Raw genomic sequence first — 57531 nt, 5'->3', positions numbered from 1 at the left:
CTGGCACAAGCTGTCCTGGTTCGCCGAGTTCATCGGCTCGATCCCCAGCTACCAGCAGAACACCATCGAGACCGCACGCCTGGCCATTGCCGCGCGCGAGCACCTCTATGCGTGGGCCGAGGCCGAGGGGCTGGATTTCGACCTGAAGAAGGAAGGCATCCTGCACATCTACCGCGACAAGGCCGGCTTCGATCACGCTGGTAACGTGTCGCAGCTACTCGCCAAGGGCGGCCTGGAACGCCGCGCCGTGACTCCGGACGAGATGCGTGCCATCGAGCCGACCCTCGCCGGCAACTACTACGGTGGCTACTTCACCGAAAGCGATTCGACCGGCGACATCCACAAGTTCACCCATGGCCTGGCGCTTGCCGCCATTCGCCTGGGCGCCAAGTGCCTGTACGGTCAGGACGTGCGCGGCGTGACCACCGACGGTCGCCAGGTTCACGTGAGCCTTGGCCAAGGTGATGCGGTCCAGACGCAGACCTTCGACGGCGTGGTGATCTGCGCAGGCACCGCCAGCCGTGCTCTGGCCGCGCAGCTGGGCGACCGGGTGAACATCTATCCGGTCAAGGGCTACTCGATCACGGTCAACCTGCTCGACGAGCAGAGCCAGGCGTCGGCACCGGTGGTAAGCCTGCTGGACGACGAGACCAAGCTCGTCACCAGCCGCCTGGGCGACGACCGGCTGCGGGTCGCGGGGACCGCCGAATTCAACGGCTACAACCGCGACATTCGCGCCGACCGTATCCGCCCGCTGGTGGACTGGGTCAACGAATGCTTCCCAGGAGTCAGCACCCGCAGCGTGGTGCCCTGGGCCGGCCTGCGGCCAATGATGCCGAACATGATGCCCAAGGTCGGCCGCGGCAGCTCGCCGTGCGTGTTCTACAACACCGGCCATGGCCACCTGGGCTGGACTCTATCGGCGGTCACCGCAGATATGATCGGTGATGTGGTGCTCGAATCCATGGGCCGCCCCGCTCCGGTCGCTCAACCCATTCCGGCCTGACCTGCCCAGGACCGCCCCACCCCGCTGGGGCGGTCCTGGCCGCGATTGCCCCGGCCCTGGATCAACCGTTGCGGGATGCCTTCCACCCTTTGGAAAGCTCGCGGTCGAGACTAGGCGTCCCGACCGCTCCCACACAGGCGCGCTCACAGCTTCCAGCACCCGTGGGTGCGGTCTTGACCGCGAATGAACCTGCATCCCGGCCTCAGTGCAGCGACCGGGGCTGGCCGAGCCAGGTTAGAAACTCAGCCGCCGGCATTGGCCTGGCGATCAGATAGCCCTGCCCTTCGTTGCAACCCCATTGCCTCATCAGCGCCTGCACCTCGGCGCTTTCGATGCCTTCGGCAACCACGCAGTACCCCAGCTGCTTGGCCAGGCCGATCATCGTCCTGACCACCCGCTTGTCCCTGTCGGCGGACAACAGATTGCGCAGGAACGACTGGTCGAGCTTGACCGTATTAGCCGGCAGGTCGCGCACGTAGGCCCAGTTGCTGTAGCCGGCACCGAAGTCGTCCAGCGCCACCTCCACGCCCAGCGCGCGGATACGCTCGAGCTGCGCCCGCACCGCCTCAGGGTTCTGCATCAGTGCGCTCTCGGTGAACTCCAGTTCGAAGCCGCGCGGGTCTATGCTCAGCCGCTCGAGCGACGCCGCCAGCTCGTCGGTGAACAGGCTCTCGTCGAGGTCCGTGGCCGACACGTTGATGGCCAGCTTGAACATCAGCCCCTGCTGCTGCCAGGTCGCCAGTTGCTCCAGGGCATTGCGCAGTACCCACAGGCTGATCGGCCGTATCAGCGCGGTCTTTTCGGCCAGCGGGATGAATTCGGCCGGACCGATTTCGCCGAGCGCCGGGTGCCTCCAGCGGATGAAGGTTTCCACCGAGGTGCAGCGACCGCTGTGCAGGTCCACCCTCGGCTGGTAGACCAGCCTGAACTGGTCGCCCTTGCGCACCGCTTCGGCCAGCGCGCTGAGCAACTTGAACGCACGCTGCTGGGCAAAATCCTGCTGCGGTGAGTAATAGGACCAGGCCACGCCCCGCTCGCGGGCCTCGTCGGCGCAGCTGACCAGCAGGCGCAGCCAGTCCCCACGCGTTTCGTCAGCGGCGCTCAGGTGCAGGGCGCCAATGCCGAACTGGGTACGCACGGGGATCTCCCCGCAGACCACCGGTTCGTCGAACGCCCTGGCCAGGCGAGCGAACAGCGCCTCGGCCTGATCGAGCCGTGTCCGGTCGAGGATGAAGGCGAAGCGGGTCGGGCTGATCTTGTAGAGCTCGACGCCGGGTAACTCCTTCTGCAGGCGAGCTTTGATCGCCAGGACGAGCGACCTGGAAAAGGTGAAGCCCAGTGCCTTGACGATATCGTTGTAAAACAGCGGGGAAATCACATCGGCCGCCGCCAGCAGCAGGTCATGTCCTTCCTTGAGCAGATGGTCGACGTCTTCTTCCAGGCGGAACCGGTTGAACAGCCCGGTCGGCGTGTCCACGTAATTGGCGTCGTGCATGTGTTCGATGCGGCTCATCGCCAGCTTGCCGAGCCGCCGGAGCATGCCGGCCTCCTCCTCGCTCAGCGGTGGCCTGGGCTTGGTATCGATGATGCACAGGGCGCCGAGCCCGAGCGAATCGGCCGTGGTCAGCGGTACCGCTGCATAGAACCGCACGCCAGGCTCGCCCACCACATAGGGATTGTCCCGGAAGCGCTCGTCACGTGCCGCATCGCACACCAGGAACAGGTCCTTGCCGAGGATCGCATGGGCGCAGAGCGAATGTTCACGAGGCGTCTCCGCCACATCGATGCCGACCCTGGCGCGAAACCACTGGCGGTGTCGGCCAATGATCGAGACCAGGGCGATGGGCACGTCGAACAACTGCGTGGCCAGACCCACGATTTCGTCAAAAACCTCATCGGGCCTGCTTTCCAGCAGGCTGAGCTCCTGGATCCGGGCCAGACGCCTGGACTCGTTGGCGGGAAGCGCAGCGGACTTGGCCATTTAGAATCCCCTTTTGCACGCTCACTGGCTGCCTATCGCAACCGGATACCCAGGCCGACGAGGAAAACAGGCACGACCCATAGTTGGGACCACCAAACGAGCGCAACGGTTGCCTCGAATCGTTGCGAACGCGGCGTCGGACAGGATTCTTTGTGCGTCCCACAGGGAAAGCCTAGCCACACGACTACGGGGCCGCTCCCTCGGAGAAAGTCGGTCCATGCCGGTAAACGGGCTCGGCGGACTCTTACCCGCGCCGCGCCTGAGCCATGGCAAGCACGGGCGGTTGCGACAAGATGTTTCCAGCGGCACCTCGACGAGCGACGAGCCCCGTTGTTTTACCAGGCCTTGAGGTCAGACCGGGTTGAGCACCGCCCCGTCATCGAGGAAAGCCTGCAGATTGGCCAGCAACAGCTCCTCCATGGCCAGACGCGTCTCCTCGGTACCGCTACCGATGTGCGGCAGCAACACGACGTTGGGCATCTCGCACAGGGCGGCGGGCACCTTGGGCTCGCTGGCGAACACATCCAGCCCTGCGCCACCGAGCCGCCCTTCCTGCAGGGCCGCGACCATCGCCGGCTCGTCGACCACCGAGCCACGCGCGACGTTGATCAGGATGCCTTTGGAGCCCAGCGCATCGAGCACCGGACGGTCGATGAGGTTTTGCGTCTGCGGCCCGCCCGGACAGGTCAGCACGAGAAAATCGGCCCAGCGCGCGAGCGCGATCAGGTCCGCCTCATAGCCGTAGGGGCTACCTGCGACAGGCCGACGATTGTGATAGCGCACCGCCATGTCGAAACCCGACGAGCGCTTGGCGACCGCCTCGCCTATTCGACCCAGCCCGACGATACCCAGCCGCTTGCCGCTGACCCGGCGGCCAAGGGGAAAGCCGCTGGCGCCCCAGCGGCCTTCGCGCACATAACGATCGCCATGGGCGATCAGACGCGCGCTGTCGATGATCAGGCCGAAGGCGAGATCCGCCACGCAGTCGTTCAGTACATCCGGCGTATTACTCACCGGGATGCCGCGCGCCCTGGCGGCCTCGATGGCGATGGCGTCGTAACCGACGCCGAAACTGCAGATGGCCTTCAGATTGGGTAACCGCTCGATCACCGAAGCCGGGCAGCCGAAACGCGCCGAGGTAATCACGATCTCGATGCGCGCGCCGTGCTCGGCGAGCAGCGCTTCGGCATCGCCCTGCCAGTGCGGCAGAACCTCGTGTGCAGCGGCCAGGCCCTGATTGAAGCGTTCGGTCAAAGGTCCCATCTGGAGCATGCAGGTCATCGGTCATCCCCGGGTGATTGACTGGCGTAAGGCAGCTTCCTGTATAGCACGCCAGCTAGGGCCGGACACTAGAGCAGCCCCTGCAAGACGCCAAAGACCGCCAGCAGCGGCACGACCGGCAATACCCAGCGCGCGCGCCAGGCCAGCAGCAGAACCAGTAGCATGCCGGCGAGCATCACCAGGCACAGCCAGACGACCGTGCCGATCTCCCCTCCCTGGCTGTTGACACACAGCCACAGGGCGAAACCGAAACAGCCAGCCGCCAGCAGCCGTAAGACCGGAGTGCCTGGCAGACGGGTATCGGCATGCAGCAGCGCCCCACGATGGCGGCTCATGGTCAGGCACAGCAGCGTCATGGCCAGGTAAGCCACGGCGAAAGCCAGTAAAAGCATGCTCATGCCTCCTGCACCCGGTCGACCGGACCACGCGTCTCCGCTCGATCCGGTGCCGCGCTGAAACGCCAGGCGTAAAAAGCGCAGATCAGACCAGCCGCGATCAGGAACAGATCCACCGACGCCAATGCCCAGTCGGCCCGCGCCAGGCTGGCAGCCAGGTGTCCGTCCCCGGTCAGCCCATTGATCACGGGTAGCCCGAGCGCGAGCACCGCGCCGAGCACCAACTGGTCGCGCAGCAGCCGGCGGCTGTGCTGACGCCGCAGCACGGCCCAGAGGGCGACCAGCAGCCAGGCGCCGACGAACACCCAGCCTTCGGCAACGGCGCGTTCGGCAAGAGTCGACGGGATCAGGCGGTTGCCCCACAGCAACGCCAGGCTGGCCAACGGTAGACCGGCGAATACCGCGGCGTTGAGTGCGCGGACCCAGGCCAGGCTCGCATCGCCGCGCGCCTCGCGCTTGGCCAACCAGACCTGCAGGCCCCCGATCAGCATGGCGCAGCCGCACAGCCCCATCAGCAGATAAAGCAGGCGCACCAGGGTGCCGCCGAACTGGGCCATGTGCAGGCCGGCCAGCCAGACATAGGCGCGATAGCCCGTGGACGCGTCCTGGCGATTGAGCAGCTCGCCCGTGGCCGCGTCGTAGGTAAGCGTGTCCTGCGGCGAACCGATACGCGACTCATCGAGGCGACGAATATCCACCACCGCCGAGGCATCATCCGGATGATGCACGCTGACCCAGCCCACCGCGGCGCCCCCCCACTCCCGACGCGACTCGGCAATCAGCGTATCGAGCGACGCCGGCGACGCAGCCGGCTGATGCAGCTCATCCCGGTGATAGCTGCCCATCACCTCGCCGAAATACTGCATCACGTTGCCGGCGTAGCTCACTTGGGCCGCGGCCGGCATGTAGGAAGCGACGAAGATCGCCACGCCGGTATAGGCCAGCACCAGGTGAAACGGAAAACCCACCACGCCGAACAGGTTGTGGGCGTCGAGCCAGGCACGCTGCCCGTTGGCCTTGGGCCGCAGGGTGAAGAAGTCCTTGAAGATCCGCCGGTGGATGATCACGCCGGACACCAGCGCGACCAGCATGAACATGCCGGCCAGGCCGACGATGTACATACCGATGTTTCCGGCGTGCAGGTTGTAGTGCAGCTTGAAGAAGAAATCTCCTCCGACCGTCTCGGTCATGGGTTCGGGCTGCGTGCTGCGAGGATCGAAGGCGACGTTATGGAAGGTCTCGGTGCCGTCCACCTCCCAGCCGAGCCGCCAGTAGGGCTCACGCGCGGTCGGGCCGTGCATCCAGAACGCATGCAGTTCTTCGCTGACGTTGCGCTGCAGCCAGCCGCGCACGTCGTCGGCGCTCAGGGTCGATGCCGAGCCCTGATGCAGCGCTGGTCGCATCCAGCGGCTGAGCTCCTTGTCGAAGCAGGCGACGGTGCCGGCGAAGATGATCACGTAGAGCAACCAGCTCGGCAGGAGGCCGCCCCAGGTATGCAGGCCGGCCATGCTTTGGCGCAGTTTCATGGGCGGGTCCTCCAGTCTCCGGAAAAGAATGCGGCCAGGCACAACACCGTCGTCAGCCCCACCAGCAACAGCCACACCCGCGTGGTGCTGCGCGCGGCGAACACGTAGACGACCACGGCGGTCCAGACGGCGAAGCTGGCCAGGCTGGAAAACACCACCCGGTCCGGCCGCGCCAGCGGCAGGTAGACCGCCAGGAAAGCCGTAACGGCATAGGCCACGGCATAGCCGCCTACCAGCGCGGCGAGGATGCGCAATGCTAGGGCCCAGCGGGCCTTGGTGAGAATCATGTTCACGTGATGCTTCCTACGTTCGGGCCGCGCGGGCGGCTGCATGTCAACGGGAATCAAAAGCTATAGCTGGTCGTCGCACCACCGTGCGGCGATTGCCGATGAAGCAGTCGCCGCGTGACAGACAGGTGGTGAAGTAGGTTTCGTCTTCGAGGTTGGTGGCGTTGAGGGTGAACGACCAGTCGTCGTAGGCGTAACCGAGCATGGCGTCGAACAGCGTGGTCGACGACGTCTTCAGGCTGTCCGCACCGTCCCAGCTGGCGCCCACGCAACGCACCCCGGCACCGGCGCTGAAGCCCGGAATGCCTGCGATGCTGAAGCGGTGTTGCGACCACAGCGAGGCCATGTGCTCGGGCACGCTGGCGATGCACTTGCCTTGCTGGGCACCAGCATCGGCAGCCCCATCACCAGCGGGCGCAACAGAAACGCGGACGAAGCGGCGACAGCCACGGGCTCTCCCTTTCCCTGGTAATGTGAACGCACATGATATTGATAAATGTTTCTATTTAGAAGATAAACATTTCCTATCCGAACTCTTTTCGAGAGGAAGGAAAGCGCACTCGTATCCGGAGATGGGCAGCTTTGCTGCGAGCGGTCGACCGAGACCAGTGCCGCTAGAGTACCTTGCCCGGGTTCAACAGCCCGGCCGGGTCGAACGCCTGCTTGATCGAGCGCATCAAGGCCAGCTCCAGCGGGTCCTTGTAGCGCGCCGCGGCGTCGCGTTTGGCCTGGCCCAGGCCGTGTTCGGCGCTGATGCTGCCATTAAAACGGGCCGTCGCGTCGTAGATCACCTGCATGATTGCTTCGTGCTGCGCCTTGAAGGGCGCGTCCTCGCTGCCCACTGGCTTGCTGATGTTGTAGTGCAGGTTGCCATCGCCCACGTGGCCGTAACAGACGATGCGTACCCCGGGAAAGCGCTCGAGCAGTTGCCGGTCGGTCTCTTCGATGAACTGCGGGATGCCACTGACCGGGACGCTGATGTCATGCTTGAGGCTTGGTCCCTCGTGGTTCTGCGCTTCGGAGATGCCCTCGCGTATCGCCCACAACGCCTGGACCTGCGCCCCGCTGGAGGCGATCACCGCATCGAGCGCGACACCCCGTTCCAACGCCTCGCCCAGCCCCGTTTCCAGAAGCTCGTTGAGCGGCGCATCGGGTTGCGTGTCGCCGAGTTCGATCAGCACGTACCAGGGGTGTGGCTGACCGAATGGATCACTGCAACCCACGACATGCCTGAGCACGAACTCGACGCTTTGCCGGGACATCAGCTCGAAGCCGGTGAGCCGATCGCCACACAGCCCGCGCATGATCCCGATCAGCTCGATCGACGCTTCGCTACTGGGCAGTGCGACCCAGGCAGTGGTGGTGCTGCGCACCGCAGGGAACAGCTTGAGCACCGCCGCGGTGATGATCCCCAGGGTGCCTTCCGAGCCGATGAACAGCTGCTTGAGGTCGTAACCGGTGTTGTCCTTGCGCAGGCCGCGCAGGCCGTTCCAGACTTGTCCGTCGGGCAAGACGACCTCCAGCCCCAGGGTCAGCTCGCGCATGTTGCCGTAGCGCAACACCGCGGTACCGCCCGCGTTGGTCGCGAGATTCCCGCCCACCGTGCAGCTGCCCTCGGCGCCGAGCGACAGCGGGAACATACGTCCGGCTGCGACGGCGGCTTCCTGCAGCTGCTGCAGGATCACGCCTGCCTCGACGGTGATAGTGTCGTTCTGCGGATCGACCTGACGGATCCGTGTCATGCGGGTGAGCGACAGCACGATCTGCTCGCCCGAGGCATCCGGAATCGAGCCGCCACAGAGCCCGGTATTGCCGCCCTGGGGCACCAGCGCGACTCCAGCCTGATGACACAGACGAACCACCGCCGCGACCTCCTCGGTACTGGCCGGCCTTACCACCAGGGCCGCCCTGCCCCGGTAGGCGTTGCGCCAGTCGCTGAGGTAGCGGGCCATGTCCTGCGGGTCGCGCACGAGGCCAGCGGCGCCTACCACCTGTTCCAGACGATCGATCAATTCAGCGGTCAGTGCCGTCATCGGTGTTCTCCAGGCGGGCACCAGAGGCCGAACCCGGCTCTGGCGCTTAGGATGGACGATCCAGGAAGCCCGCCGTCGACGCGCAGCGGGCCGCCCGGTCAGGTGATCGGCGCGGGGTTGAACAGGACGATGTCGTTGTGCAGCTTGTGCTGCTCGGCCCAGGTCTGCTTGCGGCCGCTGGCGACGTCCAGGTAGTAGTGGAACAACTCCCAGCCGAGGTCCTCAATGCTGGCGCGGCCAGTGGCGATGCGGCCCGCGTCGATGTCGATCAGATCCGGCCAGCGCTCGGCCAGTTCGGTGCGGGTCGCCACCTTGACCACCGGTGCCATGGCCAGCCCATAGGGCGTACCGCGGCCGGTGGTGAACACGTGCAGGTTCATCCCGGCGGCCAGCTGCAGCGTGCCGCAGACGAAGTCGCTGGCCGGCGTCGCGCAGAAGATCAGCCCCCGGCTTTCCACCCGCTCGCCCGGCCCGACCACGCCGTTGATGGCGCTGCTGCCGGACTTGACGATCGAACCCAGCGACTTCTCGACGATGTTCGACAACCCACCCTTCTTGTTGCCCGGCGTGGTATTGGCGCTGCGGTCGGCGGCGCCGCGTTCCAGGTACTGGTCGTACCAGTCCATCTCGGCGATCAGCGCATCGGCCACCTCGGTGTTTTCGGCCCGCGCGGTGAGCATGTACACGGCGTCGCGCACCTCGGTGTTCTCCGAGAACATCACCGTCGCCCCGGCACGCACCAGCAGGTCGGAGGCGAAGCCCAGCGCCGGGTTGGCGGTGATTCCGGAAAAGGCGTCGCTGCCACCGCACTGCATGCCGAGGATCAGCTCGGAAGCCGGCACCGTCTCGCGGCGGCGTTGATCGAGCTTCTTCAGGCGGGTTTCGGCCAGCGCCATGATCTGCTCGATCATCTCGCCGAAACCGGTATTGGACTCTTGCAGGCGATACAGCCAGGGATCGCTTAGGTCCACCGAGGGGTCGCCCTCGTGCATCACCTGCTCGGCCTGCAGCTTCTCGCAACCGAGGCTGACGACCAACGCTTCGCCACCCAGGTTGGGGTTGCGCGCCAGGTTGCGCACGGTGCGGATCGGGATGTAGGCGTCGCGGGCGTTGATCGCCACGCCGCAGCCGTAGCTGTGGGTCAGCGCCACCACGTCGTCGACGTTCGGGTATTTAGGCAGCAGCTCCTTGCGAATGCGCGAAACCGCATGCTCGAGCACGCCGGTGACGCATTGCACGGTGGTGGTGATGCCCAGGATGTTGCGCGTGCCCACGGTGCCGTCGGCGTTGCGGTAGCCCTCGAAGGTGTATCCCTCCAGCGGCTCCAGCCTGTCCGGCACGGCGTTGGCACGTGGAAGGCTGTCGAGCGGCGGCGCGCTCGGCATGCGCAGCTGGGTTTCCTTGACCCAGCTGCCTCGGGGAATTGGGGCCAGGGCATAGCCGATGATCTGGCCGTAGCGGCGCACCGGCTCCCCTTCGGGGATATCGACGAGGGCGACCTTGTGGCTCTGCGGAACCATCTCGACGGTGACCAGGCCATCGTCGAACCGGGCACCGGTCGGCACTCCACCGTCGTTGACCACGACCGCGACGTTGTCGGCGGCATTGAGGCGGATGTAACGGGGCGAATCTTGGTGTTGGATCAGCTGCACAGTTTCGTTCATCTCGGTCTCCGGTTCGCCCGGTCTGTTGTTGTGTGGTGTCGCGCCCAGTTCGGCGATCTTTGCAACGGATATCGGTAGTGTCCCATTCGAGGTCAAGACCGCTCCCACGGGTCCGCGGCTTTTCGTGGGAGCGGTCAGGGACGCCTGGTCTTGACCGCGATATGCCGGGCTTAGCGCACCATGCACGGCTTCTTGTTGTTGAAGGTCCAGTTCGGCACCAGGTATTGCATGGCGATGGCATCGTCCCGCGCGCCCAGACCTTTTTCCTTGTACAGCGCATGGGCCTTTTCCAGCGCATCGAAGTCCAGCTCCACGCCCAGGCCCGGCTTCTTCGGCACGGCCACCTTGCCGCCGACGATCTGCAGCGGTTCGCGGGTCAGGTGCTGGCCGTCCTGCCAGATCCAGTGGGTGTCGATGGCGGTGATGCGGCCCGGCGCGGCGGCGGCGACGTGGGTGAACATGGCCAGCGACACATCGAAGTGGTTGTTCGAGTGCGAGCCCCAGGTCAGTCCCCAATCGTTGCACATCTGTGCGACGCGCACGGAGCCGGCCATCGTCCAGAAATGCGGATCGGCCAGCGGGATGTCCACCGATTGCAGCTGTACCGTATGCCCCATCTGTCGCCAGTCGGTGGCGATCATGTTGGTGGCAGTGGGCAGCCCGGTGCCGCGACGGAACTCGGCCATCACCTCGCGACCCGAATAGCCGTTTTCGGCGCCGCATGGGTCTTCCGCATACGCCAGCACGCCGTGCAGATCACGACACAGCCCGATGGCCTCGTTCAGCGACCAGGCGCCGTTCGGGTCCAAGGTGATGCGCGCATCGGGGAAGCGGGCGGCCAGGGCGCGAATCGCCTCGACTTCCTCTTCGCCGCGCAATACGCCGCCCTTGAGCTTGAAATCCTTGAAGCCGTAACGCGCATAGGCGGCTTCGGCCTGACGCACGACCGTCTCCGGCGTCAGCGCCTGCTCGTTGCGCACGCGGAACCACTCGTCGCTGCTGGAGGACTCGTCGCGGTAGCCCAGATCGGTCTTGTTGCGGTCGCCCACGTAGAACAGGTAACCGAGCATCTCGACTTCATCGCGCTGCTGCCCTTCGCCGAGCAACGCCGCGACCGGTACGCCCAAATGCTGGCCGAGCAGGTCGAGCAATGCCGATTCCAGCGCAGTAACGGCATGGATGGCGATCCGCAGGTCAAAAGTCTGCAGGCCGCGGCCGCCTGAGTCGCGGTCGGCGAACGCCTTGCGCACGCGATTGAGAATGCCGTTGAAGTTGCCGACCGACTCGCCAACCAGCAGCGAGCGTGCATCTTCGAGGGTCTGGCGGATGGCTTCGCCACCGGGGACCTCGCCGACACCGACGTGCCCGGCGTTGTCCTTGAGAATGAGGATGTTGCGGGTGAAATATGGGCCATGCGCACCGCTCAGGTTGAGCAGCATGCTGTCCTGGCCGGCGACCGGAATCACCTGCAGTTCGGTAATGCCCGGCGCGCCCGAAGCGTGGCCGGCAGTGGTCTGAGTGTTCATGTCCGTAGCCCCTCTTATTGTTGTGCGGGTCTGGTAACGCGGACAGCTGTACAGGTATTCGCCTCGCCCGGCTAGGCACTGGCGGCACCTCCCAAAAGGGCTGCGCCGCCGGACTCACCGCGCCAGGGCGGGCACGCCGGTTCAGCCGATGTAGGTGGTTTTCACCGTGGTGTAGAACTCCTGGGCGTAACGCCCTTGCTCGCGCGGGCCATAGGACGAGCCTTTACGGCCGCCGAACGGCACGTGGTAATCCACGCCTGCGGTCGGCAGGTTGACCATCACCATGCCGGCCTGCGCGTGACGCTTGAAGTGGTTGGCGTACTTGAGCGAGGTGGTGCAGATACCGGCCGACAGGCCGAATTCGGTGTCGTTGGCCATCGCCAGCGCCGCCTCGTAGTCCTTGACCTTCACCACGTTGGCCACCGGGCCGAAGATTTCCTCGCGGCTGATGCGCATGTCAGCGGTGCTGTCGACGAACAGGGTCGGCGCCAAGTAGTAGCCTTCGGTTTCGCATTTGACGCGCTCGCCGCCACAGGCCAGGCGCGCGCCTTCCTGCTTGCCGATCTCGATGTAGCGCAGGTCCTGCTCGAGCTGGGCTTCGGAGACAACCGGGCCGACATCGACGCCCTTCTCCAGCGCGGAGCCGACCTTGATCTTCTTGATGCGCTCGACCATCGCCTCGACGAAGCGGTCGTAGATGCCTTCGGTCACGATGATGCGGCTCGAAGCGGTGCAGCGCTGACCGGTGGAGTAGTAGGCGCTCTGGGTGCACAGCTCGACGGCAACGTTCAGGTCGGCATCGTCGAGCACGATCTGCGGGTTCTTGCCGCCCATCTCCAGCTGGACCTTGGCGCCGCGGGCGACGCAGGCCGCCGCGATGCCGCGACCAACGCCCACCGAACCGGTGAAGCTGATGGCGTCGACCCGTGCGTCATTGACCAGCACTTCGCCGACTTCACGGCCACGGCCCATCACCAGATTGAACACGCCAGCCGGGAAGCCGGCGCGGGAAATGATTTCGGCGATGGCCCAGGCGCAACCCGGAACCAGGTCCGCCGGCTTGATCACCACGCAGTTGCCGTAGGCCAACGCTGGCGCGATCTTCCAGGCCGGAATGGCGATCGGGAAGTTCCACGGCGTGATCAGGCCGACCACACCCAGCGGCTCGCGGGTCACTTCGACGCTCACGCCCGGGCGTACCGACTGCAGGGTCTCGCCGGCCTGGCGCAGGCACTCGCCCGCGAAGTACTTGAAGATGTTGCCGGCACGCGACACTTCGCCTATCGCCTCGGGCAGGGTCTTGCCCTCTTCCCTGGCTAGCAGCTCGCCGAGTTCTTCGCGGCGAGCGAGGATTTCCAGGCCGACCTTTTCCAGCGAATCGGCACGCGCCTGGATGCCGGACGTGGACCACGCTGGGAACGCGGCACGGGCAGCCTCGATGGCCGCGGACACTTGGGCGGCGTCAGCCTGGGCGTATTCACCGATCACATCGGAAAGGTCCGACGGGTTGACGTTGCGCGAGTAGTTGGCGCCCGCCACCCACTCGCCACCGATGTAATTGTCGTAACGCTTGTGCTCTGCCATGGATAGCTCCAGTCGATTGTTTTTGCAGCCGGCACCAGGGTGCGACTGCTTGCTTTACGGCGCTTTGGCCGACGGTCCGTGGACCCGCTGCCAATCACGCCGGACGTGGTCGTTGTGGCAATGGGCGAGTTACTGCGCGCCCTGCTTGGCCATCAGTGCGGCCAAGCGCTCGTACTCGTCGGGCTTGAGGTCGGTCAGCGGCGCGCGAACCGGGCCGGCGTCGTAGCCTGCGATCTTCGCACCCGCCTTGACGATGCTCACCGCATAGCCCTTGCACTGGTTGCGGATGTCCAGGTACGGCAGGAAGAAGTCGTCGATCAGCTTGCCCACCGTCTCGTGGTCGTCGCGGGCAATGGCGTGGTAGAAGTCCATCGCCGTCTTCGGGATGAAGTTGAACACCGCCGAGGAATACACCGGCACGCCCAGCGCCTTGTAGGCCGCAGCGTAGACTTCGGCAGTCGGCAGACCACCCAGGTAGCTGAAGCGATCGCCCAGACGACGGCGGATCGAGACCATCAGTTCGATGTCGCCCAGGCCGTCCTTGTAGCCGATCAGGTTCGGGCAGCGCTCGGCCAGTTGCTCGAGCAGCTCAGGCGTCAGCCGGCAGACGTTGCGGTTGTAGACCACCACGCCGATCTTCACCGCCTTGCACACCTGCTCCACATGGGCGGCCACGCCTTCCTGGCTCGCTTCGGTCAGGTAATGCGGCAGCAGCAGCAAGCCCTTGGCGCCTAGGCGCTCGGCTTCCTGGGCGTATTCGATCGCCAGGCGGGTCGGGCCACCGACGCCGGCGAGGATCGGTACCTGGCCGGCGCAGGTGTCCACCGCCGTCTTGATGATGTCCGGGTACTCGCTCGGGGCCAGCGAGAAGAACTCGCCCGTGCCGCCCGCCGCGAACAGCGCAGTCGCGCCATAGGGCGCCAGCCACTCGAGACGCTTGGCGTAGCTCGCGCGGTTGAAGTCGCCCTGGGCATCGAAATCGGTCACGGGAAACGACAGCAGCCCCGAGGAAAGAATGGCCTTCAGTTCTTGTGGATTCATTATGTGAAAACCTTGCGCAGCAGTTGTTATGAAACTCGACATGAGTAGAGATACGTTATCGTACGACAATTGACATTGCCAGCCCCCGTCGTTCGAACACGACCAACGTCGTACCCGTCAGGCTGCAAGCCTCGCCAGCTCTAGCTTGCCCTCTGAGCCATACCTGGCGCCAGCATCATGACACGCCCGTGAAGTTGCGAATCGACTCGGTGACGTTTGACAAGGGCCGTCAGAGATTGGTAATAATCTCGCCAAGTCATATGACAACCTATGACATCAATAACAACAACAGAAGAGCCAGGCCCATGCCCACGATCCGTGGTACAGCCACAAGCCCGCACCCCCGTCTTCTCGCCATGGTCCTGGACCATCGCCTGAGTGCCCTGACCCGCCTGGTCGGCCAGCATCTCCCCTCCTGCAGCGCCGCGCAGCATCCTCTATCGATCACCGATACCCACCGACGCTTCCGTGCCCCCACGGCAAATAGCGTGCGCTTCGTGACCGGGCCCGCTGCACAAGCACCTTCTTCCCTGACGGCGATCGGCGCCACACTTTCGAGGAGCGAAACGGAAAATGGTTGATCAAACGACGGCGACCCCGGTTGTGCAGGACATGCAGGTCATCCCGGTGGCCGGCTACGACAGCATGTTGCTCAACCTGTGCGGCGCACACGCGCCCTACTTCACCCGCAACCTGGTCCTGCTCAAGGACAGCGCCGGACGCACCGGCATTGGCGAAGTGCCGGGTGGCGAAGGGATCCGCCAGGCACTCGAACGCACGAAATCCCTGGTGATCGGCCAGCCTGTCGGTCGCTACAACCGCATCCTCAACCAGCTGCGCCATGCAATTGCCGGCAATGGTCAGGGCCCCCAGGCCACCCGTCACGAAGTCACCTCCGAGGCCGAGGCCGCGGTGCTCAAGCAGCCGCATGAAATCAATTTGCGCCTGGACAACGTGATCACTGCCGTCGAGGCTGCCCTGCTCGACCTGCTCGGCCAGCATCTGGACGTACCGGTGGCCGAACTGCTCGGCAGCGGCCAACAGCGCGACAGCGTGCCGATGCTCGCCTACCTCTTCTATATAGGTGACCGTACCCGCACCGACCTGCCCTACCTCGCCGGCGCCGGTAGCAGCGACGACTGGTATCACATCCGCCATCAGGAGGCCGTGACCCCCGAATCCATCGTGCGTCAGGCCGAAGCCACCGTGGCGCGCTACGGCTTCAAGGACTTCAAGCTCAAGGGTGGTGTGATGAGCGGCGCCGAAGAAATGCAGGCTATCGCCGGCATCAAGGCGCGCTTCCCCGATGCCCGCGTGACCCTGGACCCGAACGGCGCGTGGTCGCTAGAAGAAGCCATCGCACTGTGCAAGGGCCAGGGCCATATCCTGGCCTATGCCGAGGACCCTTGCGGCCCTGAAAACGGCTATTCGGGCCGCGAAGTGATGGCCGAGTTCAAGCGCGCCACCGGCATCCCCACCGCCACCAACATGATCGCCACCGACTGGCGGCAGATGGGCCATTCGCTGCGCCTCGAAGCCGTCGACATCCCGCTGGCCGACCCGCATTTCTGGACCATGGCCGGCTCCGTTCGCCTGGCGCAGATGTGCGACCAGTTCGGCCTGACCTGGGGCTCGCATTCCAACAACCACTTCGATGTGTCGCTGGCCATGTTCACCCATGCCGCCGCCGCCGCGCCGGGCCGCATCACCGCCATCGATACCCACTGGATCTGGCAGGAAGGCCAGGAGCGCCTGACCCGCGAACCGCTGCAGATCGTCGGCGGCGAGGTCCGGGTACCGGACAAGCCGGGCCTGGGCATAGAGCCGGACCTCGACCGGATCATGGCGGCCCATGAGCTGTACAACAAGGTCGCCACCGGCGCCCGCGACGATGCCATGGCCATGCGGTACCTGGTCCCAAACTGGAAGTACGACCCCAAGCAGCCGAGCCTCGGTCGCAAAACCCGCTAAGGCATCACCGCCACAACCCCAGAGGAAATAAAAATGAGAAAAACCCTTTGCGCCTCCCTGCTCTGCGCCGCCATGAGCTTCACTGCCGCCAGCACATTCGCTGCCGAAACCGAATGGCCGACCCGCCCGGTACAGGTCGTGGTGATCGCCAACGCCGGTGGCGACACCGACTTCAACGCCCGCACCATGGCCAAGTACTTCACCAAGATCACCGGCAAGCCAATGGTCATCACCAACATGGCGGGCGGGGGCGGCACCATCGCCGCTGATCAGGTCAAGAGCGCCGCGCCGGATGGCAACACCATCCTCTTCACCCACACCGGCCAGATGATCGTCAACGAGGTCGCCGGCCTGACCGAAGATTCCTTCGAAGCCTTCGACATCTCCTGCATCGCCGGCGTCGACAAGGGTGCGGTGTTCGTGTCGTCCAAGAGCTCCGGCCTGACCACCCTCGACCAGCTGATCGACAAGGCCAAGGCCGAGCCCAACACAGTCACCTACGGCACCGAGATGGGCAGCTACTCTCACCTGCAAGGGCTGATGTTCGAGAAGCTCACCGGCGCCAAGATGAAGATGGTCGACGCGGGCACCGTATCCGAGAAGGTCGTGGCGCTGCTGGGCGGTCGCATCGACCTGGGCGGCATCAGCTACGGCTCGGTGCAGGATTACGTCACCAGCGGCGAGATGTTCGCCCTCGGCCAGCCCAACGACGAGCGCAACCCGCTGTTGGGCGACGTCAAGACCTTCAAGGAGCAAGGCGTCGACTTCGTGATGGAGAAGCCTTACATCGTCGCCTTCCCCAAGGGCACCGACCCGGCAATCGTGCAGAAGATGGCTGACGTGATGAAGCAGATCACCGAAGACCCTGCCTACGGCGAGGAGCTGAAGAAGACCTTCAAGCAGCCGGTGAGCTACTACAACAGCGAAGAGTCGGTCGCACTGCTGCGCAAGACGCGCGAGGAATTCATGCAGTTCAAGGACGAGTTGCGCCAGGGCAAATAAGCGCTGCGCACCTACCGGACGCGGCCACCGCGTCCGGACTTTCCGCCCTTAAACCATGAGGACCCGCCCATGGATACGTACAAGAAAAAGGAGCTGGCGGTCGGCGCAGTGATGCTCTGCGCCGGCCTGTTCTACCTCGTTCTGACCATCAATCTGCCACGCAAGGGCACCATCGACGCCTCGACCGTCCCTTACGTCCTTGCCGTCGGGCTGTGCCTGCTCGGGCTGCTGCAGCTGTTGGGCGCGCGCAAGGCGGTTCAGCCTGAAGCCGATCCGGACGCGGCACCCAAGACAGCCGTCGACTACCCCACCGTGCTCAAGACCCTGGCACTGATCGCAGTCTATATCGGGCTGCTGAAACCGGTCGGATTCCCCATCGTCACCGCGCTCTACCTGTACGTGCAGTTCATTGTGCTGACCCCGCACGAACAGAAAGCCAACCACCTGGCCTACGCCCTGATCGCAGTCATCGCTTCGATGGCTATCTTCTTCACCTTCCGCCACGGCTTCGACCTGATGCTCCCGGCCGGCTTTCTGGACCTTTAGGAGACGGACATGTTCGAGCTACTGCAGGCGGGATTCGGCGCTGTCTTCACACCCTACATCCTCGTACTCATCACGCTGGGCGTCGCCGTCGGGATCGTCTTCGGCGCGGTACCCGGCCTCTCGGCCACCATGGCCATCGCGCTGTGTCTGCCACTGACCTACACCATGGGTCCGGCCGCCGGACTATCGTTGCTGGTCGCCCTGTTCATCGGCGCTACATCCGGAGGGCTGATCTCGGCGATCCTGTTGAAGATCCCCGGAACACCCGCCTCCATCGCCACCACCTTCGACGGTGCACCAATGATGGAAAAGGGCGAGGGTGTAAAGGCGCTCGGCCTGGGCGTCGTGTTTTCCTTCTTCGGGACCATCCTCAGTATCGTTGCACTGATGTCCATCGCGCCCTGGCTGGCGAAGACCGCCCTGCGCTTCGGTCCCCATGAATACTTCTCCATCGCGGTCTTCTCGCTGACGTTGATCGCCACGCTCTCCGCAGGCTCATTGCTCAAGGGCATCTACGCCGGCACCCTGGGGTTCGCCTTCTCCACTGTCGGCATCGCGCCGGTCGAGGCGGTTCGGCGCTTTACCTTCGACTCGCCCAACCTCAACGCGGGTTTCGCCATGCTGACGGTGATGATCGGCATGTTCGCCGTCGCCGAAGTGATCAAGATCGCCGAGACCGGCCGATCCATCCACCGAACCCGCATCCCTGACGTGAACATGAAGAACGTCAAGGGCTTCGGGTTTTCCATCCGGGAGTTCTTCGCTCAGATCCCCAACGCCATCCGCTCCTCGCTGGTCGGCATCGGCATCGGCATCCTGCCCGGCATCGGCGCGGGCACCTCGAACATCGTCTCCTACATCTTCGCCAAGAAACGCTCCAAACACCCGGAGCGCTTCGGCAAGGGTGAACCCGCCGGCGTGGTAGCCAGCGAAACGGCCAACAACGCCGGCATCGGCAGCGCGATGATTCCGCTGATGACCCTCGGCATTCCGGGCGATGCGACGACCGCGATCCTGCTCGGCGGCTTCCTGATCCACGGCATCCAGCCGGGCCCCATGCTGTTCATCAGCCAGGGACCGCTGGTGTACACCATCTTCGCCGCGCTGCTGCTGGCCTCGGTGATGATGCTGGTACTGGAGTTCTACGGGCTGCGCATCTTCATCAAGCTGCTGGCGGTGCCCAAGCACATCCTGCTGCCGATCATCCTGGTGCTCTGCGTGGTGGGCGCGTTCGGGCTGAGCAGCCGGCTGTTCGATGTCTGGTCCATCATGCTGTTCGGCCTGATCGGCTATGGCTTCGTGAAGGGCGGTATGCCCGCGGCGCCCTTCATCATCGGCTTCATCCTGGGCCCGATGGCCGAAACCAATCTGCGCCGCGGCCTGATGCTGTCGGACGGCAACTTCAGCGGGTTCATCACCAACCCGATCTCCTGCGCGTTCCTCATACTCGCGGCCGCGTCTATTGCCTGGCATCTGATCCAGGCCCTGCGCTCGAAGAAAAGCGCTACGGCCGAGTTGTTGCGCAGCTGACCTCCGCACGCCCTTCGCCGGTAGCCCACGCAGAAAACCGGGGAATTCAAAAAGGGGCACGCCCCCCACCCTAGCCCTCTCCCCGGAGGGGAGAGGGGGCGGACCAGTGGAACCTGACACTCCTCACCCGGCTACCACCCAACGTCCCTCTCCTTGAGGGAGAGGGCTGGGGTGAGGGGAAACGGCCGAAAGCCTGACACTTTTCTCCCAGCAACCACCAACAGCCCCCGCTCCCTGAGGGAAAGGGCTGAGGTGAGGGGGGATCGGACGAGAGGCTGACACGCCTCACGCTGCTACGCTGATTCCAACTCTGGCTGCTCGCATCCTGGCCCTGGGCGAACAGAACCCCGCACCGCTGGTCGAACGACGCGAATAACAATGACGGAAAGGCAAGGTCAGCCATGAAAACACCAATGATGATCGTGCTGCTGCTCGCCCTGAGCGGCTGTGCCTCGCAATCCTGCGATATGCCGTGGAGCGAGAGCGCCTGCCGCGAGGATCGTCTGCTTTACCAGAACGATCTGATGCAGGCGAAGATACTTATCGCGGCGGGTGACGAAGAAGGCTACGAGCTGGCCCATGCGTTGCTCAACCGCAGCGCCAGGCAGGATGAACGCGGCGAGACAGAGTTCTACCGTGCCCTGCTGATGATTCGTCAGGGTCCGCAAACTACCGAGGTGATCCGGATGCTGGACAAGGCCGCCGACAAGGACCACCCGCACGCCATTGCCCTGCTCTACAAGATCTACGACGAGCCGTACCTGATCGATCAGCCCGACCCCGCCAAGGCGCGCCATTATCGTGAACGCTACGGGGAACTGGACGTGGCCCAGAGTGGCTATCCGTCCTTCGACAAGGCACGCGAGGTCGTCGATCAGTTGCTCGACGCCCCGCAACAGCTGGCTAAAGAACGTTCCGCGACCGAGCCGGCCGAGGACTGAGCGACCCGGTCGCGTCAGCGATCAGAGCGCGGTGTGATCCGTATCCGGCGCCTTTTCACCGTTCGCCACGGCCTGCGCTTCGGCTTCCGAGGCATAAGGTCCGCCCATCAGCGCGCCGTCGAGCTCCACGATCCAGCACACCACCCAGGTTGGCCGCCAGGATGCGGGCATTTCGTCACTGGTCAATTTGCGTACCGTCGGTTTCATTCGTCCTCCTGCTTGGGCATAACGTCGTATACAGCTGACCACTACCGCCCGGCTTTGCTCGATTTCAATTGAAACGACTTGCATCGAAGCGCCGCGAACGGTGAGAGTCCGTTGGGCTCTATTGACCAAGCCCCCGGACTTTCGAGGCCCCGATGCAGGACTCGTCGACGCTGATCAAAACCCTGCTGCTGACGCTGGCATTTGCCGTCGCCCTGGCCGGCTGCACACGGATCACCCTGGTCTACCGCAATCTGGACACCCTCATTCCCTGGTCGCTGAACGACTACCTGGCGATGAACGCCGAGCAGCAGCGCGGCTTCAAGGCCGACCTCCGTGAACACCTGAGCTGGCATTGCAAGACCCAGCTGCCCGACTACCTGACCTGGCTCGAACGGATGCAGCAACACGCCGCCAGCGGCACGGTGGACGAACAGACCCTGCGCGCCCGCTACCGTGAGGCCAGGGATGCGATAGAGGTGATAGCGGTCGAAATCACCCCTACCACCGTGGAATTGCTACGTGACCTGGACGACCGCCAAGTCCGCGAGCTGCAAACCAAGCTCGAGGAAGACCGCCGTGAGCGCCAGGAAAAGTATCTCGACCCACCGCTCGACCGGCAGATTCGCGACCGCGCCGAGCGCATGCAGGAGCGCCTGGCGGACTGGTTCGGTCGACTGAGCGCCGAGCAGCGTCAGCGGGTGCTGCAATGGTCCCATTCCCTCGGCGACCAGAACCGCCGCTGGCTGGATAACCGGGTTCATTGGCAACAGGCGTTCGTCGAGGCGCTGGAGCAACGCCAGTCGCCGCAGTTCCCCGAGCGCATGGCCAGCCTGCTGCAGAACCGGGAAGCCTACTGGACCGATGACTATCGCCAAGCCTTCGCCAATACCGAGCAAGCCGGCCTGGCGCTCGCCGTCGACATCTATGCGATGGCCAGCGAGACCCAGCGCGCCCGCCTGATTTCGCGCATCGAAGGCATCCGCAAGGATTTCAGCTCGCTGCGCTGTTTGAGGGATTAGCTGGAGCCAGGAGTTTGGGGCCTGCTGTGGTGGCAGGCCATTGTCTTCGATGGCCTCGATCGCAATCGCGGTCAAGACTAAGCGTCCCCGGCCGTTTCCACGGTTCGCAGATCGTCAGAACGACACATACGTCCCCTTCCCTCGGGGGAGAGGGTTAGGGTGAGGGGCTACCGAGCGCTCATGCTCGCCACCCTTACCGTCCAGGGCGCTCCATTCGGGAACCTGGCACGAATGGAACCCATGAAAAAGACAGTTGCACCCACGAAAAGCTTGCCAGCCTCTAACTAAAGCTCCAAAGCTCCAAAGCTCCGGCAAGCTTCACGCTGCGTTTCAAACCCTCACGATCAGGTTCTGGCGCACCAGTGCCAACTGTTCGATCGGCAGCTCGGAGAGCGTCTCGATCTTGCCGGCCACCAGCGTCGCCACTGGGACGCCGTCGCGGTAGACGATGCGATTACCGGCGAGCGCCGGCACACGCGCCCCGGGCAGTAGCGTACCGAGCTGATTCAACGGGTCGACGGCCGATACGCTGACCAGCTCGCCGCTGCCCGCTCGCTTGCGGGTTTCGCGTAGCAGCGCGACGGCGTCGGGCATGGCGAACTGTTCGCCCGAGACGCCCGCGACGAAGCGCCCGCCGCGAATCTCGCCGCGTGCCTCGAGCCGGTGGTAGACGCGCAGCAGCTCGCGCCACGGCGGCAGCCAGTCGGCTTCCCGTTCGAGTACGCGCCAGAAGACCACACCGTAACGGCGCAACAGCACCATTGCCAGATGCTCCAACGCCTGCTGATCGGGGGTGGCGCGACCGTTGTCGTCGCTCTCCGGTGGAGGTTTGCGTACCAGCGCCCAGCGGCCAGCATCGGCCATGCCACCGATGAACGCCCCACCCCGGTTGCGCCGCCCGCTCCGGCCACGCTTGGCGGCTGGCGCAAGAAGCGCACGCAGGCCGGCGAAGCTGTCGGCATTGACCACCCCGACCGCCACCAGCTCGCCCAGAGCATCCTCCAGTTCGCTGCGCAACAGGTGCGCTTCGTGGGTGAGTTCGTCGAAAAACAGCGCGCCCTGGTCGCGCAGCGTATCGAGCACCCGTTGTGCACGTGGCGAGAGTTCCAGCGCACCCTGCACGCCGGCCAGACGCTGCCAGGTGGCCAGCTGGCGGCGCGGCAGCAGGACGATCGGCGTGCCGCGCACAGGCCCGCTTCCGGCCTTGGTTCGGCCGGCCAGGCGAGTCCAGACCACCCGGCCGGAGCGGCACAGATCATCGAGCCAGGTGATGCTGTAATCCTGCAACCGAGCAGGTAGCAGTTCGCTCTCCCAGGCGCCAGCGGCCGCCTGGAAGCCCTCGAGCTGACCGACGACGACGTCCAGCGCATCGGCGCCACGCATGCGTGCGTCCTTGGAGAGATGCTGCCAGTCGAACAGAAAGCGCATGAAGTCGGCGCGCTCCACCGGCTCGATCTCGCGGCGCAGGCGCTTGACCGTGTAGCGGTGGATGCGCGCCAGCAGGTGACGTTCGCACCATTGTTCTTCACCGGCATCGGGGCTGAAGCGGCCGCGCATCACGTACCCCTCGCGCTCCAGGCGTAGCAGCGCCTGGGCCACCGCCGAGGCCGGCAGCGCCAGCGGACGCGCGATCAAGGCCACCGGCAGCGGGCCGAAGCCGGACAGCCGGGCGCGGATCAGCTCGGTGATGGCCTGCTCCTCGTCCCAGGCCTGGTCGTAGCCGACCGGCGTCTGCAGCGCGGGCGCCAGCGTTGCGGTGGGGTAGATCGCCCGCAACATCGCCAGGCGCTCGACCGGCAGCCACAGCGCACGTCCGGTCGCGACCTGCATACGCGTCGCCCGCCCGGCACGTGCCAGCTCGTCCAGCCAGGCTTGCCAGTGCGGGTGATCGCTGGCCTCGTCCTCAGCCATGCAGCCCAGCCCGGTCAGCGCCTCGTGCATCTCGTCCGCGCTGCGCGCCTCGGGCCAGGCTTCGGCCCGCACCGCCTCGATGGCATCGGGGTCCAGCGCGCCGAGGTCATCGCTCGACTCCGGATCGGTCCAGCGGCGGTTGAGCACCGCCTGGGTACGTCGCTCCTCGAGCGGCGCATCGTCGAGAAAGGCGTAGGGCCGCGCGCCGAGCACCTGGATCGCCAGCGGCGACGGTGCCGGCAGGTCGCGACAGAGCAGCTGGACCTCGCCGCGCTCCATCGCGCCAAGCAGGGCCAGCCAGCCATCGCAGTCCATCGCTTCGTTAAGGCAATCGTCCAGGGTCTGCGCGACCAGCGGGTGATCGGGAATCTCGCGCTCGCCAACGATGTTCTCCAGGCACGCGACCTGATCTGGAAAGACCGTGGCGAGCAGGTCCTCGCTCTTCATCCGTTGCAGCTGCGGCGCCACTTTGCGTCCGCCGGCCATGCGCGGCAAGGCCAGCGCGGTGGTGGCGTTCCAGCGCCAGCGCACGCCGAACAGCGGTGCATCGAGCAGCGCCTGGATCAGCACCTGGCGCGCCGAATTCGAATGCAGGTAGCGCCATACCTCGTCCAGCTCGAAGCTGTGGCTGGTCGACAGCGACAGGATGATCGCATCCTCGGTCGCCGCCGCCTGCAGCTCGAAGTTGAAGGTGCGGCAGAAGCGCTTGCGCAGCGCCAGCCCCCAGGCCCGGTTGAGCCGGCTGCCGAACGGCGAATGGATGATCAGCTGCGTACCGCCGGACTCGTCGAAAAAACGCTCCATCACCAGCCGCTGCTGGGTGGCCAAGGCGCCGAGCGCCGATCGGGCGCGGGCCAGGTACTCGACAATCTGCCGGGCGGCCGATTCATCCAGACCCAACGTGTTGCGAAGCCAGTCGATCGCCGCTTGCAGCCGGGAGGGCTGTTCCTCGCCGCGCGGATCGCCAGGTGACGCCGCGGCGTCAGCCAGCAGGTCGTCGATCTGCCCACGCAGCCGCGCCACGGCAGAGGACAATTCATCGCTGCGCCCCGGCGCCTCGCCCAACCAGAACGGGATATTAGGCGGCTGGCCTTTGGCATCCTCGACCCGCACCCGGCCGGGCTCGATCTTGAGAATCTTGTAGGCGGTGTTGCCGAGCTGGAACACGTCGCCGGCCAGACTCTCGACCGCGAAATCCTCGTTGACGGTACCGATGTTCAGCCCCTGGGGCTCGAGCAGTACGCTGTAGTCCGCGTTGTCGGCGATGGTGCCGCCGGAGGTCAGCGCGGTCAGCCGTCCGCCACGGCGCCCGCGCAGGCTGCGCGAGACGCTGTCGCGGTGCAGGTAGGCGCCGCGGGCGCCGTGGCGGGTGGTGTAGCCCTCGGCGAGCATCGCCAGTACGGCCTGATAGCGCGCTTCGTCCAGCTCGGCGTAAGGCATGGCGCGGCGAACCAGCGCCAGCAGATCACTTTCCAGCCACTCTCGGCAGGACACCTCGGCCACGATCTGCTGGGCCAGCACGTCAAGGGGCGCCTGAGGGATCTTCAGCCGGTCCAGCTCGCCGCGCCGCACGCAGTCGAGCAGCGCCGCGCACTCGATCAGATCGTCCCGGGAACTGGGAAACAGGCGGCCCTTGGAGACACCGGCAACCTGGTGCCCTGCTCGCCCGACCCGCTGCAGGAAGGCCGCGATCGAGCCGGGCGAGCCCAACTGGCAGACCAGTTCGACATCGCCGATGTCGATGCCCAGCTCCAGCGATGCGGTCGCCACCAGTACTCGTAGCTCGCCACGCTTGAGCCGTTGCTCGGCATCCAGGCGCTGCTCGCGGGCCATGCTGCCGTGGTGCGCCGCCACCTGATCGGTGCCCAGGCGCTCGCTCAGGTGCCGCGCCGCGCGCTCGGCCATGCGCCGCGTGTTGACGAAGATCAGGGTGGTGCGATGCTCGCGGGCCAGCTCGGCGAGGCGGTCGTAACACAGCTCCCAGACCTCGTTGCTCATCACCCCTTCGAGAGGCACCGGTGGCACTTCGAGGGCCAGGTCGCGAGCGCGACGGTGGCCGACGTCCACCACTTCGCAGGAGCGCCCGGCGCCCACCAGAAACCCGGCGACCGCCTCGATCGGTTTCTGTGTCGCGGACAGCCCCACCCGGACCAGCGGCTGGTCACAGAGCGCTTCGAGCCGCTCCAGCGAGAGCGCCAGGTGGCTGCCCCGCTTGTTGCCGGCGATGGCGTGAATCTCATCGACGATGACGCTGCGTACGCCTTTGAGCATGTCCCGTCCAGATTCGGAACCGAGCAGCACGTAGAGCGATTCAGGCGTCGTGACCAGGATGTGAGGCGCCCGCTTGCGCATGGCGGTGCGCTCGCTCTGCGGCGTGTCGCCGGTGCGCACCGCGGTGCGGATGTCCACCGGGGGCAGGCCGAGCCGCTCCAGTTCCGCCGAGATGCCGGCCAGCGGCTCGACCAGGTTGAGCTGGATATCGTTGGACAGCGCCTTGAGCGGCGAGACGTAGACCACCAGGGTTTCGTCCGCCAGTTCGCCTTCGGCCAAACCGCGGCGAACCAGGTCGTCCAGCGCGGCCAGAAACGCGGTCAGCGTCTTGCCCGAGCCGGTGGGCGCGGCGACCAGCGTCGAGCGGCCCGATCGGATCAGTGGCCAGGCTGCCGCCTGCGCGGCGGTGGGCGCGGGGAAATGGCGAGCGAACCAGCCGGCAACGGCGGGATGAAAGCCGGCCAGCGCGGCGTCGAAGGTTTCTTGAGTCATGCACCGAATATGGTGCCGCCACCGGCCGACCACAAGGCTGCGCTGACAGCTGGTCGGCAGGCCGGGGAAACGGCCACTGCCGGGCGGGGTCTACCCTGTGCAACCCCAACCCCTGGAGGCAGCATGAGCAACCCGTCGATATCCCTGGACGATGCGATGAAACTGGCATCCGAAGCCTTCCTGCCGCTGGGCTGCGTGACCAGCGCCAACCCGGAGGATGACAGCTTCGGCTTCACCGTGATGAGCGGCAGCGGCGAACCGGTCCTTCAAGTGACCAACGTCCCGAGCAGCCAGTACGCCGACCCGATAAGCATGGGCAACGTGCTGCAACAGGCGCGGTTGGACGTCGAGCAGAAAGGCTGCCGGCTCGAACCCTGGACGATGCCGATGGAAGACAGCACAGGCATTCCGGTCACCACCCCCAATTACTGAGCCAGGAGACCCCCGTGGCAGATCCCGTACTGCTGATCACCGGCGCCTCTTCCGGCATCGGCGCCGCCACCGCCCGCGCCGCGACCGGGGCCGGTTACCGCGTGGCACTGGCCGCACGCTCGAAAGACAAGCTCGAGTCGCTGGTGGGTGAACTGGGAGGTCCTGACCGCGCGCTGGCGATCACCTGCGACGTCAAGGAAATCGCCGACCAGCAGGCCATGGTCGCGAAGACGCTCGAGACCTATGGCCGGCTCGATGCGGTCTACGCCAATGCCGGAATACCCGGTGCCGAAGGCGGATTCAGCGGTGCGGATCCGGAAGTCTGGCGCGAGATGCTGCTTACCAACGTGTTCGGCGTCGCCCTGACGGTGCGCTACAGCCTCGAAGCGCTCAAGGCCAGCCGCGGCCACCTGCTGCTGACCGGCTCGGCAGCCGGGCGCTTCGTGATCCCGGGCTCGATGTACAGCGCCAGCAAATGGGCGGTTACCGGACTCGGCCACAGCGTGCGCGAAGAACTGCGCGGCAGCGGCGTGCGGGTCACCCTGATCGAACCGGGCATGGTCGACACCCCGCTGTTCGACGAGCCGCCCGCCTATGCGCTGCAACCGCAGGACATCGCCAACGCGGTGCTCTATGCGCTTTCGCAGCCGGCGCATGTCGACCTCAACGAGATCCTCATCCGCCCGACTCCTCCGCTGGACAGCTGACTGCAGTCGTCCCGTCGTTCCGCCAGCGAACTTTCGCCGTCGATTCCAGGTCGTTACTGGAGCGGTTCGTGCCGCTCCAACCAATCCCGAGAGGAAGCTCATGGCGCACCTGGCACGCGAGCCCATGCAGAGACCGGCACTGGCCTACCTGGACCACTTGCTGCAACGCTATCAGCAGGTGCGCGCGACCAGCGAATCGATCTGCTCGCCGCTCTCGGTCGAAGATCACCTGATCCAGAGCATGCCCGACGTGAGCCCGCCGAAATGGCACCTGGCCCACGTGAGCTGGTTCTTCGAGGCATTTCTGCTCAAGCCTTACCTGGCCGGTTACCGGACGCCCAACGAGGCTTTCGACCACCTTTTCAACTCGTATTACGAAACCCACGGCACACCCTTCCCGCGGGCCCAGCGCGGCCTAATCTCACGGCCCGGCGTGGCCGAGGTCTACCGCTACCGCCATCACATCGACCAGGCCATGGGCGACCTGCTCAGCCAGCCGCCGGTCGAACACGCCGCGCAAATCGTGCGCCGGGTCGAACTCGGCCTGCAGCACGAGCAGCAGCATCAGGAACTGCTGCTGATGGACATCAAGCACATTCTCGCGCAGAACCCGTTGCATCCGGTCTACCGCAGCGATCTGAAGCCGGCCCCGGCGCCCTCGCCGCAGACGCTGCGCTGGCACCGCATTGAAGGGGGCGTACGGCACATCGGGCACAGCGGCGACGCGTTCGCGTTCGATTGTGAAATACCCAGACACCGCCAGTTCGTCGAAGACTTCCAGCTCGGCAGCCGGCTGGTCACCAATGGCGAATACCTCTCGTTCATCGTCGATGGCGGCTATGCGCGCACCGAACTGTGGCTGTCGGACGGCTGGAATCTGATCCGCCAGGCAGGTTGGAACGCACCCCTGTACTGGCAGCACCACGAAGGCTTCTGGCACGAGATGACCCTCGGCGGTCTGCGCCCGCTGGATCTCGCCGCCCCGGTCTGCCACATCAGCTATTACGAAGCCGACGCCTACGCGCGCTGGGCCGGCGCGCGCCTGCCCACCGAGGCCGAATGGGAGGTCTCAGCCGCCGACCAACCGCTGCGTGGCAATTTTCTGGAAAGCGATCATCTGCAACCGGTGGCGTCTGGCGCCTCGCCGGACACGCCGGCGCAGCTGTTCGGCGATGTCTGGGAGTGGACTGCCAGCGCCTACCTGCCCTACCCCGGTTTCCGCCCGCTCGATGGCAGCCTGGGTGAATACAACGGCAAGTTCATGTCCGGCCAGATGGTGTTGCGCGGCGGAAGCTGCGCCACGCCCGAACCCCATATTCGTGCCACCTACCGCAACTTCTTCCCACCCGCCTCGCGCTGGCAGTTTGCCGGCCTGCGCCTGGCCAAGGAGAGCTGAATGGCCCTTGCCGTCCGCTTTTACGACCAGAGTCAGCATGAGCATACCGCCTCGCTTCGAGACGAAACCCTCGCGGGCTTCGCCGCGACCCCCAAGTGGGCCTCGCCCAAATTCTTCTACGACCGGCGCGGCTCGGAGCTGTTCGAGCAGATCTGCAAGCAGCCTGAGTATTACCTGACCCGCACCGAAGAATCGATCCTGCGTAGCGCCGCCAACGAAATCGTCGAGATCGCCGGCCCCCAGGCCGATCTCATCGAATTCGGCAGCGGCGCTAGTCGCAAGGTGCGCCTGCTGCTCGAGGCCATGCATCCGACCAGCTACCTGGGCATCGACATCTCCCAGGACTTTCTGCTTTCGAGCACCCAGCGGCTGGCGGCTGACTATCCGTGGCTGGATGTGCATGCGGCCTGCGCCGACTTCACCGGTGAACTGACCCTGCCGCAGGGCTTCGACAGCGAGCACCCGCTGGCCTTCTTTCCCGGCTCCAGCATCGGCAACTTCACCCCAGACCAGGCCCGCCAGTTCCTCAGCTCGTTGCATGCCATGCTGCCGGCCGGTGCCGGGTTGCTGATCGGCGTCGACCTGGTCAAGGACAAGGACGTGCTCGAAGCCGCCTACAACGACAAGGCCCATGTCACTGCCGCGTTCAATTTGAACCTGCTCGAACGCATCCGCGAAGAACTGGACAGCGACATCGACCCCTCGCGCTTCGTCCATCACGCGTTCTTCAACGAGCGCGAATCACGCATCGAGATGCACCTGATCAGCCCGCAGGCACAGGACGTGGTCATCGAAGGCCGGCATTTTCATTTCGATGCCGGCGAAAGCCTGCACACCGAGAACTCCTACAAGTACACGCGCGAATCCTTCATCGACCTGGCTCGAAGCGCCGGCTTCGAATCCACCGCCTACTGGACCGATCCCAAGGCACTGTTCGGCGTCCATTACCTCACCCGCTGAGCCTTACCCCGCTACCTCACCATGAGACCGCAATGTCCAACCCCTCCCTGCTCCCCAGCCTCGCGCTGGGGCTTTCTCTCGCGTTTGGCGCCTCCCATGCCTTGTCGGACGAACCGCTGCGGATAAAGCAGCTTCAGCGCTGCGGCGACCTGCTGCACGCGAAGGAAGTGACGTTCTGCCTGCGCGCGACCGGGCTGGGCAGCGACGCCTCGGGCGTTCGTGTCCTGCTCGACGGCAAGCCGGTGGAGCAGGATGATCTGGTACGCGAAGGCGAGACGCTGCGCCTGACCCTGCGCGCCCGCGAGCGCCAGAGCGGCCCGCTGTGGCTCGAGCGCGGCGAACAGCGCAGCAACGCCGCCTGGCTCTCGCTGCAGAGCAGCCACGTGCTCGCGGCAGGGCCGGATCAGGTCGCCAAGAACATGGACGGCCTGACCACCTATGTTGACCTCATCAGTGTGGTGATCGAGGAAAACCACGACGGCCTCGAAGAGGCACGGCGTCTGGCCGAGCGCTACGGCGCCGAAGTGGTGGGCGCGATTCCGCCGCTCAACACCTATCAGCTGCGCTTGCCGGCAACCAACCTCACCGAGCGCGATGCACTGGTGCTGCGTATCGGCAGCGAGATTTCAGTGGATGCCGTGGTGATCGAGGAGTCGAGTCCCGAAAGCGGCGAATCGGAGCAGCGCCCGGAAACCCGACCCGCACCGGAGGAGTGGGCGGCCAACCGCTTCATCGATGCGGTGAACTACTACCGTCGGCGCATTCCCGCCGGAGAGACGCCCATCGAGCCGACGCCGGTGCGCATCGGGGTGATCGAACGCGATGTGGACTTCGACGCGCCGGACTTCGCCAGTTACCTCGGCGCATGCGAAGGCGAACGCCGCACCTGCCTCTATGCCCGCGATGGCGACAAGCCCGACGGCCATGGCAGCACGGTGGCCGGCATATTCGCCGCCGACTGGAACCAGGGCGGCAACACCGGTTTTCTACGCGGGCTCGACGAGGTGAGCGGCGGCTTCGAGGTGATCGTCGACCGCAACTCCGACGCCGGCATCCTCGGCAATATCGCCGCTTCGGTGAATCTGGTCCAAGACGGGGCGCGGATATTGAACTGGAGCTGGGGCATCCATCGCCTCGGCGCACGGGACGTCGAAGGTGACGAGGTCGACTCGCTGGTGCGCTCGGGACTGGCGTTCAGCGGCTACGAGGAGCTGCTCGAAGAGTTCTTCCTCTGGCTGCGGATGAAGCACCCGGACGTGGTCGTGGTCAACTCGGCCGGCAACGGCTCGTCCTTCAGCAGCGCCGACGAGTACCGGCTGCCGTCATCCTTCGTCACCGAACAATTGTTGGTGGTGGGCGGCCATCAGCGCAGCGGCGAGAAAAATGTCTCGGTGAACGATCCGCGCTACGTCGAACGACGCGCCTCGTCCAACCTGGACATGCGCGTCGACATTTCAGCCTCGGCGTGCGCCGAAGCCTCGACCCACGAGGCCGAAGCGCGGGGCGAGCCTCATTGCGGTACGTCCTACGCGACACCGATGGTCGGTGGCATCGTCGCCGCCATGCTGTCGATCAACCCAGACCTGACGCCGGAGCAACTGCGCATTCTGCTGCGTCGCAGCGCCATGACCATCGGCGATGAATTCGATTTCGAACCCACCGATGCCGACGACCTCACCGCTCCGATCCTGCCCTCGGAGCGTGGCTATGAACTCGATAACAAAGACATCGGCCGCTCGGCGCGATTGGACATGCAAAAAGCGTTGGACTTGACAGTCAGAAGCCGCGACCGGGTACGTTGACCAGGGAAGCGGAGGCGTAAAAAACACGCGTGGATGAAAAAAGCATCATCCACCCTACGCTCGTCGTAGGGTGGATCACGCTTCACCGATCCACCGTCCAGGCCTGGCACGCTCAGCTATGAGCGCGCTTGGCAGGGCGATCCGCGAATCAATTGCTGACGGCGGCCTTGGCGGCGAGATCGTCGAAAATTTCTGGCACCAGCGCAGCCTCTCCCTGTTCGTCGAGCTGCTGGCGGAAGCCGTCGCTGTTGGGATAGCTCGCATCGATCAGGCGCAGCAATTGGGCGCCACGCTCGGTGAGCACGAAGTTCTCACCGGTGCCGCCCTCATCCGTCGGCCGCGTGGCGATGAATTTGCCCTCGAACAGCAGGCTTTCGTAGTCGGACGCTTCGGCACGCAGATGATCGAGGTTCGGCAATGGTTGGCCGGCCGCCTCCATAGCCTGCGCGTGTTCTTCGGCATAACGGCGCGGCTTGAAGGTGTCGTTGGCCGAGTTCTGCACCTCATGCAGCAGGCGCAGGATCAGATCCCAGTTGTAACTCATCACGTCTCTCCTTTTGCCGGTGGCGACCGCACCGCAGGCACGGCGTATATGCATAGTGACCCTGGGGTTAACCGCTAGGTTCGATCATCCGCTGGCCGGGCAGACGGCTGAACTTAAGCGGCGAATCGACGATCCACCGTTCAAGACGTCCTGCGAGGAGTTACGCCATGAAATTCCTGATCATTCCGCTTACCGCCGCCCTGCTGACCAGCCCCGCGGCATTCGCCTGTACTACCGACGAGGCCAATGCCAAGGCCCAGGAACTGGGCAAAAGGGTCAACGAACTGACCAAGAGCGACCCCGAACGCGCCGCCAAGATCAACGCCGAAATCCGCGAGCTTCAACTCAAACGCACCGCCAACGAAACAGGCAACGAATGCGAGACCTACGACCAGCGCATGCGCGACTTGGAAAAGGCAGAAGACGAAGCTGACATTCCGGCCAGTTGATATCGGCCTGGCGGTAGCATCGACGTGAATGGGCTGGCCCCAGGAATCGCCAGCCGCCTGGCTTCCTGTCAGAGCAGGCTTCGGCACTGCCGATCACGAAGCTTTTGAGACGCCGCGCTGGCAACCAGCAACACCGATCAGCGGTGTGGCCTGGATCGAATTGCGGTCAAGACTAGGCGTCCCCGACCGCTCCCACGAAATATCGTCCGGAGCGCCATCGCAGGCACGCCACAATCCCTGTGGGAGCGGTCTCGACCGCGAAGTATCGCACCGCCACCCTAGAGCAGACGCGGCCTCACTCCACTGGCTTCTTGCGCTTGAGCGGTGCCAGGCCGTCCTGGCTGACGACCTTCGACGGCGCCTCGCGCTTGGGCTTGCGCGCAGTTGGTTTGGCCTTCTTGTCGGCGGTTTTCTTCTCGACCTTTTTCTTCTTGGTACCGGCGGCCTTGCCTGAAGCCTTGAGGTTCTTCGGCCCTTGGTAGGTGCCTTTGAGGCCCTTGATCACGCGACGTTCGAAGCGCTGCTTGAGGTAGCGCTCGATGCTGGACATCAGGTTCCAGTCGTTGTGGCAGATCAGCGAGATCGCCAGGCCATCGCCACCGGCACGACCGGTACGGCCGATGCGGTGCACGTATTCGTCGCCGGAGCGCGGCATGTCAAAGTTGATGACCAGATCCAGCCCATCGATGTCCAGGCCACGGGCGGCGACGTCGGTCGCCACCAGCACCTTCACCCCGCCCTGCTTGAGGCGATCGATGGCGAGCTTGCGGTCCTTCTGGTCCTTCTCGCCGTGCAGCACGAAGACTTTCATCTCGCCGGCGACCAGGTGGCCGTACAGCCGGTCGGCCTGGGCGCGGGTGTTGGTGAAGATGATCGCCTTCTGAAACGGCTCGTTGGCCAGCAACCAGTGCACCAGCTTTTCCTTATGCGCCGGGTCGTCGGCGGTGATGATCTGCTGGCGGATGTTTTCGTTCAGCTCGCTGACGCGGTTGAGCTGAAGGTGCAACGGGTCATCGAGCACCTGCGCCGCCATCTCGCGCAGCGCCGCGCCGCCGGTGGTGGCGGAGAACAGCAGGGTCTGCTCGCGCTTGCCACATTCGCCAACCAGGCGCTGCACGTCTTCGGCGAAGCCCATGTCGAGCATCCGGTCGGCCTCGTCCAGCACCAGCAGCTCGACATCCTTGAGCACCAGGTTGCCGGCGTTGAGGTGTTCGATCAGCCGGCCCGGCGTGCCGATCAGGATGTCCGGGCACTTACGCAGCATCGCGGCCTGCACCTTGAAGTCTTCCCCGCCAGTGACGATGCCGCCCTTGATGAAGGTGAACTGGGCGAAGCGCTCGACCTCCTTGAGGGTCTGCTGCGCCAGCTCGCGGGTCGGCAGCAGAATCAGCGCACGCACGTCGGTGCGCGGCTGGGCGTCGCGGATCAGGCGGTTGAGCATCGGCAGCACGAAGGCGGCGGTCTTGCCGCTGCCGGTCTGTGCCGTCACCCGCAGGTCGCGCCCTTCGAGCGCCGGAGGGATGGCCGCCACCTGCACGGGCGTGGGCTCGACGAAGTTGAGTTCGGCGACCGCCTTGAGCAGGCGTTCGTGCAGGGCGAATTGGGAAAACAAGGCGACACCTCGGGCGAAGACGGGGAAAACGGCTGCATAGGTTACCCGGTTACGCAGCCGGGCGCCGCATCCATGGGCGCCCGTGTTTCTCGGAGGCCGAGGCCGCTAAGCTTGGCCATCGTCAGCGCGCCAAGGCGCCGGAATCACCATGAACAGAGCTCTACGAATCGCTGCCTTTGCCAGCGCACGGCTGTGCGCTACCACGTCCATGGCCGACCCCAACCGGGCAAACAGCACCAGGCAGGTCCGGGCAAAGGGACCAGCCAATTGGCAGGCCCGCAACTCGATACGGGGCGGATCCGCCAGATCCTGCTCTGCGAACGTCACCTCCTGGCTCCAGCCGACGCCTTACCGCCCGGCATCGCCAGGAACCTCGCGCGCGACAAGCACTACCTCCGGGTATCGCCAAGCGCATGAACGGCAGCCTGCTCGACCGCTTGCCGCGCCACGAGGGTTACGACTGGCGCCAGCTCGAGCGCGACGTGGTGCCGGTCGCCGTCGCCACCGGCACCATCTAGGAACTCTTCGAGGGGTTACTCGACTGAACGGCGTCACTGCTTCTCGCAGGTGAGGCTTGTGCGCAAGCGGATGACATCGCGCTTGAACTTGACCGTCATCGGCATCTGAGCGCCGGAGGGAATCACGGCCTTGCGCGTACGCGGCGACTCGGGGCCGTTGCGGAATACCGCCGTACAAGCCACAGGAACCGGCCCGTAGTTGTAGAGCAACAACGCGGACATGTCCCGGTCGATGGCCTGGGGGGTCACCGAGATCTCGGCATCGTTGAGTTTCTGTTCGACTTCGATCGGATAGGTCGCGGCAAAACCGGCAACGGGCAGCAAGGCAAGAAGCACGCAGCAGAATCTTTTCATTTTTGGCAATCTCCTACGGGGCGGGGCCGAGCTTATCAGACCGCCTACGCCGCAGCAGAAGGAAGCAGGATGCAATGAAAGCCCCCCGCGTGACCCTAGACCAATGGCGCACCCTGCAAGCGGTCATCGACCATGGAGGCTTCGCCCAGGCGGCCGAGGTGCTGCACCGCTCGCAGTCGTCGGTGAGCTATACCGTGGCGCGCATGCAGGAGCAGCTTGGCGTGCCGTTGCTGCGCATCGACGGCCGCAAGGCGGTGCTAACCGACGCCGGCGCGGTGCTGTTGCGTCGCTCGCGCCAGTTGCTCATCCAGGCCGGCCAGCTGGAAGAACTGGCCCATCACATGGAACAGGGCTGGGAAGCCGAAGTGCGCCTGGTGGTGGACGCGGCCTACCCGAATCAGAAATTGATCCGCGCACTGACCGCTTTCATTCCGAAAAGCCGCGGCTGTCGGGTGCTGCTGCGCGAAGAGGTACTCTCCGGCGCCGAGGAGGTGCTCAAGGAGGGCCATGCGGACCTGGCCATCAGTGGCCTGGACATCACCGGCTATCTCGGCAGCGAACTGAGCACCGTCGAATTCGTCGCCGTGGCCCATGCCCAGCATCCGCTGCACCAGTTGCAGCGCAAGCTCAGCGTGCAGGATCTGCAGACCCAAATGCAGATGGTGGTCCGCGATTCGGGCCGCCGCCAGCCGCGCGACAGCGGCTGGCTGGGCGCCGAGCAGCGCTGGACAGTCGGCAGCCTGGCGACGTCGGTGGCCTTCGTCCGCAATGGACTGGGCTTTGCCTGGCTGCCGCGGCACATGATCGAACGCGAACTGGCCGAAGGCGTGCTCAAGCCGCTACCGCTGGTGCAGGGCGGCGTGCGTCGGCCCTTGTTCTACCTCTACACCAACAAGGACAAGACCCTCGGTCCGGCCACACAGATTCTCATCGAACTGATCAAGACGTACGATGCCGAACCGCTCGCGGCCTTCGCGGGTTGAACGACGTCCCAAACGCAGGAATTCATCCATGTTCAAACGATTGCTACTTGCTGCCTCCACCCTTCTGCTGACCGGCCAGCTGCTGGCCGCCGACAACCCGCAGGTGCTGCTCAACACCAGCCTCGGCGAAATCGAAATCGAGCTCGAGGCGGACAAGGCGCCGGTCAGCGTGCAGAACTTCCTCGCCTACGTGGACAGCGGGTTCTACGACAACACCATCTTCCATCGGGTGATTTCCGGCTTCATGGTCCAGGGCGGCGGTTTCACCGAAGACATGCGCCAGAAGGACACCCAGGCGCCGATCAAGAACGAAGCCGACAACGGCCTGCACAACGTGCGCGGCACCCTGGCGATGGCGCGTACCCAGGCGAAGGATTCGGCCACCAGCCAGTTCTTCATCAATCATCGCGACAATGCTTTCCTCGACCATGGCTCGCGCGATTTCGGCTATGCCGTGTTCGGCAAGGTGGTACGCGGCATGGACGTCGTCGACCAGATCGCCCAGGTGCCCACCGGGCGCAAGGGCATGATGCAGGATGTTCCGCGCGAGCCGGTCAAGATCATCTCCGCCAAACGCCTGTAGTTTCCGCTGGGCGGGCCTTGCGCCCGTCCTCCTCCAGCGAGGCCTGAATGCTGTTCCGTCGTTTCGAAAACCTCATCGACCCGTTCAAGGAAGCCCCCGCCACCCTGCCGCCGCAAGGCATATTCCGGTTCTACCTGCACTACCTGATGCAGGTCTGGCCGCTGCTCGTCGCGCTGCTGACGGTGGGTTTTTTCGTCACCCTCATCGAGGTGGCGCTGTTCAGCTTCATCGGCCAGCTGATCGACATGGTGCAGGCCACGCCCAGCGCCGACTTCTTCGAGCAGAACGCCAACCAGCTGATCTGGATGGGTGTGGTTGCCCTGCTGCTGCGCCCGCTGTTCTTCGGGCTGCATGACCTGCTGGTCCACCAGTCGCTGTCGCCGAGCCTGACCAACCTGATCCGCTGGCAGAACCATCGCTACGTGCTGCGCCAGAGCCTGGGGTTCTTCCACAACGATTTCTCCGGACGCATCGCCCAGCGCGTCATGCAGACCGGCCCGGCGTTGCGCGAGTCGGCGGTCCAGGTGGTCGACTCGCTGTGGCACGTGATCATCTATGCCGGCAGCGCCCTGGTGCTGTTCGCCCAGGCCGACATCCGCCTGGTCATTCCGCTGACGCTCTGGATAGTCGGCTACATCGCCGCGCTGTGCTATTTCGTGCCACGGGTGCGTCGCCGTTCGGCGGCGGCGTCCGAAGGCCGCTCCAAGGTGATGGGTCGGGTGGTCGACGGCTACACCAATATCCTCACCCTCAAACTGTTCGCCCATTCCCAGCATGAGGAACGCTACGCCCATTCGGCGATGCAGGACCTTGTCGAGCGCTTCCGCTGGCAGTCGCGCATCATCACCGCGATGGACTTCTCGATCATCTGCATGAACGGCCTGCTGATCGCCGGCACCGTCGGACTGGCCCTGTGGCTGTGGAGCATCGGCGAGATCACCCCCGGCGCGATCGCTTTGGCGGCTGGCCTGGTGATCCGCATCAACAACATGTCCGAGTGGGTCATGTGGGTGGTCAACAGCATCTTCGAGAACGTCGGCACCGTGCAGGACGGCATGCGCACCATCGTCCAGCCGCAGCAGCTCGCCGACCGCCCCGACGCGGCGCCCCTGCAGGTCCGCGAAGGCGGCATCCACTTCGAGAATATCCACTTCCACTACGGCAAGGCCGAAGGCGTCATCGCCGGCCTCGACCTGCAGATACGCCCCGGCGAGAAGATCGGCCTGGTCGGCCCGTCCGGCGCCGGCAAGTCCACCCTGATCAATCTGCTCCTGCGCCTGTACGACCTGGAGAGCGGGCGCATCCTCATCGATGACCAGGACATCGCCCGGGTAACCCAGGAAAGCCTGCGCGCGCAGATCGGCGTGGTGACCCAGGACACCGCCCTGCTGCACCGCTCGATCCGCGACAACCTGCGCTACGGCAATCCCGACGCGACGGATGCCCAATTGCTGCAAGCCATCCGCGGCGCCCGCGCCGATGCGTTCATCCCCCAACTCAGCGACGACGCTGGCCGCACCGGATTCGACGCCTACGTCGGCGAGCGCGGGGTCAAGCTCTCCGGTGGCCAGCGCCAACGCATCGCCATCGCCCGCGTGCTGCTCAAGAACGCGCCGATCCTGGTGCTCGACGAAGCGACCTCGGCGCTGGACTCGGAAGTCGAGGCCGCCATCCAGGACAGCCTGGAGACGCTGATGGAAGGCAAGACGGTGATCGCGATCGCCCACCGGCTGTCGACCATCGCGCGCATGGACCGTCTGGTGGTGATCGATCAGGGGCGCATCGTCGAAACCGGCACCCACGCCGAACTGCTGGAGCGCAACGGCCTGTATGCACGGCTTTGGCAACACCAGACCGGCGGCTTCGTCGGCGTGGAGTAGCGGCCTGTCATCAGCCTGCTGTGGGAGCGGTCGGGGACGCCCAGTCTTGACCGCGAATGGCGTCACGGCCGATCGCGGTCAAGATTAGGCGTCCCCGACCGCTCCTACGAAGACCCGGCCGCTGAGCTCCGGGTCGCTCTACGAATCGCCCTGGCGGTACGGCAAGGCCTCGCGGGCGGCTTCGGCGTAGCGCAGGACGCCGATGTGCTCCTGTTCGAGGAACTCGGCGACGGCGGCGCGCAGCCCTGGGTGCTGCAGGTAGTGCCAGGAGCGCGTGATCACCGGCTCGAATCCGCGGATCAGCTTGTGCTCGCCCTGGGCGCCCGCGTCGAAACGCTGCAATCCCATCGCGATGGCCTGGTCGATGCCCTGGTAGAAGCAGGTCTCGAAGTGCAGCCGGTCGAACTCCGCCAGGCAGCCCCAGTAGCGGCCGTAGAGGCTGTGTCCATCGGTCAGGCAGAACGCCATGGCCACGGGGCGGCCGCTCTGCAACGCCAGCACCACGCGAATGGCTTCGGGCATCCGCTCCGCCAGCAGGCTGAAAAACGCCCGCGTCAGGTACGGGTGCTGGCCACGGATCTCGTAGGTGTTGGCGTAGCAGGCGTAGACGAAATCCCACTCCAGCTCGCTGAGCTGGTGTCCCTCGCGCCAATCGAAGCCGATCCCCTGCCCCGCCACCTGCTCGCGTTCCTTGCGCAGTTGCTTGCGCTTGCGCGAAGCGAGCGCGTCGAGAAAGTCCTGGAAGTCCCGGTAGCCACGGTTGTGCCAGTGGAACTGGCAGCCGATGCGCTCGAGCCAGCCTTCGCGGCCGTCCATCAGCACATCGGCGCCCGGCTCGGTGAAATTGACGTGCAACCCGGAATAGCCCTGCCCCGGGAGTGCGGCGGTGAGCGCGTCGATCAGTTGTCCGCTGGCCTGCGGGTCGCCGAGCAGGCGCTCGCCGGTCACCGGCGAGAACGGCACGGCGCAGAGCAGCTTGGGGTAATACTCGATGCCCGCGCGGTGGCAGGCGTCGGCCCAGGCCCAGTCGAACACGTATTCGCCATAGGAATTGGTCTTGCGATACAGCGGCAGGGCCGCCTTCAGTCCACCAGCAGGGTCTGTCAGCACCTGATGATGCGGACGCCAGCCGCTTCGCCCGCCGACGCTGCCGCTGTCTTCCAGGGAGGACAGGAATGCGTGGCTGAGAAATGGCTGCCGGGTAGCGAGCAGGCCGTCCCACTGGGCAGGGGGGAGTTCGGCGAGGCGGGAAATCGTCTGGATAGGCATACCGCCAAGTCTGGCCTGTGCGGCGGACGAAAAAAAGCCCCGCCGAAGCGGGGCCTGAAAGGAGCATCACAGGATGAAACGATGACGCGGGTGTTGCTTAGAACGCGTACTGGGCGCGCATGACGAAGCCGTCGCCGGAATCGTCGCCAGCGGTGTTCTGCGCGTTGTCTACCTTGGCTTTGACGTAGGCGCCGGTCAGACGGACGTTGTCGTTGAGGTACCAGTTGACACCCAGGTTGTGGACCTTGCCCTCGACGGTGCTGGTGGCGGTGGTGCCTACGGTATCGTCGTCGCCTTCGAGATAGTCGTAGCGGTAGAACACTTCCCAGGCGCCAACCTGCTTGTTCGACGGCTTGATGGCATCGAAGCGGCCCAGCCTGTAATCACGGGCTTCGCCAGTGATGGTGTAGGCGATCTGAGCGTAGTAACCCTTGGCATCGATGTCCTGGTAAGCGTTGGAATCGGCCTCGAGCTTGCGCTTGATGTATTCACCCTGAACCGACAGCGGGCCCATCGCCCAGGCGGCTTCCAGACCCCAGGCGGTATCGTCGCCATAGGAGCCGGCCGGCAGGTTGCTGGCGCCAGCGACGGTCAGGCGGTTGCCGTTGGTCCCGGCATCGTTGCCGCCAGAAGTGGACACGCCACGCATGCCCAGACGGCTGCGAATACGGGTGTCCAGACCGCCAACGTCATCCAGGTCGCGACGGGCGAAGTTCACACCCAGGTGCAGGACGTTGCCCGCTTCGTGCATCGGGGCGAACACGCCCCGCAGGTTGACCTGCTTGACGCTGTCACCGTTGACGTCGTTCTGGTCTTTGGCGTGCAGACCGAGCGAGCCGTACAGCGACGGGCCGGCCGTGCCGTTGACCTGAACGCCGAGGCCGTTCTGGTGGCCATTGGTCCAGTCGATCAGGTCGTAGGCGGCGTTGCGCTCCGGTGCCGTCACCCACTTGGAGCTAGTGGCTTTTTCCAGACCGAAGTCGGGGTCGAAGCGACCGACCTTGATGTTGATCGGTTTAAAGCCGCTGTACTGGATAGACGCCTCGTCCCAGTAGCCGTCTTCGCTGCTACCGGCGTTATGCGATAGGTCGTAGTTGAACTGGTATTTCCAGTCGGTGAAGGCGACGCCACCGATCTCGATGAAGGCGCGGCGGAAGTAGGCGGCATCGGCGCTATCGCCATTGACCGTGTAGATGCCGTCGAAGCGGCTGTAGTCAGCTTGCAGGCGGCCCCCGACCTTGAAGCTGAACTGCTTGTCCGTCGTGGCGACTTCCAGGCCGCCTTTTGTCTTGACTACGATGTCAGCGCCGTCGGTGGTGACGGTGCCGGCGAAAGCCTGGGCGGTTACAGCCATCGCCAGCGCGCTGGCGGCGAAACCGGCAAAGTGCTTACGGATCATCGAAAATTCCCCTTGAATGGTCAGCGTTGGTAAACACAGGAGCCGGGCTCTTTGTGCTGGGGGAATCTTGGCGGGGGGTTATTTCAGCGCGACGGCTGTTCCGTAAAGCTTCTGTTACAGCCGCATGGGGCTGGAACCGGCTTCATAGAGCCCATTGCCGATCAACGGTCAGGCGTTTGGAGGCTGGAGACCGCGCCCGGCGTCGCTTCGAGCCGGGCGCTGGGGAGGAAGGATTACTTCTTGCGCAGGATCACGCTGCCGATCGAGTAACCGGCGCCGAACGAGCTCAACACGCCGAGGCTACCGGCCGGCAGGTCGTCCTGATGCTTGTGGAAAGCGATCACCGAGCCGGCCGAACTGGTGTTGGCATAGCTGTCGAGAATGACGGGAGCCTCGTTGGCTTCGGCATCGCGGCCGAGCAGCTTGCGGGCGATCAGCAGGTTCATGTTGAGGTTGGCCTGATGCAGCCAGAAGCGCTTGATCTGCGAGGCGTTCAGGCCGTTCTCCTCGAGGTGCTGGCTGATGAGGTCGGCGACCATCGGACAGACTTCCTTGAACACCTTGCGCCCTTCCTGGACGAACAGCTTGTCCGGGTTGGTCATGTACTCTTCGGCGGTGCGATTGAGAAAGCCGAAGTTGTTGCGGATGTTGTTGGAGAACTCGGTGAGCAACTTGGTGCTGACCACTTCCCACTGGTAGGGCGAGGTGGCGAGGTCGGCGCGCTCGATCACCACCGCGGTGCAGGCGTCGCCGAAGATGAAGTGGCTGTCGCGGTCACGGAAGTTCATGTGCCCGGTGCAGATCTCCGGATTGACCATCAGGATCGCCCGCGCCTGCCCCAGCTGGACCGCGTTGACCGCATTCTGGATACCGAAGGTGGCCGACGAACAGGCCACGTTCATGTCGAAGCCGAAGCCGGAGATACCGAGCGCCGCCTGCACCTCGATCGCCACGGCGGGATAGGCGCGCTGCAGGTTCGAGCAGGCGACGATGACGCCATCGATATCAGCGGCGGTCTTGCCGGCCCGCGCGAGGGCTTCTTCGGCGGCCTTGATCGACATCTCGCAAAGAATCGACCACTGATCGTTGGCGCGCTCGGGGATGCGCGGAACCATGCGCTGCGGGTCGAGAATGCCTTCCTTGTCGGTCACGTAGCGGCTCTTGATCCCCGAGGCCTTTTCGATGAAGGCGACGCTGGATTCGGCCAGCGGCTGGATCTCACCGGCCTCGATGGCCGCAGCGTGTTCGCTGTTGAAGCGGTGCACGTAGGTATTGAACGACTCGACCAGCTCTTCGTTGCTGATGCTGTGCGGGGGGGTATAGAGACCGGTGCCACTGATGACGACGTTGAACACAGTCGTTCCTCTTCGATAAGGCGGATCGTTGTCGGCACCCGGAAACGCAACGACCGGCTGGCGGCCGGTCCGGGTCGTTTTCCTGTACCTGTTGATGGCGGCCATTGTGCACCAAAACGTAACAATTTCCCCAGTGTTCGCGCTCAATGGTGCCAATCAATTCCGTCTTTCAGCGCGCTGCAGCCGTTCTAGAGCGCGGGCGAGGCTGGCCTCGGAGAGTTCGCCCAGATGGCTGCCGCGCTGACGTCCCTCGGCATCGTAGAACAGCGTGGTCGGCAGCGCCCGGGACCCGACCCGCTGCCCCAATTCACCCCTGGGGTCGAACAGCAGATTGTCCAGCGAGAGGCCCTGGTCGGCGAGATAGCCCTGGGTCACGGCGGGCCCCTCGCCCTGATTGACGAACAGGAAGGTCACCTGCGGCAGGCGTCGCTGCGCCTCGACGAATACCGGCATCTCCCGCCGGCAAGGGGGGCACCAGGTGGCCCACAAGTTGATCACCAGCGGCTGGCCGACGAAGCGCTCGAGTTCGACCGCCTCGCCGCTGGCCGTATACAGGGTCAGCGACGGCAGACGGGTCTGCTGCTCTAAGGTCTGCCAGGCGAAGGTGGCGACCAGCCAGGCGCCGACCCCGACCGCCAGCGCGGCGCCCACCGGCTTGCGTAACGGTCGGTCGCGCCACAGCCGCCAGCCTGCATAGAGTGATGCCGCGACGAGGCCGGGCCAGGCGATGAAGCCACCGTCGCGGATATCCAGTACCCGCCAGGGTTGCTCCGCGAAATGCCCGGCGTACTGCACGACGAAGGCCAGCCGCGCCACCAGCAGTGCCAGCAGCAACAGGCGAAACAGCAGCGACTCGGGGTTGATCCCCTGGCCCCGGCCGAACCACCAGCCGACGAGAATGGACAGTGCCAGGCTGCCCAACAGCATCAGGTGGCCCAGGGAAAACGTCAGGGGTCCGAGAGAGAGCGTCAGCATGGGTGATCCGATCCAGGCGAGGCGGCCATGTTCGCACAGGTGGATCGCCGACCGGCCTGGGTTATCCTGCGCACCCCGCACGCCCACCAGGACAACGCCCATGAACGCCCCGCTCGTCGAACTGATCACCCAGATAAGCTCGGGTTGCCTGAGCGACGCCCAGATCCGACAGATCGCCGATGAAGCGGCCCAGGCCTACGCCGACCCGCAAGCCTTTCTGCAGGCCAATCCGGACATCAACTACGACGACAGTTTCCCGATCCCCCTGGGCGAGTGGGTGGTGGTTGGCAGCCTGCCGGACACCGTGCTGTTCCAGGCCGACAGTTACGAGGAGCTGTTGGCCCAGATCGTCGCCTCGTTCGGTCCCGAGGTGAGCTTCGTGCTCAAGCCCAAGCAGCTGGCCAAGGCCGAACCGCTGGTGGCGCTCAACCGCATCCAGGTGCAGCTGGGCAGCCTCTATCCGGAAAAGGGCGGCTATGTGCTGGTGGATTTCAGCGAGCCGCTGGACAACGCGCTACAGGCGGTGCTCGTCTATCGCAGCGACCTGGAGCGGATGATGGCGCTGGCGGTCGAGGTGGGCATCTACGCCGCGCCCTCCTACGAAGCACTGCGCGACGCGAGCGAGGAATAAGCCTCAGCGCCGGCGCAAGGGATCGAGCAGGCCCGACAGACCGTTGTGGTCGATCTCCTGCATCAGTTGCAGCAGCCGGCCGATGTCGCCGGGCGGGAATCCCTCGCGCGCGAACCAGTTGAGGTAGTTGCCGGGCAGATCGGCAATGATCCGCCCCTTGTACTTGCCGTAGGGCATCGTCTGGGTCACCAGGCGTTCGAGGTCTTCGGGTTTCATGGGCATCGTGTCGGTCGGTAGCCAGCGATACTGCCACACCAGCCGGCCCCGCCTGAAGCGCCACGGATTAGCTCGATTCTGCGTAAGTGCGGGCCGGTTCTGGCGCAAAAGCCATAAGCCGCCGCGCCCGGTTCTCCCGAGCCCGCTTCGGGCGTGGCCTGACGCCCAAGGTGCTCCGTTGGTTGACTCGCTCAATCGATCTCATAGAGCAAGCCTATTTTCACAACACCTAGTGCTTGGCTAGGCCTGCTGGTACGGCTCGATTAGGAGCCAACCAACAGGAGAACAACAATGACCTACGCCCTCGCCCGCCAAGCGGCCGTGCTGGGCCTGCTGCTCGGAGCGGCAACCGCCTCCGCAGCGGATGCTCCGCCCACCAGCTACTCGCCCGTGGTGATCACGGAACCCTTCGACGTGATCATGAAGCGGATGTCCGATGCCAGGCCCGGCATCATGGAAAAGCACAGGGCCCTGCTCGAACAGCGCTATGACCTGGCCGACAGGCCGGCCGAGGGCGTCACGATGAGCAAGGGCAAGCCGATCCAGAGCGGCGTACGGGTGCGGCTGCCGGCCGACACCACCTGGGACGAGCTGGCCACCCTGAGTCCCGCCGAGATCCGCGAGCGCAAGCTGTTCCCGGCCGGTTTCCTGCCACTGCCGCATCCCAACCACCCGGAAGGCGGCATGGTCTTTCCGCAATTCCAGATCGACGAGGTCAATCGCATCGAGCAGCGCGACCTGACTCGCTTCGATCTGGACTATGACCTGCCCGACCATCTGCTACCCGAGTTCCCGGCACCCATCTACCTGACGACTCGGCCGGACCTGGGCGACGTCTCGCAAGGCAAGCTGGTCAACCTGCGCAACTACTTCGAGCTGTTCAACGGCATTCTCAATCCCAAGCAACTCGAAGGCCTTCGACTGTTGGTCACGCCCTTCACCCAGCAGCAATTCAACCCCACCGACGATCGCCGCAGCGAGCATCCCCATAACGGCGTCGCCTGCCTCGACTGCCACGCCAACGGTCATACCAATGCCGCCACGCACCTGGCCGGCGACGTCAGGCCCCAGGCCTTTCGCCACCGCCTCGACACGCCATCTCTGCGGGGCGTGAACATCCAGCAGATCTTCGGCTCGCAACGGGCGCTGAAAACCGTGGAGGACTTCACCGAGTTCGAGCAGCGCGGCGCCTACTTCGACGGCGATCCGGTGATGGCGGCGAAGAAGGGCGTCAACGTGCTCGAGCGTGGCAGCCAGGTGCATTTCATGGGTGAGTTCCAGGCCCTTCTCGACTTCCCACCCGCCCCAAAATTGAATCTCGAGGGGCGTCTGGACCCGGCCCGCGCCACGGAGCAGGAGCTGCGTGGCGAGCAGGTGTTCCACGGCAAGGGCGCCTGCGCCGGCTGCCATGTGCCGCCCTACTACACCGATCACCTGATGCATAACCTGAAAACCGAGCGCTTCTTCGAGCCGCACGAAGTTCATGGACGCATGGCGGTCGGCGACGGGCCGATCAAGACCTTCACGCTGCGGGGCATCAAGGACTCGCCGCCCTACCTGCACGATGACAGGCTGCTCACCCTGGATGACACCGTGGAGTTCTTCAATCTGGTGCTGCAGCGCCAGCTCGACGAGCAGGAGAAGGCCGATCTGGTGGCCTTCCTGCGCACCCTCTGAGCGCGGGACAGTGCCGGCGTCGTGCATCGGAGCGCACGGCGCCGGCTACTTGCGGTCAGACCGATGGTGGTAAAACACCGCCTATCCACCGGCCATATCACCAGGGAGACACCATGTCGGAAGACACCACCCGCGGCCCCGCGTCGTCGATGAGCGAAGAGGAAATGCAGGAATTCGCGACCCAGGTCTTCGACGTCGCGCGCAAGGGAGACGCCGAGATGCTCGGCCGTCTGCTGGAAAAGGATCTGCCGCCCAACCTGCGCAACCAGAAAGGCGACACCCTGCTGATGCTGGCCAGCTACCACGGTCACCTCGAAGCCGCCCGCGTGCTGCTCGAGCGCGGCGCCGACCCGAACATCGTCAACGACGCGGGCCAGTCGCCGCTGGCGGGCACCGGCTTCAAGGGCGACCTGCCGATGGCCGAGCTGCTGGTGCGTCACGGTGCCGACGTCGACGCCGCGTCCCCCGACGGCAAGACCGCTCTGATGATGGCCGCCATGTTCAACCGCACCGAGATCGTCGAACTGCTGCTGCGCCACGGCGCCAACCCGGCGACCACCGACATCAACGGCGTCACTCCGCTGGCCGCCGCCCAGACCATGGGCGCGCAGGACACGCCCAAGCTACTGGCCGAGGCCCTGGCCGCGCGCGGCTGAGTGAGCGTAGACCGCGCGGCGTGCTCAGCGCGCGCTGCGATTGGTCAGCATCACTCCGCCGATGGTCAGCGCGCCGCCGACCAACATCGCCAACGTCAGGGGCTCATCGAGCAGCAGCGTGGCCAGCAACACACCGAAGACCGGTACCAGGTTGTTGAACACAGCGGTGCGCGCCGGGCCGATCGCCTGCACGCCCTGGTAGTACCAGACGAAACCGATCACCGTGCCGCCCGCCCCCAGATACAGGATTGCAACCAGCTGCTGCCAGTTCAGGCTGCCGAGCTGCAGCGGGGCCGGGTCGAAGATTGCGCCGATACCGAGCAGTAAAAGCCCCCAGAGCGTTGCATAGGTGGTCGTGACCAACGGCGACAGCCCGCGCAGGGCATAACGACCGATCAGGGTATAGGCGGCCCAGCTGGTCACCGCGCAAAGCATGAAGAGTTCACCCTTGCCCACCGCCGAGCCGATGTCCCGCACCGCGCCAAGCAGGTCGCCGCGGCTGATGACGACCGCCGCACCGCAGAAGGCGATCAGGATGCCGGTCCATTTGCGCAGGCCAAGCGGCTCGCGAAACAGTGCGGCCAGCAGCAGCGCGGTGACGATCGGATTGAGCGCGACGAACAGCGCCGTGCGCCCGGCCGGCATCTGCGACAACGCTGCGAAAAAGCTGATGTTGTAGAGAAAAACACCGGTCGCGCCGAGTGCGAAGGTGGTCAGGGTCTGACCCAGGGTCAGGCGTGGTAGACCGCCCTCGACCCGCCAGGTGAGCACCAGCAGCAGAAGCACGGCGACGGCGAAACGCCCGGTGGCCGCCACGCTGGGGGCCAGCGACTCGGCCAGCAGCCGTCCGGCGATGAAGGTGCCGCCCCAGAGCAATGCCACGGCGGTGAGCTTGCAGTAGATCGGAAGGTGGGATGGCGCGATGCGGTCGGCCGGTGGGGTGGCGGCTGTCATGGCGAGCTCTGTCGTTAACGGGGCAGATATAGTCCGGCTTATCCAGCCTCTCGTCGAGATCGCCATGAAGCCGAAAAACGCGGCGGGCTGATCTAGCCGCAACCCCCGCACACCTGACGCCGTCCGCTGTCTGTAACTCTTACCCGGCCAGCGTGTACAGGCTGGCCGACACCGGACAGACAAAAGGAGCCTCCATGACCATCGAAACGCTTTCGATCGAGGGCATCGCCACGCCCGTATCGCGCATCGGCCTGGGCACCTGGGCCATAGGCGGCTGGATGTGGGGCGGCGCGGACGACCAGAGTTCGATCGCCACTATCCAAGGTGCTCTGGAACGCGGCATCAATCTGATCGACACGGCGCCAGTATATGGCTTCGGCCATTCCGAAGAGGTCGTCGGCAAGGCGCTCGAGGGCGTGCGCGACCAGGCGGTGATCGCCACCAAGCTTGGCCTGGATTGGACCGACCAGGGACCGCGGCGCAACTCCACGCAGCAGCGCATCCGCCAGGAAATCGAGGACTCGCTGCGTCGCTTGCGCACCGACCGGATCGACCTCTACCAGGTGCACTGGCCTGACCCGCTGGTGCCCATCGAAGAGACCGCCGCCGAGCTGGAGAAGCTGCGCCGGGAAGGCAAGATCCTCGCCATTGGCGTCAGCAACTATTCGCCAGAACAGATGGATGCGTTCCGCCGTGAGGCGCCGCTGGCCAGCATCCAGCCGCCGTGCAACCTGTTCGAGCGCGCGATCGAGAAAGACGTGCTGCCGTATGCGCGCCAGCATGGCCTGACTGTGCTGGGCTACGGCGCCCTGTGTCGCGGTCTCCTGTCTGGCCGGATGAAACCCGACACCACCTTCGACGGCGACGACCTGCGCAAGTCCGATCCGAAGTTTCGCGCGCCACGTTTCGAGCAGTACCTGGCCGCCGTCGAGGCGCTCAAGGCGCTGGCGCAGGAGCGTTATGGAAAGTCCGTGCTGGCGCTGGCGATCCGTTGGGTGCTCGAGCAGGGTCCAACCATCGCGCTGTGGGGCGCACGCCGCCCGGACCAGCTCAACGGCATCGACGACGCCTTCGGCTGGCGCCTGAGCGAGCAGGACCTCAAGGACATCGACGCGCTGCTTGCCGATCACGTCAAGGAGCCGGTCGGCCCCGAGTTCATGGCACCGCCGGCGCGAAGCTAACCGCGCCTGCTTGCCGGCCGAACAGAAACACTTTGTAAATGCTGACGAAACCACTCAACATTCTCCCCCTTCGAGCGGGCCGCAAGGCCCGCCCTTGAGCGCTTGCGTTGACCAAACGCAACGCGCGTTCACGCAATCGATCATGAGGTTGGAAATGACGGAACCGGCCACGGCGGCTTCGCCACGCCTTTCACCGCGGGCCGTGCTGTTGCTCGAATTCGCCCTGGCCATGGGCGGTTTCGGCATCGGCACCGGCGAGTTCACGATCATGGGGCTGATGCCCAACGTGGCGCAGGGCCTGGGCATTACCGAACCGCAAGTCGGCCATGTCATCAGCGCCTACGCGCTGGGCGTGGTGGTGGGTGCCCCGCTCCTGGCGATACTCGGTTCCAGGCTTCCCCGTCGCCATCTGCTGCTGTTGCTGATGGGTTTCTTCGCCCTGGGCAATCTGGCCAGCGCGCTAGCGCCCGACTATCACACGTTGCTGGCGTTTCGCTTCATCACCGGCCTGCCCCATGGCGCCTACTTCGGCGTCGCCACCCTGGTAGCCGCCTCGATGGTGCCGCCGCACAAGCGGGCCCAGGCGGTCAGCCGGGTATTGGCCGGTCTGACCATCGCCATGCTGATCGGCAACCCAGCGGCGACCTGGCTGGGCCAGTGGCTGAGCTGGCGCTACGCGTTTGCGCTGGTCGCAGCGATCGCCCTGCTGACGGTGGCGCTGGTGGCGATCTTCCTGCCGCTCAACCGCGACGAGCCGCGTAACGATCCGATGCGCGAACTGCGCGCGTTCAACCGCAAGCCGGTCTGGCTGGCGCTGGCCATCAGTTCGATCGGCTTTGCCGGGATGTTCTGCGTGTTCAGTTACCTCGCCCCGACGCTGCTGGAAGTGACCCAGGTCAGCCCCGGCTGGATCCCCCTCGGGCTGGCGGCCTTCGGCCTGGGCGGAATCATTGGCAATCTGGCTGGCGGCTGGCTGTTCGACCGCCTGCAATTCAAGGCGGTGGCCTGGCTGCTGCTGTGGAGCACGGCGGTGCTGCTGGTCTTCCCGCTGGCTACCCATTCGCTGTGGACGGTGCTGCCGGCGCTGTTCGCGGTGGGCACCATGGTCGCCCTGTCCCCTGCCCTGCAGACGCATCTGATGGACGTGGCGGCCGACGCCCAGACGCTGGCCGCTGCCTCCAACCACGCCGCGTTCAACGTCGCCAACGCCCTGGGCCCCTGGCTCGGCGGGCTGGCCATCACCGCCGGCTTCGGCTGGACCTCCACCGGTTACATCGGCGCGGCAATGGCCGTATGCGGGCTGGCGATCTTCTTCTGGGCCTGGACCAGCCAGCCGGCCACCGCCAACGCAGCGGTGTCTGCCAAGCCCTGAGCCAGACTCGGTTCCGGCCCCGCGCCACAAGCGAGTTAGGCCGGCGGCTCGCTGACGCGCCTGCGATTGATGCGCTCCGCCCAGCGGAGCAGGCGTTGCGGTGCATGGTCGCGCTTCCAGACGGTCGCCAGCGAATGGTTGGCTTCAGCGAAGGTGGGGTAGATGTGCACCGTCTCCAGCAATTTCTTCAGCCCGATCTTGTGCTTCATCGCCATGACGAATTCGGTGATCGTCTCGCTGGCGTGCTCGCCGACCACGGTCACCCCGAGAATGCGGTCCTTGCCCGGTACGGTGAGCACTTTCACGAATCCGTCTGGAGCCTCGTCGGCGATGGCGCGGTCGAGCTCGGCAAGGTCGAAACGGGTCACCTCGAATTCCACGTCCTGCTCGCGCGCCTCGTGCTCGCAGAGCCCGACCCTGGCGACTTGCGGTGACGTGAAGGTGGCCCTCGGCGTGACCCGGTAGCTCATCTTCAATCGCCAGAACATGCCGAACAGGCCGTTGAAGACCGCGTACCGGGCCTGGCGCGCCGCCATGTGGGTGAACCGATAGGGTCCGGCCACGTCACCTATAGCGTAGATATTCGGCATGCGCGTGGCGAGGTACTCGTTGACCTCCAGGGTACCGTCCTCACCCGGCTCAAGCCTGAGCTGTTCGAGCCCGAAGCCTTCCAGATTGGCGCTGCGGCCCACCGCCACCAACACCTCGTCGAAGGGCAGGCTCAGCTCGCTGCCATGGGGGGCCTGGCAAACCATCCGCCGCTCGCCGTCCCTGACCTCGAAACGCTGCGGCACATGCCCCAGGCGCACGTCCATGCCCTCGGCGCGCAACGTCTGTGCTATCACCTCGCCCGCTTCCGGCTCCTCGCACGCGAGCAGCCGATCGCCTCGGTGGACCAGCGTTACCTGGCTGCCCAGGCGCTGGAAGGCCTGCCCCAGCTCACAGGCCACCGGACCACCGCCCAGCACCAGCAGGCGCTCGGGCCGCTGGCGCAGACTCCACACCGAGTCGGAAGTCAGCGGCTCGACATCGGCGAGCCCGGGTATGTCCGGCATCGTGGGTCGGCTGCCGGTGGCAATGATCAGGTTGCGCGCGCTCAGGGTGCGACCGTCCACCTCCACCTCCCACGGCGAGACGACCCTGGCCTCCCCCGCGATGACCTCGACACCGAGCTTCTCGTAGCGCTCCACCGAATCATGCAAGGCGACTGCCTCGATCACAGCGCGCACCCGTTCCATCACCGCGGCGAAATCGACCTTGCCGCGCGCCTCGACAAGACCCAAACGCTCGCCGCGCGCCATCTCGTGCGCCAGCCGGGCGGAGCGGATCAGGGCCTTGGACGGTACGCTGCCCGTGTTGAGGCTGTCCCCGCCGAGGGATTTCCTTTCGATCAGCGTGACCCTGGCCTTCATCGATGTTGCAAGCTCGGCCGCCGCCAGCCCACCGGCGCCGGCGCCAATCACGATCAGGTTGCGCTCGAAGCGCTTGGGCTTGCGCCAGCCCTTGTAAGCCTTGCGGGCCTTGTAGACACCCAGCAACTTGTTGGCTAGCAGCGGAAACACCCCCAGCAGCACAAGGGTGGTGATCATGCTGGGCGAAAGAATTCCCGATAGCGAGTCGATGCGTGCCAGTTCACGGCCTGCCGCAACGTAGACCGCGTTGCCCGGCAGCATCCCCGCCCAGGTCGTCCACCAGAAGGTCCAGAACTTCACCCGGGTCAACCCCAATGCCGGATTCAGGAGCACGAACGGAATGACCGGCATCAAGCGCAGCGAGAACAGATACAGCGGCCCGTCGCGGGCCAATCCACGGTCGATGCCGGCAATGTGTCTGCCGAATCGCTTCTGAAACCAGTCGCGCATCATGAACCGGCTCATCAGCATCGCTATCGCAGCGCCGACCGTGGAGGCGAACGAGACCAGCAACGTGCCTCCGATCAGGCCAAACAGTGCACCTCCCAGCAACGTCAGGACGACGGTGCCGGGAAATGAAAAAGCGGTCAGCCCCGCATAAGCCAGGAAGAAAAGCGCCCCCGCCCACCAGGGGTGACCGCGCACCTCGGCCCGCAGTGGCCCGTGCAGCCTTTTGATCGATTCGAGCGTCAGGTACTGGCCCAGGTCGAAGAAAAAGAAGCTCGCCACGGCGGCGAGGATCAGACCAATCACGACGAGCTTGCGTGCATTCATCGAAGCGGCGGGTTCCTGAATGAAAAAGATCTGAAGCCATTGCGCCAAGCACAGACCTGCGCGTCGGTGAGGTCGTTCCCGGAGATCGATCTTGCCCCTTCAGCCCCCTCGACCAGCGGGGCGCCAATGCATCTAACGACAGCAAGGGGCATGAGGAAATCTCACGAGACGTGGAGATTGGAGGGGCTGCCGCGGCCGGCGTTCAGTCCGCTCGGCGCCGCACCGTCAGGTATCGGTACGTCATTGCCAACCGAACCGGAAAATCGCTGCGAACGCTTGTCCCGGCTGCCCCTCGCCGGGCCGCTGTGCTCTACTGCAGAGCCCACCGACGCGGACTTTCTCCCATGGCGCTGCATACCTGGCTGCTCTATCTCGTCGCCGTCACCGGTCTGGCACTGACTCCCGGGCCGAACGGCTTGCTGGCGCTGACCCACGGCGCACTCTATGGCCGGCGCCGCACCCTGTGGACGGTCGGCGGCGGCGTGCTGGGCTTCGTCCTGCTGATGGCGCTGTCGATGTTCGGCATCGGCGCCTTGCTGCAGGCCTCCGCCCAGGCGCTGATCCTGCTCAAGCTGATCGGCGGTCTGTACCTGATCTGGCTCGGCATCCAGCTCTGGCGCACCCCGGCGATGCGTCTGGGCCACCTGGAAAGGAGCGCGCCGAAGGCCGCCGGCAGCCTGTTTCGCCAAGGGCTGTTTTCCGCGCTGTCGAACCCGAAGGTGATCCTCTTCTTCGGCGCCTTCCTGCCTCAGTTCCTCGACCCGCAGGCCTCTCTTCTGCCGCAGTTCCTGGTTATGGCAGCCACCTTCGCCGCGGTCGAAGGGTTGGTGGAGATCGTCCTGGCGAGCCTGGCCAACCGCATACGCCCCTGGCTCGAACGCAGCGGAAAAGGCTTTAATCGTTGCTGCGGCGCGCTGTTCGCGCTGATGGGCGCCGCGCTGCCGATGACCCGCTGAGCGGGCCGATCGGCACCCCCAGCAGGCACGCCTCGCACGGTGCGTTGCAGGCCATTAGGATTGGCGCTTGCCCTCGCACGTCTTCGAACGCTGGCGCAACCGAAAGGACTCCCATGCGTAACCTATGCCTCGCCACGACCGCGCTGCTCTGTTTCGCAGTGCATGCCGACGAGCCGGCCCTGCGCTTTTCAGTCAGCGACAGCTCGACCATGCCGATGATGAGCATCGAGGATGGCGTGGCTCGCGCGGGCATTCTCAACGATCTGCACCTGCGAATCGCCGAGAAGCTCGGACGCCGCGCACAGCAGACGGTGATGCCCCGCCTGCGTATCCAGAAGATGATGGCCGATGGGCGGATCGACGTGAGCTGCTACCTGCATCCGGCCTGGCTGTACGAGGATGGCTATCGCTACCGCTGGACGGTGCCGTTCATGGTCCAGCGCAACCAACTGGTCGCCGGCGACACGGCGGTCACTGCACCGGAGCACGGCGAGGTCATCGGCACCGTGCTGGGCTTCAGTTATCCCCCGTTCGATGCCGAGTTCGCCAGCGGCGCGCTGCGACGCGACGATGGTCGCACTCAGGAAATCGTGCTGGCCAAGCTGGAGGCCGGGCGCTATCGCTTCGCGATCAGCAACGAGCTGTCGCTGCGCTGGTTCAACCGCTACCTGCCACCGCAGGATCGTCTGGTCGCGTTGCGGGAGCTGAGCGCCGAGCCCGTCGCCTGCATCGTCCGCGACGTTCCGGACGTGCCAGCCGCCGAGATCGTCGAGGCGATGCAGCAGATGCAGCGCGACGGCGAATTCGAGGCCATCCTGGAGCGTTACCGCTGAACGGCCGGTTCGTCCCAACGCCTTAGAACAGCAAGGCTGAACGAGCCGCTCGATAGCCCGGCAGCACGCGCGCACCGGGCCCGACAGCACACCGAATCGCCAGGCTCAGTTCTTGAGCGCCTCGTCGACGATCTGCTGCGCTTCGCCGAGGATGCGCTGCAGATGCGCCTCGTCGCGGTAGCTTTCGGCGTAGATCTTGTAGATGTCCTCGGTGCCCGAAGGGCGTGCCGCGAACCAGCCGCCTTCGCTGGCGACCTTGATACCGCCGATGGCCGCACCGTTGCCGGGTGCCTTGTCGAACACCGCGGTAATCGCATCACCGGCCAGTTGGCTGCTGCGCACCTGTTCCGGCGAGAGTCTACCCAGGGCCTTCTTCTGCTCGGCATCGGCGGCGGCATCGACGCGGTCGGCGTAGATCGCGCCGAACTCGTCGGTCAGGCTGCGGTAGCGCACACCTGGGTCGCGTCCATCCTTGGCGGTCATTTCCGCCGCCAGCAGGGCCAGCACGATACCGTCCTTGTCGGTGGTCCAGACGCTTCCGTCACGCCGCAGAATAGTGGCGCCGGCGCTTTCCTCGCCGACGAAGCCCAGCGAGCCGTCGACCAGGCCGCCGACGAACCATTTGAAGCCCACCGGCACTTCGACCAGCGAGCGACCCAGCCGGGCAGCGACGCGATCGATCATGGCGCTGCTGACCAGCGTCTTGCCGACCGCGGCCTGGGCGCTCCACTGCGGACGGTTCTGGAACAGGTAGTCCACCGAGACGCTCAGGAAATGGTTAGCCGGCAGCAGGCCCACGCTCGGCGCGACGATGCCGTGGCGGTCGTAGTCGGTATCGCAGGCAAAGGCGATATCGTAGCGATCCTTCAAGCCGATCAGGCGCTGCATGGCGTTGCTCGACGATGGGTCCATGCGGATCTTGCCGTCCCAGTCCAGGGTCATGAAGGCGAACTGCGGATCGATGGTCTCGCTGACCACGTCCAGGTCGATGCCGTAACGCTCGGCGATACGCGACCAGTAATGCACGCCCGCCCCGCCCAGCGGATCCACGCCCAGGCGCAGCCCGGCGCTGCGGATCAGGTCGAAATCGATGACGCTGCCCAGGTCGTCGACGTAGGCGCTCAGATAATCGTGGCTGTGGGTGGTCGCGGCCTGCCGGGCCTCGGCCAACGGCATCTGGCGCACATCCTTGAGGCCGCCTTCGAGCAGTTCGTTGGCGCGGTTCTGCACCCAGCCGGTGACGTCGGTGTCGGCCGGCCCGCCGTTGGTGGCGTTGTACTTGAAACCGCCACTGTCCGGTGGGTTGTGCGAAGGGGTGATGACGATGCCGTCGGCCAGCCCGCTGCTGCGTCCCCTGTTATGCACCAGGATTGCGTGGGACACGGCGGGCGTCGGTGTGTATTCGCCGCCAGCCGAGAGCATCGTCTGTACGCCGTTGGCCGCCAGCACTTCCAGCGCGGTGTCCAGCGCGGGCTGCGAGAGCGCATGGGTGTCGGCACCGATGAACAGCGGGCCGTCGATGCCCTGGCGCTTGCGGTAATCGCAGATCGCCTGGCTCATTGCCAGGACATGATGGCGGTTGAAACCGCGGGTGAGCGAGCAGCCACGGTGGCCGGAGGTGCCGAAGGCGACACGCTGGGTGGCTACGCTCGGGTCCGGCTGCAGGTCATCGTATGCCGCCAGCAGCCCCTCAACGTTGGTCAGCATCGAAGCGGGTGCCGGCTGGCCGGCCAGAGGATGGATACGCTCGCTCAAGATAAAGCTCCCTGAATATCGAATGACGGCAAGAGGATCGGCAACGCACGACCGGGCTGGGCACCGGCATTCGTCGCGCGCAGGTGCGCAAGCTGGGATGCCGGAATGGGCGCGGAGTTCGATGCGTCGGCCGCAATATCGCGGCGCGCAGTGTGCGCAGCTCGCGCCATCGGGTCCAGTGCCGGGGAACACCGCCCTGTTAGGCAGCCGTGACCCGCGCTCGACAAGCGGGCACGCCGGGATACGGCTCGGTACGGCGCTCGGACACGGGCGCGACCGGCTCGGCGGCATGGAACCCCGGGCTCGCCAATCAATCTAGTAAGCACGCCCTCAGAGGTGGCGACCCATGGACGCGTTCTTCACATCGCTCTCCCGCCGGCTCAACGACGCCGCGCACCCGTTACGGGCGGTCACTCCGCGTATCGATCAGTGCACCTGCGGCCAGCCGATCTACTTCCGCAACAGCGTCTGCCTGGTCTGCAAATCCGCCCTCGGCTACGTACCCGAGCGCGGCATGCTCGCCACGCTGCGGCCTGCCTCGGACGCCGAGACATGGCGGCTTGCCGACGATCCGCAGTCCCCGCTGTATCGGCGCTGCGCGAACCTGAACAGCGCGGCCGGCTGCAATTGGCTGTTGCCAGCCGGCAGCCACGACACCCTGTGCCTGGCCTGTCGCCTCACCCGGGTCATCCCCGACCTCTCGGTCGAAGGCAACGACCTGCGCTGGCGCAAACTCGAAGCGGCCAAGCGTCGTCTCGTCGCGCAGCTGCTCGACCTCGGCCTGCCCGTGGTTCCCAAGCTGGAAAACGAACGGGACGGCCTCGCCTTCGAGTTTCTCGGCACCGACATGAGCGGCAATCAGCCGATGACCGGCCATGCCAGTGGCGTGATCACCCTGAACATCGACGAGGCCGACGATGCCCGGCGCGAGGAAGTCCGGGTGCAGATGCACGAGCCCTATCGAACGTTGCTCGGACATTTCCGTCATGAGGTCGGCCACTACTACTGGGACCGCCTGATCGCCGATGGCGAATGGCTCGATCCCTTTCGCCAGCTGTTCGGCGACGAACGCGAGGACTACGGCCAGGCCTTGCAGCGCCATTACGCCGAAGGCCCGACGCCTGGCTGGCAGACCAGCTACATCAGCGCCTACGCCACCATGCATCCCTGGGAAGACTGGGCCGAAACCTGGGCCCATTACCTGCACATGATGGATACCCTCGATACCGCACTGAATTTCGGCATGCGCGCCGCCCCGGGTGCGCTGGATCTGGTGCCCTTCACCCGGACGGCCCTGTACGACCAGAACGATCCGGAAAGCGATGCCTTCCTGAACTTCATCAATGCCTGGATCGAGCTGGCGGCAATGCTCAACGAACTGGCTCGCAGCATGGGCCAGCCGGACCTCTATCCCTTCGTCCTCCCGGCGGCCGCCATCGGCAAGCTGCATTTCGTACACCGGGTGGTCCAGGCTGGACGCCTGGCCCAGGAGCATTGACATCGAAGGCAATAATCTGCGGATCATGCTGGACAGCCAGGAGCCACCCTGGCCATTCCAGCGACCGGTGAACATTCATAGGACGGCTGTTGTGCTGCTAAAGTGACCAGTCGCTCCCCTGCGGCCATCCGGGCTCGCTAGTCCCGCGGGCCGCGCAGCGACGACGACAGGATTACGATGACCG

At 65.2% G+C, this 57531-nt stretch carries 49 protein-coding genes (2 of these 49 only partly in view); 25 read left to right on the top strand and 24 right to left on the bottom strand.

The features are described 5' to 3' along the window. Window positions 1-1006 carry the 3' portion of a D-amino acid dehydrogenase gene (locus G7026_RS02640; RefSeq protein WP_181069119.1) on the top strand. Its footprint begins 248 nt before the window's first position, so the window shows 1006 of its 1254 coding nt (coding positions 249-1254); its start codon lies beyond the left edge, outside the window; the stop codon is at window positions 1004-1006. Window positions 1007-1208: 202 nt separating this feature from the next. On the opposite strand, the gene G7026_RS02635 is transcribed toward G7026_RS02640, so the two are convergent. The 11 genes from G7026_RS02635 to kdgD all read right to left on the bottom strand — a co-directional run bounded on the left by G7026_RS02635 (window position 1209) and on the right by kdgD (window position 14324). Further along, window positions 1209-2987, bottom strand: coding sequence for a putative bifunctional diguanylate cyclase/phosphodiesterase (locus G7026_RS02635; protein WP_181069117.1), 1779 nt, complete (start codon window positions 2985-2987; stop codon window positions 1209-1211). Between the two features lie 351 nt (window positions 2988-3338). Then, window positions 3339-4268 carry a 2-hydroxyacid dehydrogenase gene (locus G7026_RS02630; protein WP_181069115.1) on the bottom strand — a complete coding sequence of 310 codons (930 nt, stop codon included), beginning with the start codon at window positions 4266-4268 and terminating at the stop codon, window positions 3339-3341. 68 nt (window positions 4269-4336) lie between these two features. Further along, window positions 4337-4660, bottom strand: a complete 324-nt coding sequence (locus tag G7026_RS02625; RefSeq protein ID WP_181069113.1) for a DUF3325 domain-containing protein — start codon at window positions 4658-4660, stop codon at window positions 4337-4339. A gap of 2 nt (window positions 4661-4662) precedes the next feature. Further along, complete coding sequence (locus G7026_RS02620; RefSeq protein ID WP_181069112.1) at window positions 4663-6189, bottom strand: PepSY-associated TM helix domain-containing protein; 1527 nt, start codon at window positions 6187-6189, stop codon at window positions 4663-4665. Further along, on the bottom strand, window positions 6186-6476 hold the full coding sequence (locus tag G7026_RS02615; RefSeq protein WP_181069246.1) for a DUF3649 domain-containing protein: 291 nt from the start codon (window positions 6474-6476) through the stop codon (window positions 6186-6188). Before G7026_RS02615 ends, G7026_RS02620 begins: the two co-directional genes overlap by 4 nt. A 46-nt stretch (window positions 6477-6522) precedes the next feature. Next, entirely contained in the window at window positions 6523-6834 is a 312-nt protein-coding gene (locus G7026_RS02610) for a TonB-dependent receptor domain-containing protein (protein WP_375138178.1), read from the bottom strand. A gap of 256 nt (window positions 6835-7090) precedes the next feature. After that, window positions 7091-8509 carry an FAD-binding oxidoreductase gene (locus tag G7026_RS02605; protein WP_181069110.1) on the bottom strand — a complete coding sequence of 473 codons (1419 nt, stop codon included), beginning with the start codon at window positions 8507-8509 and terminating at the stop codon, window positions 7091-7093. 98 nt (window positions 8510-8607) lie between these two features. Further along, window positions 8608-10161, bottom strand: coding sequence for a galactarate dehydratase (gene garD, locus G7026_RS02600; RefSeq protein ID WP_181069244.1), 1554 nt, complete (start codon window positions 10159-10161; stop codon window positions 8608-8610). Between the two features lie 182 nt (window positions 10162-10343). Further along, window positions 10344-11699, bottom strand: a complete 1356-nt coding sequence (gene gudD, locus G7026_RS02595) for a glucarate dehydratase (protein ID WP_181069108.1) — start codon at window positions 11697-11699, stop codon at window positions 10344-10346. 141 nt (window positions 11700-11840) lie between these two features. Beyond that, on the bottom strand, window positions 11841-13283 hold the full coding sequence (locus G7026_RS02590; protein ID WP_181069107.1) for an aldehyde dehydrogenase family protein: 1443 nt from the start codon (window positions 13281-13283) through the stop codon (window positions 11841-11843). A 129-nt stretch (window positions 13284-13412) separates the two neighbouring features. Continuing rightward, window positions 13413-14324 (bottom strand): 5-dehydro-4-deoxyglucarate dehydratase, encoded by a 912-nt coding sequence (gene kdgD, locus G7026_RS02585; RefSeq protein ID WP_181069105.1) that lies wholly within the window; start codon window positions 14322-14324, stop codon window positions 13413-13415. 573 nt (window positions 14325-14897) lie between these two features. Between kdgD and G7026_RS02580 the strand changes: the two genes are divergently transcribed. The 5 genes from G7026_RS02580 (at window position 14898) to G7026_RS02560 (ending at window position 20314) form a co-directional block, all read left to right on the top strand. Further along, window positions 14898-16295: an enolase C-terminal domain-like protein gene (locus G7026_RS02580; protein WP_181069103.1), complete on the top strand. Its 1398-nt coding sequence runs from the start codon at window positions 14898-14900 to the stop codon at window positions 16293-16295. A gap of 33 nt (window positions 16296-16328) precedes the next feature. Continuing rightward, window positions 16329-17297 carry a tripartite tricarboxylate transporter substrate binding protein gene (locus G7026_RS02575; protein WP_181069101.1) on the top strand — a complete coding sequence of 323 codons (969 nt, stop codon included), beginning with the start codon at window positions 16329-16331 and terminating at the stop codon, window positions 17295-17297. A gap of 69 nt (window positions 17298-17366) precedes the next feature. Continuing rightward, on the top strand, window positions 17367-17843 hold the full coding sequence (locus tag G7026_RS02570) for a tripartite tricarboxylate transporter TctB family protein (protein WP_181069099.1): 477 nt from the start codon (window positions 17367-17369) through the stop codon (window positions 17841-17843). Between the two features lie 9 nt (window positions 17844-17852). Then, a complete protein-coding gene (locus G7026_RS02565; protein ID WP_181069097.1) occupies window positions 17853-19373 on the top strand; it encodes a tripartite tricarboxylate transporter permease in 1521 nt (506 codons plus the stop codon). Between the two features lie 401 nt (window positions 19374-19774). Continuing rightward, window positions 19775-20314: a hypothetical protein gene (locus G7026_RS02560; protein WP_181069095.1), complete on the top strand. Its 540-nt coding sequence runs from the start codon at window positions 19775-19777 to the stop codon at window positions 20312-20314. Window positions 20315-20335: 21 nt separating this feature from the next. Here G7026_RS02560 and G7026_RS02555 read toward each other — a convergent pair whose 3' ends face one another. Continuing rightward, complete coding sequence (locus G7026_RS02555) at window positions 20336-20521, bottom strand: hypothetical protein (RefSeq protein ID WP_181069093.1); 186 nt, start codon at window positions 20519-20521, stop codon at window positions 20336-20338. 152 nt (window positions 20522-20673) lie between these two features. Here G7026_RS02555 and G7026_RS02550 point away from each other — a divergent pair, with 152 nt between their 5' ends. Further along, entirely contained in the window at window positions 20674-21540 is an 867-nt protein-coding gene (locus G7026_RS02550) for a DUF6279 family lipoprotein (RefSeq protein WP_181069091.1), read from the top strand. A gap of 330 nt (window positions 21541-21870) precedes the next feature. On the opposite strand, the gene G7026_RS02545 is transcribed toward G7026_RS02550, so the two are convergent. Then, window positions 21871-26214 carry a DEAD/DEAH box helicase gene (locus tag G7026_RS02545; protein ID WP_181069089.1) on the bottom strand — a complete coding sequence of 1448 codons (4344 nt, stop codon included), beginning with the start codon at window positions 26212-26214 and terminating at the stop codon, window positions 21871-21873. 123 nt (window positions 26215-26337) lie between these two features. Between G7026_RS02545 and G7026_RS02540 the strand changes: the two genes are divergently transcribed. The 5 genes from G7026_RS02540 to G7026_RS02520 all read left to right on the top strand — a co-directional run bounded on the left by G7026_RS02540 (window position 26338) and on the right by G7026_RS02520 (window position 31511). Further along, complete coding sequence (locus G7026_RS02540; RefSeq protein WP_181069088.1) at window positions 26338-26646, top strand: hypothetical protein; 309 nt, start codon at window positions 26338-26340, stop codon at window positions 26644-26646. 14 nt (window positions 26647-26660) lie between these two features. Next, entirely contained in the window at window positions 26661-27353 is a 693-nt protein-coding gene (locus G7026_RS02535; RefSeq protein ID WP_181069086.1) for an SDR family oxidoreductase, read from the top strand. Window positions 27354-27453: 100 nt separating this feature from the next. Continuing rightward, window positions 27454-28749 (top strand): ergothioneine biosynthesis protein EgtB, encoded by a 1296-nt coding sequence (gene egtB, locus G7026_RS02530; protein WP_181069084.1) that lies wholly within the window; start codon window positions 27454-27456, stop codon window positions 28747-28749. Beyond that, window positions 28750-29709, top strand: coding sequence for an L-histidine N(alpha)-methyltransferase (egtD, locus tag G7026_RS02525; protein WP_181069083.1), 960 nt, complete (start codon window positions 28750-28752; stop codon window positions 29707-29709). It begins immediately after the preceding gene. 32 nt (window positions 29710-29741) lie between these two features. Continuing rightward, a complete protein-coding gene (locus G7026_RS02520) occupies window positions 29742-31511 on the top strand; it encodes a S8/S53 family peptidase (protein WP_181069081.1) in 1770 nt (589 codons plus the stop codon). Window positions 31512-31659: 148 nt separating this feature from the next. On the opposite strand, the gene G7026_RS02515 is transcribed toward G7026_RS02520, so the two are convergent. Continuing rightward, a complete protein-coding gene (locus tag G7026_RS02515; protein ID WP_181069079.1) occupies window positions 31660-32055 on the bottom strand; it encodes a transcriptional regulator in 396 nt (131 codons plus the stop codon). Window positions 32056-32222: 167 nt separating this feature from the next. Here G7026_RS02515 and G7026_RS02510 point away from each other — a divergent pair, with 167 nt between their 5' ends. Further along, window positions 32223-32504, top strand: a complete 282-nt coding sequence (locus tag G7026_RS02510) for a hypothetical protein (protein WP_181069077.1) — start codon at window positions 32223-32225, stop codon at window positions 32502-32504. Window positions 32505-32799: 295 nt separating this feature from the next. On the opposite strand, the gene G7026_RS02505 is transcribed toward G7026_RS02510, so the two are convergent. Continuing rightward, window positions 32800-34116 (bottom strand): DEAD/DEAH box helicase, encoded by a 1317-nt coding sequence (locus tag G7026_RS02505; protein WP_181069076.1) that lies wholly within the window; start codon window positions 34114-34116, stop codon window positions 32800-32802. Window positions 34117-34667: 551 nt separating this feature from the next. Further along, on the bottom strand, window positions 34668-34988 hold the full coding sequence (locus tag G7026_RS02500; RefSeq protein ID WP_181069074.1) for a 3-phosphoglycerate kinase: 321 nt from the start codon (window positions 34986-34988) through the stop codon (window positions 34668-34670). A 74-nt stretch (window positions 34989-35062) separates the two neighbouring features. Between G7026_RS02500 and G7026_RS02495 the strand changes: the two genes are divergently transcribed. Genes G7026_RS02495 through G7026_RS02485 form a run of 3 tightly spaced genes read left to right on the top strand, consistent with a single transcriptional unit; the run spans window position 35063 to window position 38434 of the window. Next, window positions 35063-35971, top strand: a complete 909-nt coding sequence (locus G7026_RS02495) for a LysR family transcriptional regulator (RefSeq protein ID WP_181069072.1) — start codon at window positions 35063-35065, stop codon at window positions 35969-35971. 28 nt (window positions 35972-35999) lie between these two features. Next, window positions 36000-36554: a peptidylprolyl isomerase gene (locus G7026_RS02490; RefSeq protein WP_181069070.1), complete on the top strand. Its 555-nt coding sequence runs from the start codon at window positions 36000-36002 to the stop codon at window positions 36552-36554. Between the two features lie 47 nt (window positions 36555-36601). Beyond that, window positions 36602-38434 carry an ABC transporter ATP-binding protein gene (locus G7026_RS02485; RefSeq protein ID WP_258190146.1) on the top strand — a complete coding sequence of 611 codons (1833 nt, stop codon included), beginning with the start codon at window positions 36602-36604 and terminating at the stop codon, window positions 38432-38434. A 138-nt stretch (window positions 38435-38572) separates the two neighbouring features. On the opposite strand, the gene G7026_RS02480 is transcribed toward G7026_RS02485, so the two are convergent. From G7026_RS02480 to G7026_RS02465, 4 genes are all read right to left on the bottom strand, one after another. Beyond that, a complete protein-coding gene (locus tag G7026_RS02480; RefSeq protein ID WP_181069068.1) occupies window positions 38573-39703 on the bottom strand; it encodes a GNAT family N-acetyltransferase in 1131 nt (376 codons plus the stop codon). 97 nt (window positions 39704-39800) lie between these two features. Next, entirely contained in the window at window positions 39801-41102 is a 1302-nt protein-coding gene (locus tag G7026_RS02475; RefSeq protein ID WP_181069066.1) for an OprO/OprP family phosphate-selective porin, read from the bottom strand. Between the two features lie 233 nt (window positions 41103-41335). Then, window positions 41336-42457: a beta-ketoacyl-ACP synthase III gene (locus G7026_RS02470; protein WP_181069064.1), complete on the bottom strand. Its 1122-nt coding sequence runs from the start codon at window positions 42455-42457 to the stop codon at window positions 41336-41338. Between the two features lie 156 nt (window positions 42458-42613). Continuing rightward, on the bottom strand, window positions 42614-43432 hold the full coding sequence (locus tag G7026_RS02465; protein WP_181069062.1) for a TlpA family protein disulfide reductase: 819 nt from the start codon (window positions 43430-43432) through the stop codon (window positions 42614-42616). A gap of 100 nt (window positions 43433-43532) precedes the next feature. Here G7026_RS02465 and G7026_RS02460 point away from each other — a divergent pair, with 100 nt between their 5' ends. Then, complete coding sequence (locus G7026_RS02460; protein WP_181069060.1) at window positions 43533-44063, top strand: hypothetical protein; 531 nt, start codon at window positions 43533-43535, stop codon at window positions 44061-44063. Window positions 44064-44066: 3 nt separating this feature from the next. On the opposite strand, the gene G7026_RS02455 is transcribed toward G7026_RS02460, so the two are convergent. Continuing rightward, entirely contained in the window at window positions 44067-44279 is a 213-nt protein-coding gene (locus G7026_RS02455) for a DUF3820 family protein (protein WP_138409957.1), read from the bottom strand. A 291-nt stretch (window positions 44280-44570) separates the two neighbouring features. Here G7026_RS02455 and G7026_RS02450 point away from each other — a divergent pair, with 291 nt between their 5' ends. Together G7026_RS02450 and G7026_RS02445 are read left to right on the top strand one after the other, a co-directional pair. After that, window positions 44571-45956: a cytochrome B6 gene (locus G7026_RS02450; protein ID WP_181069058.1), complete on the top strand. Its 1386-nt coding sequence runs from the start codon at window positions 44571-44573 to the stop codon at window positions 45954-45956. Between the two features lie 113 nt (window positions 45957-46069). Next, entirely contained in the window at window positions 46070-46612 is a 543-nt protein-coding gene (locus G7026_RS02445) for an ankyrin repeat domain-containing protein (protein WP_258190145.1), read from the top strand. Between the two features lie 24 nt (window positions 46613-46636). On the opposite strand, the gene G7026_RS02440 is transcribed toward G7026_RS02445, so the two are convergent. After that, window positions 46637-47566, bottom strand: coding sequence for a DMT family transporter (locus tag G7026_RS02440; protein WP_181069057.1), 930 nt, complete (start codon window positions 47564-47566; stop codon window positions 46637-46639). A gap of 194 nt (window positions 47567-47760) precedes the next feature. On the opposite strand from G7026_RS02440, the gene G7026_RS02435 reads away from it, so the two are divergent. Further along, window positions 47761-48747 carry an aldo/keto reductase gene (locus G7026_RS02435; protein ID WP_181069056.1) on the top strand — a complete coding sequence of 329 codons (987 nt, stop codon included), beginning with the start codon at window positions 47761-47763 and terminating at the stop codon, window positions 48745-48747. Window positions 48748-48901: 154 nt separating this feature from the next. Then, window positions 48902-50119 carry an MFS transporter gene (locus G7026_RS02430; protein ID WP_181069054.1) on the top strand — a complete coding sequence of 406 codons (1218 nt, stop codon included), beginning with the start codon at window positions 48902-48904 and terminating at the stop codon, window positions 50117-50119. Between the two features lie 35 nt (window positions 50120-50154). Here the strand turns inward: G7026_RS02430 and G7026_RS02425 are convergent, their stop codons facing one another. Beyond that, entirely contained in the window at window positions 50155-52305 is a 2151-nt protein-coding gene (locus G7026_RS02425; protein WP_181069052.1) for an FAD-dependent oxidoreductase, read from the bottom strand. Between the two features lie 344 nt (window positions 52306-52649). Here G7026_RS02425 and G7026_RS02420 point away from each other — a divergent pair, with 344 nt between their 5' ends. Next, window positions 52650-53261 carry a LysE family translocator gene (locus G7026_RS02420; protein ID WP_181069050.1) on the top strand — a complete coding sequence of 204 codons (612 nt, stop codon included), beginning with the start codon at window positions 52650-52652 and terminating at the stop codon, window positions 53259-53261. Between the two features lie 113 nt (window positions 53262-53374). After that, window positions 53375-54094 (top strand): substrate-binding periplasmic protein, encoded by a 720-nt coding sequence (locus G7026_RS02415; protein ID WP_181069049.1) that lies wholly within the window; start codon window positions 53375-53377, stop codon window positions 54092-54094. A gap of 105 nt (window positions 54095-54199) precedes the next feature. Here G7026_RS02415 and pgm read toward each other — a convergent pair whose 3' ends face one another. After that, window positions 54200-55849, bottom strand: a complete 1650-nt coding sequence (gene pgm / locus G7026_RS02410) for a phosphoglucomutase (alpha-D-glucose-1,6-bisphosphate-dependent) (RefSeq protein WP_181069047.1) — start codon at window positions 55847-55849, stop codon at window positions 54200-54202. Window positions 55850-56195: 346 nt separating this feature from the next. Between pgm and G7026_RS02405 the strand changes: the two genes are divergently transcribed. Next, window positions 56196-57347 (top strand): zinc-binding metallopeptidase family protein, encoded by a 1152-nt coding sequence (locus G7026_RS02405; RefSeq protein WP_181069045.1) that lies wholly within the window; start codon window positions 56196-56198, stop codon window positions 57345-57347. A 177-nt stretch (window positions 57348-57524) separates the two neighbouring features. Then, window positions 57525-57531, top strand: partial view of an ATP-binding protein gene (locus G7026_RS02400; RefSeq protein WP_181069042.1) — the start only. The gene runs 2576 nt beyond the window's last position; only the first 7 of its 2583 coding nucleotides appear in the window; its start codon is at window positions 57525-57527; its stop codon lies beyond the right edge, outside the window.

Source organism: Stutzerimonas azotifigens (assembly GCF_013522725.1).
GTDB classification, from domain to species: Bacteria; Pseudomonadota; Gammaproteobacteria; order Pseudomonadales; family Pseudomonadaceae; genus Stutzerimonas; species Stutzerimonas azotifigens_A.
This window is presented reverse-complemented; position numbering and strand designations above follow the sequence as displayed.

What these genes read in the sequence shown, in the direction of transcription:
- G7026_RS02635 (WP_181069117.1), bottom strand. Translation starts at nt 2,987, where the DNA reads ATGGCCAAGTCCGCTGCGCTTCCCGCCAACGAGTCCAGGCGTCTGGCC.
- G7026_RS02630 (WP_181069115.1), bottom strand. Translation starts at nt 4,268, where the DNA reads ATGACCTGCATGCTCCAGATGGGACCTTTGACCGAACGCTTCAATCAG.
- G7026_RS02625 (WP_181069113.1), bottom strand. Translation starts at nt 4,660, where the DNA reads ATGCTTTTACTGGCTTTCGCCGTGGCTTACCTGGCCATGACGCTGCTG.
- G7026_RS02620 (WP_181069112.1), bottom strand. Translation starts at nt 6,189, where the DNA reads ATGAAACTGCGCCAAAGCATGGCCGGCCTGCATACCTGGGGCGGCCTC.
- G7026_RS02615 (WP_181069246.1), bottom strand. Translation starts at nt 6,476, where the DNA reads ATGATTCTCACCAAGGCCCGCTGGGCCCTAGCATTGCGCATCCTCGCC.
- G7026_RS02605 (WP_181069110.1), bottom strand. Translation starts at nt 8,509, where the DNA reads ATGACGGCACTGACCGCTGAATTGATCGATCGTCTGGAACAGGTGGTA.
- gudD (WP_181069108.1), bottom strand. Translation starts at nt 11,699, where the DNA reads ATGAACACTCAGACCACTGCCGGCCACGCTTCGGGCGCGCCGGGCATT.
- G7026_RS02590 (WP_181069107.1), bottom strand. Translation starts at nt 13,283, where the DNA reads ATGGCAGAGCACAAGCGTTACGACAATTACATCGGTGGCGAGTGGGTG.
- kdgD (WP_181069105.1), bottom strand. Translation starts at nt 14,324, where the DNA reads ATGAATCCACAAGAACTGAAGGCCATTCTTTCCTCGGGGCTGCTGTCG.
- G7026_RS02580 (WP_181069103.1), top strand. Translation starts at nt 14,898, where the DNA reads ATGGTTGATCAAACGACGGCGACCCCGGTTGTGCAGGACATGCAGGTC.
- G7026_RS02575 (WP_181069101.1), top strand. Translation starts at nt 16,329, where the DNA reads ATGAGAAAAACCCTTTGCGCCTCCCTGCTCTGCGCCGCCATGAGCTTC.
- G7026_RS02570 (WP_181069099.1), top strand. Translation starts at nt 17,367, where the DNA reads ATGGATACGTACAAGAAAAAGGAGCTGGCGGTCGGCGCAGTGATGCTC.
- G7026_RS02565 (WP_181069097.1), top strand. Translation starts at nt 17,853, where the DNA reads ATGTTCGAGCTACTGCAGGCGGGATTCGGCGCTGTCTTCACACCCTAC.
- G7026_RS02560 (WP_181069095.1), top strand. Translation starts at nt 19,775, where the DNA reads ATGAAAACACCAATGATGATCGTGCTGCTGCTCGCCCTGAGCGGCTGT.
- G7026_RS02555 (WP_181069093.1), bottom strand. Translation starts at nt 20,521, where the DNA reads ATGAAACCGACGGTACGCAAATTGACCAGTGACGAAATGCCCGCATCC.
- G7026_RS02550 (WP_181069091.1), top strand. Translation starts at nt 20,674, where the DNA reads ATGCAGGACTCGTCGACGCTGATCAAAACCCTGCTGCTGACGCTGGCA.
- G7026_RS02545 (WP_181069089.1), bottom strand. Translation starts at nt 26,214, where the DNA reads ATGACTCAAGAAACCTTCGACGCCGCGCTGGCCGGCTTTCATCCCGCC.
- G7026_RS02540 (WP_181069088.1), top strand. Translation starts at nt 26,338, where the DNA reads ATGAGCAACCCGTCGATATCCCTGGACGATGCGATGAAACTGGCATCC.
- egtB (WP_181069084.1), top strand. Translation starts at nt 27,454, where the DNA reads ATGGCGCACCTGGCACGCGAGCCCATGCAGAGACCGGCACTGGCCTAC.
- egtD (WP_181069083.1), top strand. Translation starts at nt 28,750, where the DNA reads ATGGCCCTTGCCGTCCGCTTTTACGACCAGAGTCAGCATGAGCATACC.
- G7026_RS02520 (WP_181069081.1), top strand. Translation starts at nt 29,742, where the DNA reads ATGTCCAACCCCTCCCTGCTCCCCAGCCTCGCGCTGGGGCTTTCTCTC.
- G7026_RS02515 (WP_181069079.1), bottom strand. Translation starts at nt 32,055, where the DNA reads ATGAGTTACAACTGGGATCTGATCCTGCGCCTGCTGCATGAGGTGCAG.
- G7026_RS02510 (WP_181069077.1), top strand. Translation starts at nt 32,223, where the DNA reads ATGAAATTCCTGATCATTCCGCTTACCGCCGCCCTGCTGACCAGCCCC.
- G7026_RS02500 (WP_181069074.1), bottom strand. Translation starts at nt 34,988, where the DNA reads ATGAAAAGATTCTGCTGCGTGCTTCTTGCCTTGCTGCCCGTTGCCGGT.
- G7026_RS02495 (WP_181069072.1), top strand. Translation starts at nt 35,063, where the DNA reads ATGAAAGCCCCCCGCGTGACCCTAGACCAATGGCGCACCCTGCAAGCG.
- G7026_RS02490 (WP_181069070.1), top strand. Translation starts at nt 36,000, where the DNA reads ATGTTCAAACGATTGCTACTTGCTGCCTCCACCCTTCTGCTGACCGGC.
- G7026_RS02485 (WP_258190146.1), top strand. Translation starts at nt 36,602, where the DNA reads ATGCTGTTCCGTCGTTTCGAAAACCTCATCGACCCGTTCAAGGAAGCC.
- G7026_RS02480 (WP_181069068.1), bottom strand. Translation starts at nt 39,703, where the DNA reads ATGCCTATCCAGACGATTTCCCGCCTCGCCGAACTCCCCCCTGCCCAG.
- G7026_RS02475 (WP_181069066.1), bottom strand. Translation starts at nt 41,102, where the DNA reads ATGATCCGTAAGCACTTTGCCGGTTTCGCCGCCAGCGCGCTGGCGATG.
- G7026_RS02465 (WP_181069062.1), bottom strand. Translation starts at nt 43,432, where the DNA reads ATGCTGACGCTCTCTCTCGGACCCCTGACGTTTTCCCTGGGCCACCTG.
- G7026_RS02460 (WP_181069060.1), top strand. Translation starts at nt 43,533, where the DNA reads ATGAACGCCCCGCTCGTCGAACTGATCACCCAGATAAGCTCGGGTTGC.
- G7026_RS02455 (WP_138409957.1), bottom strand. Translation starts at nt 44,279, where the DNA reads ATGAAACCCGAAGACCTCGAACGCCTGGTGACCCAGACGATGCCCTAC.
- G7026_RS02450 (WP_181069058.1), top strand. Translation starts at nt 44,571, where the DNA reads ATGACCTACGCCCTCGCCCGCCAAGCGGCCGTGCTGGGCCTGCTGCTC.
- G7026_RS02445 (WP_258190145.1), top strand. Translation starts at nt 46,070, where the DNA reads ATGTCGGAAGACACCACCCGCGGCCCCGCGTCGTCGATGAGCGAAGAG.
- G7026_RS02440 (WP_181069057.1), bottom strand. Translation starts at nt 47,566, where the DNA reads ATGACAGCCGCCACCCCACCGGCCGACCGCATCGCGCCATCCCACCTT.
- G7026_RS02435 (WP_181069056.1), top strand. Translation starts at nt 47,761, where the DNA reads ATGACCATCGAAACGCTTTCGATCGAGGGCATCGCCACGCCCGTATCG.
- G7026_RS02430 (WP_181069054.1), top strand. Translation starts at nt 48,902, where the DNA reads ATGACGGAACCGGCCACGGCGGCTTCGCCACGCCTTTCACCGCGGGCC.
- G7026_RS02425 (WP_181069052.1), bottom strand. Translation starts at nt 52,305, where the DNA reads ATGAATGCACGCAAGCTCGTCGTGATTGGTCTGATCCTCGCCGCCGTG.
- G7026_RS02420 (WP_181069050.1), top strand. Translation starts at nt 52,650, where the DNA reads ATGGCGCTGCATACCTGGCTGCTCTATCTCGTCGCCGTCACCGGTCTG.
- G7026_RS02415 (WP_181069049.1), top strand. Translation starts at nt 53,375, where the DNA reads ATGCGTAACCTATGCCTCGCCACGACCGCGCTGCTCTGTTTCGCAGTG.
- G7026_RS02405 (WP_181069045.1), top strand. Translation starts at nt 56,196, where the DNA reads ATGGACGCGTTCTTCACATCGCTCTCCCGCCGGCTCAACGACGCCGCG.